Genomic DNA, 57671 nt, shown 5'->3' with positions numbered 1-57671 from the left:
GGTTCTATTAGAATTTAAAAAGTTTACAGTGAAAAAAGACGAAAATTTGTTTGAATTAGATGAATTCACTGGAATTATTGAAGCAATTCGAGACTCGTGGGGAAATGACCAGAAAACTTATAAACACTTCGATAAAATGTATAATACGATGAAAGATGAAGAGGAAATAGTTGTTTTAGCCGTTCGGGATTTTAATACAATTGGCTTAAGTGATGTTACTAGTGACGACGAAGGTAAATGGAATTCCTTAGTAAAAAGTAGCGGATATTCTGATAAAGTAGCCGGTTCTAATGGATCACGCGGGTTGGGCAAACACGCTCCCTTCTTAGCGTCTAAATATAGCATGGTTTTGTATGGAACACTTAACAAACAAGACGAAACGGGTTTTCAAGGAGTGGCAAAACTTGCCACTTATAAAAAGAATGGAATAAAATATCGCGAAAATATTTACTATGGGATAATAAATGGTTATAAACCAATTACTGATTTATCTTTTTTACCGGATGATTTTAAACGGGAAGAAGTCGGTACAGATAAGTTTATTTTTGGATTCAAATTTGATGCAAACTGGAAAGATCATTTTGTTAAAGTTATTGCTGAAAACTTTCTTTTAGCATTTTATGAAGAAAAACTAAAAGTCAATGTAGATGGCAAAGAGATTTCTAAAGATACTCTACCTGACATTATTGAAGAGATTTGTCAGGCTGAACCTTCTGGACACCATATTATTAAAGAGTTTTACACCGCATTAACTGAGGGACAGCCGTTTAGACTTGATATAAATATTAAAGATGTAGTTGAGCAACAGCCAGTGTTGCTTTATTTAGCTAAAGGCGACGAGTTTAGTAACACTATTTCAATGAATCGATCTTCGGGTATGAAGATTTTCAACAAAGATAACTTTAGAAAACCACCTGTGCGCTTTGCGGGTTTCTTAACTATCAAAGGGCCTGACTTAAATAAAATATTATCTGAGACTGAAACAGCTACACATAAAGGTTGGCATGTGAATGTAAATGAAAACTCAGAGGATGAAGAAGTAAAAAAAAATAAGGAAGTCAAAAGGATTATTGAAAAAATTCACAAATGGATTTCCGGAAATGTTCATGGACTAGCTCCTAAAATTAAAAAGGAGTCAATTGACTTAATAGGCTTAGAACAAATCTTACCTAAAAAAAGTGACAAATCAAAACCCTTAACTGAGATTAGCGAAGAAGCTTTAAAAGAGAAAATTAAGTCTATTAAAATCGTACCTCTTTCATTTTCTCAACGTGAACTAATAAAAACTAAGAAAAAGAAACGCAAGAATAACCCAAATCCAACCCCAAAACCACCAAACCCAAATCCAAAACCGCCTAGAGAGAAAAAAGGTGATGTTTCAAAGGTACGCTCAATTTATGATGAGATTAATGAATTTTATAAAGTAGTAATTACACCAAAAGTCTCTGGAAATGCAAAGTTACAAATTCAAGCAATGGGTGAAAATGGGAGATTTGTAGATATTTCATTAAAAGATGTAAAGCTGAAAAAAGGTAATCAACTAACGACAGTTTCATTGATAGATAATGTAATTGGTCCATTAGAGCTTGTAAAAGATGAACGTTGTGAATTACAAGTAACCTTGAATGAATTAACACCTTATTCCTTGGAGGTTCATACAGTATGAAAATAAAAAAGACAGCTTATCCTCATCCTGTATTAGCAGAATTTAATGACGATTATACAAACAGCTCTTTTAAAGCCACGCTTCTTGAAGTAACTCCACAAAATGAAGGAATTGTTGAGTTTAAAGTGAAATTTGAACTCAATAATACTCGCTTACAGGAGCTAATTAATAATCATGAAGCGATATTTGTTGCACATATAGAATGTGCAGCTAGTATGTATCGTGACGCATTCACAACCACAAATAGAGAAATAATTTTCTACATTCCTCAAAAGAAACTAACTAAACAAGTAGATGTTAGTTTTATGATAGTTGCTAATACAACTATCATCGATTATGAAAATGAGTTGTTACATGAAGATTATAACGGGGTAGCACTAACTTTCAAAAAAGGTACGTACTTGGCAGTAGATCCAGGTGTATCTTTACCAATTGAAAAAGATCCAATTGTACCTGCAAAATCAATTTTTAACTTACGTGCTTCAGAAGAAGAGAATCCAGAACCATATGAATTATCTTTTGGTAACGGAATCATTGATATCTATTTACCACCTAATGTGTATGACCAAATATCAGATATTCAGCGCTATGAGCAAGTTAATCCATTATTAATAACGATGTATTATTTACCGGCGTTAATAGATGCTTTAACTTATATATGCGAAGTTGAACAAGGGAATAGTGAAGATCCAGTGCAAGAAAGTGAATGGTATAACTCGATCTTATATCAACTAGATCAACTTCAAATTGACCCAAAAAAGATCAATGAAACTGGAGCAGCTGTAATTGCTCATAAAATTTTGAAAGATGTTGTAAATGAGGCTCTTAATTCGTTAAGTGATTTACTTGTTAGCGAATAAAATATCTTGAATCGAATGGATGATAGGAATGAAAAAATTATACTTAGAACATACCAAACTATTAGAGTTAAAAGGCAATATTCTAACAAATTTGGATCTGTATAAATCGGATGAATCTTGGTTAGGACAGGAATTAAGTGTCCCATTTTCTAATCCTGCTCAATTAAAAGTTACAGATTTAAAAAAACGTAGTGCGGATGACTTAGATAATGCTATTCGAATATACACATATTATAAAGATTTACCATATACTTTAGCTTCAGATCAAAACTATTGGACTTTGTTAACGCATACAGAATATTGGCAGTTTATGCGAGAACGTTGGCCTATTGAAGAAGCTCAAGGAGATCCAGTAGAATTCATAAAAACACGATATTTCTTTGGACAAAAAGGGATGTATCGTAATGGTTTATCACGACTGTGGTGGTATGTAGAGTTAACTTATGATGAGGCATTGGCTGACCCTTATAAATATACAAAACTATTGTTGGAAGATCAGGATTTAGCAGGACAAACAATAGAAAACAGGTATTTATCTCGTAACAAAGTGGCAATGAGAGCTCTATTTGAAATGCTAGATTACGTTGGTAAACAACAAGAAGCTGGGACAATTCAAATGTTAACTGGAAAACAGCGGCGTAATCTTGTTCGAGATACCGCTCAATACTTTAATTTATCAGGAGCTGTTGAAATTTGGGATATATTATCACCAAAAGAGGCAAAAGAGAAATTGACTTTGTGGGTAAATGCTTACCTTAAAGATATTGGTGTCTATATTCCGCATATAACTCAAAAAGCTTTTTATTAAAGAGCGTAAAAAATATACTCCTAAAAAATGTTAACTTATTCAATAAAGGTAACTAAAATAAAAGGCAAAATAAAATACACCATAGATGTGAAAATGGAGTAACAAACGGGTAACATAAGCTCGAAATAAGTAATAATTTAATGTTAAAGATGGTACAAAACGATTTATAAAAATCTTTGGTATAACGCGAGTTAATCAACATTTATTAGCTCGCGTTAAACATGTTACAATACAAAGGATTTATGGGCGGCATGGTGTAATAAAGGGATATCAACCTTTATATATGAACACCTTAACCGTATTAGAGGGATTATTGTTCTCGGCTTTGTCCTCGTTTCTTACAATTAGGCAAAGCATGACAACAAAAGAGCCAATTACAAGAGAAGGTCTTTCATCAGTTCACTGAACTGCTGGGAGGCCTTTTCTTCCTAATTGGCAGTCATATGAGCGTAAATATTCATTGTAGTATTTATATCTGAATGGCCTAACGCTGCTGGGTCTCTTTAATGCCAACTCCTGCTTCAATTAATAAAGAGGTATGGGAGTTTCTGAAAGAATGAGGAGTAATATTCTTCTCGATCCCGGCCTTTTGAGCAACCGTTTAAGCCTGGTTCAATAACTTTTCTAAATTACGTATGACCATCTTTCCGCGCAAAAATAAAACCTGAATCCTGATAAACCAACCTGTTCTCAACTTAGTTTCATTCTGATAAATTTTTTACTTTCTAAGAAGTCGACAAATATTTCATCAATTCGGATGGTACGGACAGGTCCTTTTGTTTTAGGTGTTAGCAGCTGGTTTTTCTCAATATGATTGTTTGTATTGTAAAGGGTCTTTGTGATACGGATCGAACCTAGTTCATCGTTGAAATCTGTCCACTTTAAAGCAAGGAGTTCACCAATTCTTAGGCCAGTATAAGCAAGTACTGTGAAGACCAGATTATCCATTTCTAACCCATTAGTTTGTGTGAGCTTTAGAAAGTGAGCTAGGTCCTTTAACAAATAAATAGGTCACTTGTTCCCTGGTAAGTGCCCTCCTGTAGTCCTTATTGATTCTTAAGGGCAACCTCAGTCGACCGGCAGTTGGAATTAACCACGTTTTATATTAAATTAACTCTATCTCAATTTCGGTTTGACTAATCCACGTAATTTTAACTTGGTCGCCTACTTGCGCATTTACATGGCGGAACCATTGTCCAATTAGCTGAAGATTTCCGTTTCCTTGAAATTGTTTAGCATAAATATCGCCTGCTGTGCTGCATCCAGAGGCTTTGAGAGATGCATTCTGCAGAAACCCATCCGCCGAATTGCATGTGTAAATAATATTGGCACCTGAACAATTGCTGTTATAGATGTCTAATGACATTGCTTCGTGTCTTGGAATATGTAAATAGCCTTCTCCATATACAGTCCCTCTTGTATTTGTATGCCTGTGAGAGCCCCATTCTAAATGAGCTCGCTTTAATGTTGTAGTGAAAGTATCTCCAGGTTTTGGCACGAAAAAACCTCCCTTTTTGATCATAAATTAAGTCTAATTTTTGTTTGTTAAAAATACTTGAAGGTCGCTGAATCCCTTATTTTTAATTCTAGCCAAAAACAGCTCTACTCGCTCTTTTTTTGATAGTTCATTCTCAATACAATAATCCAGAAAGCCGATTAAGACTTCGCGTGTCATCATAAAGCCCTCGATTTCTATTTCAACCAGCTTGCTGCTTAAAGTGGTGATCGATTTGAGTTTCTTTTGTCCAGAAAACTTGCTTGATGTAACGTATCCGTAAAAAAACAGTTGTCTATTTTCGAATTGAAGGTAATTTGGAATATACTCTGATGCCATATAGTTGGCTAGGTTTTGCGTTAGCACAAAGCCGCTTGGATAATGCTTTGTGTCAATAATGCCGCATTTGTCTTCGTGTATAAGTAGAATTTCAATTTCCGTTTTCTTTCCGTCAACTTTTGGCTGGTATACTGCTTCAAAGCCAATTGCCTCAAAAATTTTCAGCGTTTCCTTTTCAAACTCTGCTGGCGTCAGCTCACCCAAGTATTTTTCTACAAACGCTTCTGGTACGCTACCCATTTCGCGTACTTGATAACGAAGTACATCTACAACTTTCTGGGCATCACGCGGCCCAAATGATGGCAGAAAATAGGGAAGGAGCTCTTCTCTAGTCAACTCCGTTGAGTTGGGAATATCGTTTAAAATGGCCTCGATTTTCCCCTGAATCTTTCCCTGATTGCTAACAGGCTTTACTACGCCAAAATTACTCGCTTTGTAGCTGTCTACATCAAGACCGCTGTTCTGAGCCATACGTTCTACTGAAATTAGGTATCGTGCATTAAAAGGGTAACGGCTGTCGTAATAGCTAAGCACGTTCTGTGCTTCCCCCACTAAAGTGGGATCGGTCTTTAATACTGCCTCGCCGCGCTGATAATCAACAAGCGCTGTATATTCGCACAGAAGCATAAATGTATGCGCCACATCTGAATGAGCTTGATAATAATCCCGTGCTGCGTTGTCATTTCGGGCACGGTGGTCATATTCTACTGCAACCTCCTGTTTCATCAAACGCTGCTCATCCTGGCCAGCATTGCGGTACGCAATAATCCGTGCAGCCACCTCATCCAGCTGTTTGTCTTGCTTTGCAGTCAAAACAAAGTAGGTAATTTCCTCCTTTGTAAGATGATATTGTAAATCTGGGCGTTGTACCAGTTTAATTAAAAATCTGGCAGGACGGATACGGAATCCTGCTTCAAATTTCGGACGGAATCCTGGTTCCATGAAATAGGCATTGGGGATCTGGAGTGTCAAAATTTGTTTTTTCACATTTTCGTACTCTTTAGTGCCATTGATAAGTGCTTTTCCCGATTTTGTTGGTTTAACTAGACCTTCGCCGTCTATGTAGCAGTAGGCAAATGTTTTTAACATGGCGCACCAGGTACGACCTCCCGAGCCATCATTGCTTATATTATTTCGCTTTAACCCTCTTGAGGCTAGCACTTTTTCATAATGTTTATGTGCTTCCCTGTTTCCCAGCCATTTTATAGTAAAATTTTCTGTAGCTTCTGCCAGCGCTTTTACTGCATCTGCATGGAAATGTGGATCCCGTTCCGGCCTTGTAATAAACCATACTTTTCGTTCAGTCAACCTTCGTCATCCTCCTTGCTCTTTCTGTTCTCAGTGCATCCTGAATATCTTTTCTCTCTTTCAATGTTTCAAGAACCTCTCGCTTAGATAACTTCTCAGAGGAAAGCGGATGTTTTTCATAAAAGAGAACGATCTCCACAATAAGAGGGAAATAGGTATGAATCGCGCTTTCCAAATTTTCTGCATCTTCAACGAATGATATTGCATCAATGCTTTGTTTATATTTTGCAGTTAGATCTTCTAGATTGGGCAGGGTGTTCTTATCCAACCCTCTTTCTTGATGGATTTCTAGAAACGCCTTCCAATAGCGGAGAAACATTACTGCGCTAAAGACAACACCCGTATTCTTATCACGATATATAGAATTCAGTCCTTTTCCGGATTTTTCCGAGAGGAGGCTGTTTATTTCACTATCTTTCATAGTCTTCTTTAATGGAGTGAATATCTCTTGAAAAAGGAGTTGTGAACTTAAATACATTTCAATTAGACCTTTTAAACTGCTTAGAGAAGTATCTTTTGATTCCTTAGACACTAGTTATCACCTGCTTATTACTTAACTTATTTACTACTTTACAGAACAATCCAACGGCAAAATAATTCGTAACCGAATTATTTTGCCGCCAAATAAATTTATTGAATAATCCGTCACTTTTCGCCATCTGCCTCGAGGGATGTTGAATATTATAACAAATAAATCAATCGATGCCGGCAGTAATTTTTGTACAAAACATTAAAAACGAGGACAGTGTACACATTGGAAACATTATCAATAAAGATATATTTAAATTTCAGACAGCCTGAAATTAACTACTTCCTATTACAAATAAGGAATAACCACTTGTTTCAAATGATATTATTTAAAAATCAGCCATGGGGCTTCTTTTTTTTGAGGAAAACGTGTAAACTAATTAGCGTACAAGTATGCAAGAACATATTTTCGTATAAACGTTGAATATAGGTGAAATGAAGAGGGGTTTTAACATGATTTTTAAAAAAGGAGAACTGTTCAATGGTCCCGGTGGACTCAGTCTTGGTGCTAAATTGGCAGGTTTTGTGCATCCTGACACGGGTAAAGAATGGCGGATAGAGCATGTGTGGGCAAATGACTATGATCCTAATGCGTGTAGCACGTTCCGCTACAACATTTGTGGGAATATAGAAGATCAGTCTGTTCACTGTTGTCCGGTTGAACAGCTTCCGATCGGTGATAAAACAGTGCTTGAAGAAATCGACTGCTTTGCGTTCGGATTCCCGTGTAATGATTACAGCAATGTCGGTGAAAAGCAGGGATTGAACGGTACATACGGTCCTCTTTATTCGTATGGGGTCAAAGTGCTGGAAAAGTATCAGCCGAAATTTTTTGTGGCAGAGAATGTGGGGGGACTTCAAAGCGCCAATGAAGGAAAAGCCTTTATTAAGATACTAACAGAGCTTGAAGAGTGTGGATACAAGTTGACGCCTCATCTATATAAATTTGAAGAGTATGGTGTCCCACAGGCAAGACATCGCATTATTATTGTTGGCATCAGAAATGACTGGGCAGCAAAAGGTGTTAAATTTAGAGTGCCGGCACCGACTACACTGGCATCAACAGACTATGTGACGTCTAAACAGGCAATTACAGAGCCTCCGATCCCTAAAGATGCACCGAACCATGAAATGCCGAAGCATACAAAAAAAGTGCAGGAAATGCTGAGTTACATTCCGCCCGGTGAAAATGCGTGGTATGCAGGAATTCCCGAGGAGCTTCAGCTGAATGTAAAAGGAGCGCGTTTAAGCTCAATTTACAAACGGCTTGATCCTGAACGCCCAGCTTACACTGTAACTGGCAGTGGTGGTGGAGGGACTCATATGTATCACTGGGAGGAACTCCGCGCTCTGACAAATCGAGAACGCGCTCGTCTGCAGACATTTCCGGACGACTTTGTATTCCAAGGAAGCAAAGAAGCAGTCAGAAAGCAGATTGGCATGGCTGTTCCCGTTAAAGGTGCCCAGGTCGTATTTGAAGCTATCTTAAAGTCGTTCGCAGGGATTGAATATGAATGGGTAGAGCCGGCAAGAAAGCTTCAGCTTGAAAATCTCCGTGGCCAGAGAAAAGTAACAATCGATGAAGTCGAAAATGTGATAGAACAGCAACAAAAAGAAACAGAAACCCAAATAGTACTGAAGATATAAGTATATAAGGCGGCGCCCTATTAAGGTGCCGTCTTTTTCGCTTGTTTGATAAACCTTTCAATCTCATCAACTGCTTTATTGAAATCTGCCTTAAATTCATGTTCCCAGACCCGCTTAAAATTCCAGCCATGCTCTTCGTAATAACTCCTTACTTCTTCATCGCGGTTCCTGTTCCTTTCAAGCTTTTTGTCCCAATATTCCTGGTTACTTTTCGGCCGGTTGCCGTGCACTTCGCATCCGTGCCAGAAACACGAATCAATAAAGATAACTATTTTATACCTTTTTATAGAAATGTCCGGTTTTCCGAACAGGGAATTATCATTTTTGCGGAAGCGAAGGCCTCTATGCCATAGTTCTTTAGAAACTCTGTTTTCTAGTTTTGACTGTGACCGTATAGACTGCATATTTTTCCGGCGTTGCTCCGGTGTCATATTGTCAGCCATAGTACACACCTCCCTGTATGAATATATTCCTTAAAATTCAAGGAGTGTAGAGGTCTAAAGATTTTGCCTTACAAGCGACACTTTAACTATATGTAAAGCAGGACCTATGATAATTACTTTTCAAAGTGAAAATCGCAAAATAATCGATTTATATTGGTTTTTTTGTTTAAAAAGAAATTAGCGAGATCGTTCGTTGCAAGATAGACCTTACACCATGATAATTAAAATGTGTTTTCGTTATACCCTTCAATTACCATATCCAATCGTTCCACCTCACCCCGAATCCCAATCGCGGGCTCCCACGAATCAATCAAACGAATAGCCTTTTGATTAGATTCCATCGCTTGCGTTTTCTCTCCTATACGGTACAACAGCTGCGCCATCCCATAATCATAATAGATTAACTCAACCTGATTCGCGTTATGTTTATCATAAAGCATCTGCTCAAAGGCTTCTTCCGCTTTCCCAAACCGACCACACTTCACGTAAGAGACACCCAGATTGAAATAGGCTTCTATCGTTTTTTCGCCGCCGTACGTGGAGCTAATTTCATTTGCCGTTTCGTATAATTGAATGGCTTCTTCATCATGACCTCTCGCAAAGCTTAAGTCACCGCGAACCAGTAGAACCCTGTGTTGAATCGTAGGAGAAATCGGTTGATCTTCGATTTCGTTTAAAATTGCTTCTGCTTTTTCCTGTTGTCCGGCTTTTAAAAACAGCCTTGATTGCAGTGCGAGTCCCCAAACCTTTAGATCGTGAACGTCGTGCTCTGCCGCGTCTGATTGTTCTAGTATCTTTAGGCCGGCTTCAATTTGCTGAAGTGCTCCGTCTAAATCATTGACTTCCATCAGTGCCCAGCCTGCTGTGTCGATTCGGAAGTACGCTTCTCGTGTGTGTTTGCCTAATAGATGGGCGGCGTCGGCTGCTTTGCTTCCGTATTCGATTCGCAGGGGCAGGTTGATTCTGCTTAGAAAATGGCTGATGCGGGTGATGAGTTCGATTAGGATTTCTTTTTGTCCGGTTTCGCTCGACCATTTGATGACCTTTAAGATGTTTGGCCATTCTTGTTTCATTTGATCTAAATTTCGTCCCAACAAATAGCTCCAATAGATGGAGTTTGGCTGTTCCCGCTTTAAATGGGTTTCGGCATACTCAATATAATAGTGCGCCCAGCGGCTGCGGGCTTCTTTTTCATATTCGTGCTGTTCGGATAAGTGCTGTTCTCCGTAAGCGACAACGGTTTGATGCGCTAAGTACTGTGTTCTTCCTTCGCTTCGTTCCGGCTGAATCAGAGCAAAAGATCGCATTTGTTCAATTGCGTAATGAAAACGGCGAGCGTCTAATCCGGCCGCTGCCGCCAGACTTTTTTCATCAGGCGGCTTGCTGAAAAAGCAAAGCGTCTGCCATAGCTTTCGTGTATCTTCGTTGCATCTGTCCCATGTGCGGCCAAAGAGGAACTCAAACAATTCCAGCAGAGAGTAGCCCGCTTTTCCAAGTTCATGAATCAGCTGCTGAGCGGGTATGTCATCATCTGACATATAGGCGATGCTGAGTGCCATGGCTTTCGGGTTTCCGGCAGTCGCTGAAATGAATTCGTACTTCAGTTCAGACGATAGATGGAACAGCTGCTCCAGCTTTTCCCGCTTATATGGGAGGTTGCATGTTTGTAAGCAGCGGTGCACTTCTTGCTGAAAAAATTCAAGGGCATCTGTTTGGTCAAGGCCGCTCAGCTGAATGGCCGCCATTTCTCCAAAGCTTTCTCGATAGGTTTGCTTTACGTTTTCCCGTGCAGTGAGGAGAATTTTTACGCCTTGCGGAAGGCTGGTGATAAATTCGTGAATGTCACGTTCTGCGGTATCAATGCTGTCAACGATCAGCAGGACCGGTTTTTCTCTTGTGTAATTGGCTAACGCATTGCGGACGACGAACCGTTTTTCATTGATTGATTTATCGATTTGTTCAGCGCGTCCGAGCTGATAGGCGATCGTATTTAAAAAATCGCTAAAGCTCAATCCTTTCCAATCGGCGCTGACCCAGATAATGCTGTTGAATGCCGGCCAATCTGAAGTATCGTCGACACAGGAATAGGCAGCTTCAAGAGCGATTGTGGTTTTTCCCATGCCGGCCCAGCCGGTGATTAAACAGACTGGTGACGGAGAAAGCATCCATTGCCGTATCGCTTCCATATCAAAGCTGCGTCCGATAAAGCTCCCAGACCAGCGTGACGGTAGGTTATGCGTGATAGGCTGTTCTGTAAGCGTATTCGTTTCATGGCCGGGTCTGTCATGAAACAGCCGTTTTACTACATTTTCAATTTCATCTTCACTTGGAGCCCCGAATGATCCGTCTTTTCGCCGTGTTTTCGCTTTTTTTAAACAAGACGCTGCCCATACAGGCAACGGGGGTTTGATCACTGGAATGGTGGTGGTTTCCAGCAGATCGGTCAACCACTCGATATCCAAGTCGGTCTTTTCGAGAATGATCCAGATCATTCCGAACAGTTTTCCGTCGTCGATTCTCCCGGGAATATAGTTTGCCCCCATCTGTCCGATCCAGCTTTTGATCGTGTTAGAGGAAACCCCCAGCTGGAGTGCGATTTTATCTATATAAGACTGTCCTGTTTTTTCATTCTTTTTCCTTCTGACTTTATATTCAGGATGAAGTTTTAGCGTTTTGACGCCAGGTGCCAGCAGTTGTGCAAATTGTTTTCGGTTTTCAAGTTCAGCCATAAGCCTGCACCTCCTATTAGTACTATTTTATCAATCCAGCGTTTTTTGTATATGAGAAAATAGTTAAGTACAGTGCGGCTGTCCTTTTATACAGTAGGAAAGGCTGTTGAACGTGTTGCAAAGCAGATAAAATGGGGGCAGTAACAGAGAAAACAAAAATGTATGCACTTACATTTTATTTTCTAAAGAAAGGAATTTGCCAAATGACTCACACAGTACCTCAGAACATGAAAGCGGCTGTTATGCACAACACAAGAGAGATCAAAATTGAAACATTGCCTGTGCCTGACATCAATCATGATGAAGTGTTGATTAAGGTGATGGCTGTCGGAATTTGCGGATCGGATCTGCATTACTATACAAATGGCAGAATAGGCAACTATGTTGTGGAAAAACCATTTATCCTTGGCCATGAATGTGCGGGAGAAATTGCTGCTGTCGGATTAGCTGTCGATCAATTCAAGGTGGGAGACCGTGTTGCTGTAGAGCCGGGCGTCACGTGCGGACGCTGTGAGGCGTGCAAGGAAGGGCGCTATAATCTTTGTCCGGATGTGCAGTTTTTGGCTACACCGCCAGTAGATGGCGCGTTTGTCCAATATATCAAAATGCGACAGGACTTTGTTTTTTTGATCCCCGATTCACTTTCCTATGAAGATGCTGCTTTGATCGAGCCGTTTTCTGTCGGCATTCATGCAGCGGCGAGAACGAAGCTACAGCCCGGATCAACAATTGCGATTATGGGGATGGGCCCTGTTGGGTTAATGGCTGTTGCGGCAGCTAAAGCATTTGGGGCAGGCACAATTATCGTGACCGACTTAGAGCCGCTGCGGTTAGAAGCCGCGAAAAAAATGGGAGCGACTCATGTCATCAATATCCGTGAACAGGACGCGCTTGAAGAAATTAAAACGATCACGAATGATAGAGGCGTTGATGTTGCTTGGGAAACAGCGGGGAATCCAGCGGCATTGCAATCTGCACTTGCTTCTGTGCGCCGGGGCGGGAAACTGGCGATTGTCGGTTTGCCTTCACAGAACGAGATTCCGCTCAATGTGCCGTTTATTGCGGATAATGAGATTGATATCTACGGGATCTTCCGTTATGCCAATACGTACCCAAAGGGAATCGAATTTCTCGCTTCAGGCATTGTAGACACGAAGCATCTTGTAACGGACCAATATTCGCTGGAGCAGACGCAAGAGGCGATGGAGCGGGCGCTTCAATTTAAGAATGAATGTTTAAAAGTGATGGTGTATCCAAATCGCTGAGTGAACAGGGAGGATCTTTGTATTCTCCCTCTTGTTTACTGGAAATGAAAACGGATTCTTGGGGTGGGAAATAATGATTGAAACAGAAAAAGCAACGACATTGAAGGCGAAGCATCACGGTCTGTCCTGGTTTGAGCGAATCGGATATGGATTCGGCGATATGTCATATAATATTGTCTTTCAGTTTGTAAACGCATACCTATTATTCTATTATACAGACGTCGGCGGCATTCAGCCTGCGGTGATCGCAACGTTGTTTCTTGTTGTGCGGGTGCTGGATGCTATTTTTGACCCGATCATGGGATTGATTTTAGACAAAACGAACACAAGATGGGGAAAGGCAAGGCCATATCTGTTGTGGGTGGCATTTCCTTTTGCGCTTTTTACGGTTTTATGTTTCACGACGCCTCATTTCGGTGAGACGGGGAATATGGTATATGCGTATATCACCTATATTCTGCTGGGGATGTCCTTTAGCATGCAAACGATTCCGGTGAACAGCTTAACGGGGCGGATGACGAATTCTGTGGAAGAACGAACGGTTCTGACAACAACACGGATGATTTTGGTGTATATCGGCATCCTTTTATCTATTTCCTGTGCGACACCGCTTGCAACTGCTATCGGAGGAGAGGATCAGGCGTTTGGATTTCAGATGACAGCGCTCATCTATGCGGCGGTCAGCATCGTTTTGAATCTATTTAGTTTCTTTACTGTACGGGAGCGGATTCATCCTAAAAAGAGAAAAAAACAAGGGATCAAAAAGACGTTATCCGTTTTAATCCGAAACAAACCTTTGCTTATGTTAGTTTCATCATTTTTGGCTTTTGCGATCGGGTTTAATATTAAGCTCAGTACGATGGTGTACTATTTTACGTATAACGTAAATCATAAGGAATTTGTGTTTTTGGGAACTGTTTTATTTTTTGGAGCAGCACTGATCAGCAATTTGTTTATTCCTTACTTTTCTGAGAAGTGGGGCAGAAAACAAGTTATGATGATCACGGCAGCTCTATCGCTTATTTCTTATGCCGGCCTGCATTTTACGCCGTATTCTTCTATTACACTCATTTTCATTTGGCTTTTCGCTTCGGGATTTTTCACAACGCCTTTAAATACGCTTGCTTGGGGAATGGTTGCGGATTGTGTCGATTATGCGGAATGGAAAACCGGAGTTCGCGCGGATGGTGTGGTGATTTCCAGCATGAGCTTTATTAATAAGCTGGGTGTTGCGTTAGCCGGGTCATTTTCGGCCATTTATTTAGGAATCGCCGGATATGTGGCGAATGCAGATCAGACAGTTACGTCATTGAATGCGATTAAAAATATGAATGCTTTGATTCCGGGATTTTTCATTTTGCTATCTATTATTCTCATCGCCTTCTATCCTTTAACGGAAAAAAGATATAAGCACATCATTTCTGAGCTGGAGCAAAGGTCTGTAAGATAAATATATGTAAAATTTTTAATATTCAATGTAAATGGTTGTATTTATGGCAGAAAGTAATATACTGAGACTGTAATCTAGACTTTATAAATGAGTGTGATAATATGCGTAGTCATTCTGTAGTTTGTATTGGAGAATTGTTAATTGATTTCTTTTGTACTGATGTTGACGTTGATTTAATGGAAGGGCGCCATTTCTTAAAAAGTGCCGGCGGTGCACCGGCGAATGTGTCAGCAGCCATTGCCAAGCTGGGCGGACAAGCTGCTTTCAGCGGAAAAGTGGGCAAGGATCCGTTTGGGTATTTTCTAAAGCAAACATTGGACGCTGTACACGTCGATACCTCTATGCTGGTCATGGATGAGAAAGCGCCTACAACGCTTGCTTTTGTTTCATTAAAACAAAATGGAGAGCGTGACTTTGTTTTTAATAGAGGCGCGGACGCTTTGTTTACGCTGGAGGACATTGACCAGGAAAAACTAAACGAAGCGAAAATTCTTCATTTCGGCTCTGCAACGGCACTGTTATCAGATCCGTTTTGCTCAGCCTATTTACGGCTTATGTCGATTGCGAAAGACAATGGACAGTTTATTTCGTTCGACCCTAACTATCGTGAAGATTTATGGAAGGGAAGGGTTTCAGAGTTTGTTAGTATCGCAAAAAAAGCGATTGCTGTAAGCGATTTTGTGAAAGTCAGTGACGAGGAGCTTGAGATTATCAGCGGTGTGAGGGATCATGAAAAGGGCGTTGCGATCCTTCATGAGATCGGAGCGAAAATGGTTGCTGTGACACTTGGGAAAAGCGGAACTCTTCTTTCGAATGGAAAAGATCATGAAATCATTCCAAGCATTCCGGTTACATCAATTGACTCAACAGGGGCGGGAGATGCTTTTGTCGGTGCGGCTTTATATCAATTGGCAAGCTCGAATCACATTCAATCTGTAGATGCTGATTTTGCGAAGCTGCGTGAGATTGTGTCATTTGCCAATAAGGTGGGAGCCCTTGTGTGCACTAAAATTGGAGCGATTGATGCACTGCCCAGCATGGAAGAGATTGAAGTTTCTCTATAAAGATGAGGATGTTTCTTGAAAGTCTTTGGACTTTTGGGAGGTATCCTTTTTTATATTTATTTTTTTATTTTGCAGGTAAAAAGTTATGTATTTTTCTGTTTAAATGTCATTTTTTATTAAAAAAATGAAACTTTTAACGATAATAAATAGTATATGTAATAAAGGGTTTAACGAAATAGCTTCTAGGAGGAACGATATGATGAGTATAATTGGAAGATTCAAAGATATTATGTCCGCGAATATCAATGCCTTATTGGACAAGGCTGAAAATCCAGAGAAAATGGTAGATCAGTATTTAAGAAACATGAATAGCGATTTGGCTAAGGTAAAGGCAGAAACAGCAGCCGTTATGGCTGAGGAGCAGAGAGCAAAAAGAGAATGTCACGAGTGCCAGGCAGACATGGAAAAGATGGAAAGCTATGCAATGAAGGCACTGCAAGCGGGGAATGAGGGCGATGCGAGAAAATTCCTTGAAAGAAAAACATCTTTGGAATCAAAGCTTTCTGAGCTGCAGACGGCGAATCAAATTGCTGCAACCAATGCCGCACAGATGAGAAAAATGCATGACAAACTGGTTTCTGACATTGGAGAGCTGGAAGCACGCAAAAATATGATCAAGGCGAAGTGGGCAGTAGCGAAAACGCAAGATAGAATGAACAAGCTTGGCGCTTCTGTTTCGAGTACAAGCCAATCAATGTCTGCATTCGGCAGAATGGAGGACAAAGTAAATAAGGCGCTTGATCAGGCCAATGCAATGGCTGAACTGAACAGTGCTCCGCAGGATGATATTGCTGATCTGACTGCAAAATATGACACTGCCGGCTCAAGTCAGGTTGATGATGAACTTGCGGCGTTAAAAGCGAAAATGATGCTGGATAAATAATACATAGGAGGCTGCAGCTTTCGGCTGCGGCACCATTTATCATAAGATTTGAGAGGGAACGGTAATGATAATATCTTATAAGTGTCCGAACTGCGGCAGTGATATGGCATTTGACAGTGAATCCGGCTTATTATCCTGCGGCAGCTGCGGAAGACAGGACAATATTGAAAGCCTCCCGAAAGAAAACATTGCGGCGCGGTTTTCTGAAGATGAGGCAAAAGAATATCAATGTGAAAATTGCGGTGCCGTTTTGATCACGGAAGCTGAAACGACAGCGACGACTTGCAGCTTCTGCGGAGGTGCTGCAATACTTGCCGATCGTTTATCAGGACATTTGGCACCGGCTAAGGTCATTCCATTTACAATCAGTAAACAAGAAGCGGAGCAGGCATTTCGAAAGTGGTGCAAAAAAGGCCTTCTGACACCAAGAGGATTCATGTCGGCCGATCGTATTAAAAGCATCACCGGCATGTATATTCCGTTTTGGATGTTTGATTTAAATAGTGAAGTACAGGTAAGGGCGAACTGTACCAGAGTCCATCAGTATGAAGAAGGGGATTATATTTGCACAGAAACAGAACATTTTGAAGCGTTTCGTGATATCAATCTCGATTATTTGAAAATCCCTGTCGATGCCTCTGAAAAAATGAATGATGAATTAATGGACAAATTGGAACCTTATTCATACGATCAGCTGAAGGACTTTCAAACGGCATATTTGGCCGGTTATATTGCGGAAAAATACAATTATACCGATGAGGAGCTTTTTCCTAGGGCAAAAGAGAAAATCAGCAGTTATATAGATTCATACATACATTCTACTTTTTCCGGTTATACGTCGGTCAATGTGAGGGACAAACATATTCACACGAAAAATGTGAACAGCTTTTATGTTTTGCTTCCTGTTTGGATGGTCAGTTACGATTATGAAAGAGCAGAGCATATCTTTGCGATGAACGGCCAAACAGGAAAGGTTGTTGGAAAGCCGCCGATCAGTTCAGGAAAAGTGGCGGCATGGTTTAGCGGAATAGCAGGCGGGACATTTCTTGCATTGAAGCTCGTCTCATTGATGATGGGAGGCGGATTTTGATGCGCGTACTTTTAGGGAAAGCGATTCTTGTTGTGCTGGCTGTCTTCATGGTGATGCCGGTACTGGGGATCGAAGCGGCGAGAGCTTCTGAATCACAGCAGCATGTATATGATCAAGCCCATCTATTATCAAAAGCGGAAATCGGAAAACTTGAATCTCTCTCGGCAGAGCTGGGTGCAAAGAGGGACACTGACTTCATCATTATTACGACCAAAAGCACAAACGGTGAAGATATTGCCGATTATACCGGCGATTTTTATGATCGTTACGGGAAAGGCAGCACAGCCATTTTAACGATTGATATGGCAAACAAAGAAGTATTCATCGCGGGCTTCAAAAAAGCTGAACAGTATTTGGACAACAGCAGGCTAAACAGCATCAGAAATACGATTTCATCTGATTTATCAAATGAAGATTATTTCAAAGCTTTTAAGACCTATATTCAGCTTTCTTATAAAGATATGGGCATAAAACCGGGAGTCAATCCCGACAGCGTGTTCTTTACATGGTGGTTTCAGCTGGTAGCTGCCATCGCAGTCGGGGGAATCGCGGTTTCAATCATGCTTTATCATGCGGGCGGCAAAGTAACGGTTAATGGGAATACATATATGGATCATCGTACGTCTGATGTGATTGATCAATACGACACTTATATCAGAACGACTGTAACTAGAGAAAGAAAACCATCAAATGATAAAGACAGCGGCGGCGATGGCGGTGTTACGAAAGGCGGCACGTCATACAGCGGAAGCCGCGGCAGTTTCTAGTGGAAAAAAGTAGAGAAAGGAAGAGTTATGATGTCGTTTTTCAGAAACCAATTAGCAAATGTAGTAGAGTGGGAAGAATTTAGAGATGATATGATTTTTTATAAATGGAACAATCGTGAAATCAAAAAAGGAAGTCGTTTAATCATTCGTCCCGGACAGGATGCTGTCTTCTTGAACAATGGGCGAGTTGAAGGGATTTTTCAAGATGATGGCGATTATGATATTGAATCAGAAATTATTCCATTCCTTTCAACGTTGAAGGGCTTTAAGTTTGGGTTTAACAGCGGCATGCGCGCCGAGGTGCTGTTTGTCAATACGAAGGAATTTACCGTAAGATGGGGAACAAAGCAGGCGATCAATATTCCGGCAGCGGGAATGCCTGGCGGGATGCCAATTCGCGCAAACGGCACATTTCATTTCAAGGTGCAGGACTATATCAGCCTGATTGATAAAATCGCTGGCGTGAAGGATCAATACTTTGTAGAGGATATTAAAATCCGGATCACTTCTATTCTGGATCAGCTTCTTATGAAGTGGATCACAAGAGAAGGGAAAGATATGTTTAATCTCCAAGCCAACGCATTTGACATTGCGAAGGGGATTCAAGACGACTTAGATATGCAATTAATCAGCGACGGCATGACGATTACCGGTTTTCAAATCATGAGCTTTAACTACCCTCAAGAAGTTCAAGAGATGATTACGAAGAACGCTTCCTACGGTATGGTTGGGGATGTAAACAAATACCAGCAAATATCAATGACGGATGGAATGGCATCCGGAAAGATGAGCGGAGGCGGAGCGGCTTCTGATATGGCTGGAATGATGATGGGAATGAATATGGCCAATCAGATGATGAATCAAATGAATCAAAATCAGCAGGTACAGCCATCAGGTTCACAGTCATCTGGCAGCGGAAGCAAACCGAATTTCTGTCCGAACTGCGGAACAAAAACCGGTGAAGCCAATTTTTGCCCGAATTGCGGCCAGAAGCTTGTATAAACATCATGCAGTGAAAAGTCCGGAGTGATCAGACACTCGGGACTTTTTTACGCGTTGTCTATTGTCTGTTCCTGAACAGGCCATTTTCTGGCACCCGCTTGGACAATTCCCAGCAGCAATTGACGACGTTCCTTTAAAGAATTGACGGCAGTTTGAAATGTTTGCTTCGATAAAGCCGGTATGCCTGATTGTTGAAGTTTTGAGATGTCTGGTTCCGGCGGCGCTTGTTCAGCTGGATGGATATAGGCAGTATGAACGGTATCCAAGTAGTTTTTGATACTTGAGCGCGTTTCTTTGATGTGAAGCTGATTCGGCTGATATTGTTCAGGAATGCCGTATTTCAAAATGGTTAATGCCTCATCCAATACAGTGACAGCTATAATGGATGATTCTTGGCGCTGCGTGCTATGGTAAAAATGAAGGATAGGGAAGGCGTTATGCTGAGCGGTCAGCTTTCCCAGCTCTGATGAGATAGCGATAAGAAGAAAATCAATCTCGTGAAAATCTTTGCCGTTCCATGCATTCTGGACAATTTCTGTTCCATCACGCCCCAGACTCAATACACTTTGGGCAAATGAGCGCTTTTGATTAACAGCACTCAAGACGGAAATCAAATATGTGACAGAGAATGTGATGGTAAGCAGGCCTTGAGCCGTTTCAATAACCGTGACAAGCTTCCATAGGTCTCCGTTCGGTGCGAGGTCGCCATTTCCTAATGTAAACATGACATAACCGGAAAAATAAATTCGATCTGACCAGGATGCCGGTTCTTTCGATTGAGTTTCCACGAGTGAATGGGGGTCACTTGAGAAAATCAAAAACCACCCGCCCCAAAATAAAACGATCCATATTACTAACGTCAGGCATAACAGCAGAGGACCTGCCATGCTTAGAACCTTTGCATGGTCTCCGCTGATTTTACGGCAGCCTTTCCACAGCCATGCAGACAGACATCTTGTGATCGGGCCTGCACCGCTCTCTAACCATAATGTGGTCCATAAAAAATCAATCATCCCCGCTGTCAACAATAAAAGGCCTGCAATGATATAAACCTCATTCAATTTTGTTGCCTCCCCCTAGCCAGCCATCTTTTATTTTCTTTTCTATTTCCTTTTATCTTGAGCCTGAAACAATTGATCGAATGTTTGATAAGAGAGTCATTGCAGAGAAGATAAATAGGAGAAGTTACTCAACACTTAACCATTTTGTTTATAGTAGCAGATGAACAGAAACTCACAGAGATTTTGACTTGTTTTACACAATTTCATGAAGAAAAAAGTTCATTTTCCCCTTGAATTGGTGATTTTCCTTTTATTGAGTAAAAAATTTTCAGAAATTTATATTGACTGAAAGCGTTTTTATAATTATGATGATATCAGATGTAACAAAAATGTCACTATGATATTACTATAATAGAACTATCAAGTGACTATAAAGTAACAAATAGCAAAGTATATGTGCAAGAAGTACTCACTGTTCTTTTAGTGAAAAATGAAATCGCTTTCAAGGTAGCTGACATGCTAAGAGGAAGGGAAGGTTATGAGGCCATTGGAGAAAAACATGATGAACTTTTTTCTGAAGCCTGCTTACGAAATGTGAGGAAGGCAGAAGCCCTAGAATAAGTTTTTGAAATACGTATTGATCGAATTTGAAAAAGACTGGGGGAAACAGTATGAATAAACAAGGCAATCAAATGTCATTTTTACGTACAATTATTTTAGTCTCGACTTTCGGCGGGCTCTTATTCGGTTATGATACCGGAGTGCTCAATGGAGCTTTGCCGTATATGGGAGAGCCGGACCAGCTTAACCTCAATGCCCTCACAGAGGGGCTCGTCACCAGTTCACTCCTTTTTGGAGCTGCGCTCGGTGCTGTGTTTGGCGGAAGGATGTCTGATTTTAACGGACGCCGCAAAAATATTTTGTTTCTCGCTGTTATATTTTTTATTTCAACGATCGGATGTACGTTTGCTCCAAATGTAACGATCATGATTATCTCCCGTTTTGTGCTCGGCATTGCGGTCGGGGGTGCATCAGTTACGGTTCCTGCTTATTTAGCGGAGATGTCTCCTGTGGAAAGCAGGGGGCGGATGGTGACGCAGAATGAATTGATGATTGTATCAGGACAGCTTTTGGCCTTTGTTTTTAATGCAATCCTTGGAACAACAATGGGAGACAACTCCCATGTGTGGAGATATATGCTGGTCATTGCGTCACTTCCAGCCCTATTCCTGTTTTTCGGCATGATCAGAATGCCTGAGAGTCCTCGCTGGCTCGTTTCTAAAGGTAGAAAAGAAGATGCTTTGCGTGTATTGAAAAAAATCAGGGATGAAAAGCGGGCGGCATCTGAGCTGCAAGAAATTGAATTTGCTTTCAAAAAAGAAGATCAGCTTGAAAAAGCGACGTTTAAAGATCTTTCGGTCCCATGGGTGCGCCGCATTGTGTTCATTGGGTTAGGGATTGCGATTGTACAGCAAATTACAGGTGTAAACTCGATTATGTATTATGGAACTGAAATTTTAAGAGATTCTGGTTTTCAAACGGAAGCCGCTTTAATTGGAAATATCGCCAATGGCGTGATTTCGGTATTGGCAACGTTCGTTGGAATCTGGCTGCTTGGTAAAGTAGGCCGCCGTCCGATGCTGATGACAGGCTTGATCGGTACGACAACGGCATTATTGCTGATCGGGATATTTTCACTTGTACTTGAAGGATCACCGGCTCTTCCATATGTGGTTCTTTCACTAACTGTTACATTCCTTGCTTTTCAGCAGGGTGCAATTTCACCAGTGACGTGGCTGATGCTTTCTGAGATTTTCCCGCTTCGCCTTCGCGGTCTGGGAATGGGTGTCACGGTATTCTGTCTGTGGATGGTGAATTTTGCAGTCAGTTTCACTTTCCCGATATTGCTGGCCGCCATCGGGCTGTCCACAACGTTCTTTATCTTCGTTGTATTAGGAATTTGCTCTGTACTGTTTGTGAAGAAGTTTTTACCGGAAACGAAAGGACTTTCGCTTGAACAGCTGGAGGAAAACTTCCGCACTTATGATCGCGGCGAGGCGAAAAAAGATTCCAGCGCTGAAGTGATTGGATAAGATAAAAAAAGAATCCGCACACAGACGCGGATTCTTTTTGGTTTCAAATTAGTTAGGTCTGACAAGGATTTTGACTTGGTTTTTCTCTTTGATAAGAGCCCCGAAGCCTTCCTCAATCAAATCGTCTAATACGATTTTTTTCGTTACGAGTTTGTCCGCTGAGAAATAGCCTTCTTTCATTAATGACAATACAGCAGGGAATACGTCACGGTACCCGATGATTCCTTTCACTGTACGTTCTTTGATTACGATGTCGTTAGGGTGAATTTCAGCGCCTTTTTCCCAAATGCTGACGATGACTGTTTCACCGGCAATTGCAGTAGATTGGATCGCTTGCCGTAATACCACTGGAACGCCTGTGACTTCGAATGCTACGTCAACACCGCCTCCTGTACGTTCTGCAATCTCAGCGACTACATCGTCTGTTTTGGACGGATCAACGATGATCGCTCCAAGCTCCTCAGCTTTTTGCTGGCGTTCAGGTGAAAGCTCGACAGCATAAATATCAGTCGCACCGGCAGCTTTCAGCGCTTCAATCACCAGAAGTCCGATCGGGCCGCAGCCGAATACAGCCGCTTTGTCGCCGGCTTTGAGTTTGCTTGAGCGGACAGCATATAGAGCGACCGCAGAAGGTTCAACGAGCGCGCCTTGTTCATATGATAATTCATCAGGAAGTTTGAACAACAGTTCTTCATCTACAGAGACGTATTCAGAGAAACCGCCGCCTCCGCCGGCTAAGCCGAGGAATCCCATTTGTTCATCAAGGTTGTAGGCGCCCTGGTGGCCGTGTGTGGCAAAAATCGGTTCGACTACGACGCGGTCTCCAATTTTATAATTTTCAACGCCTTCTCCGACTTCAACAACTTCACCGGAGAATTCATGGCCCATTGTGACAGGTGCTGTTTCATTCGTTAATGGATGCGGTTTGTCAACCGGAATAAAGATCGGGCCGCCCAGATACTCGTGTAAATCACTGCCGCAGATGCCGCACCATTTGACTTTGATCTTTACTTTTCCCGGCTCCGTTTTTGGCTCTTCAATATTTTCAATACGGATATCCTTTTGGTTATGCCATCTTGCTGCCTTCATGGATTACCACTCCTATATCTTTTGATATGAGTAACATTCCGCACTGATCAATATGAACTGTTCACAAAATCGCCATTTTTAAAACCAAAAAAGAAAAGAAATTTTTATATAATATAATTTATGTTTTTTTGAAAAAAGAAACTTTGAAGAAAAAAGAGTCTCGCACACTCTTTTTTCTTTAATATGAGAGAGTATGAGTCGTATACATAACTATGAATTTGGTTTGAACAATACGGTAATGGTTCGTTCATATTGAATGCGTTAACTACTCTATCAACAATTATAACGCTAACACTGCAATTATAATAGGATAATCTTCCATGGTTTATTTTAGCAGAGAAAATTTTTCTGACTTTGTAACATTACTGTAAGGATATTGAAATAAAAAATCCCTGTTTCATCGTGTATAATTTTTCCTAGAAGTTAACAAACAGGGGGACGAAATGTTGAAGAAAGTCATTTTAGCCGCTTTTATCTTAGTAGGAAGTACTTTGGGAGCTTTCAGTTTTTCATCAGATGCCAGTGCGAAACATGTGAACGGAAATATTACTTGGTATAATGGAGTCGGGAAAAAAGGCTCTTCAGGTAAAAAACTTGGACATTGGGATTGTGCGACCAAGATCGGATTTGATGTTCCTAAAAACGGGACAAAAATCAGAGCTTATGCAAAAGCGAAGCCTAAAAAGGTAATTACGGTTTACAAAAATGATGTTGGCAGAATGCCTAATGCAGTACTGGATGTAAGCCCTAAAGCGTTTAAAGCGCTTGGATACCCATTAAGCAAAGGAAAAGTAGCGGGACATTACAGCTATTAATCTACATATATAATCTGTAAAGCAAGAAGTCACATTCTTGCTTTTTCTATTGGTGGAGATAAAAGATGAAAAAAAGAATCATATTATTGTTAACTGTCGTGATAGCAGCCGCTGTAGTGGGTTTTGCGTTTTATGCTGCAAAGGATAAAGGCCATGAGAGCACTGCTGGTGTTTCAGTACATGCGGAAAGCGGTGATAAACTGCTTGTTTCGATTACGAATACCGATCTGCAGACGAAGTATTATGAAAATGATAAGGTGATCCATGAGGAGAAGCTGACCAGCTATCCGGCATTTGCTTTGGATCAAAAGCAGCAAGTGCTCTATTATACGGGCAATAATGACCAAAATGAAATGAGGCTTTTTAAGCTGGATCTAAAGTCTAATAAAAAGACGATGCTTTATAAAGGCGCTGAGAGTGCGGACAGTTTGTTTTTGTCAAAAGACGGTTCAACCATCTATTTCCGCTTAGGAAAAGCGGACGAAAGCAATTTCCGAATTGCAGCTTTTGATCTGAAAACGAAGAAGTACAAAAACCTTTATCCTGCCGCTAATGATCAAGATGACACCGTCAGCAGCTTCTTTTATAACCAAAAAACAGATTCATTTGCATTGCTGCATTATTCTGTAGAAGAAGATTACAAGAAAACAGATGAAGCGAACGAAAAGGGAATCGATCCTGAACCGACAACGATTCATTTTGCGGCAGGCCATCAAAACAAATTTGATGAGCTGAAGAGCCTTGACCAGTTTATCAGCGATATTGCTGTTTCTGATGATGATAAACGGATTTTGTTTACATCATATACGCAGAAAGGCACGGAGCAAACCGCATCTATTAAGTTACTGAATGCGGATACGAAAAAATATGAAACCATCATTTCAAATCAAAAATCATTCAAGCTGTTAATTGACGCACAGCCGCAGTTCTCTAAGGATGGTAAGAACATTTATTTTCTTGCCGAAGCCGAGGGGGCTAAAAAACTGAAGGATGAAACAGGGCGTGAAGCCAAGGTGCGGACGATTTATTCCTATAACTTTGAAAATAAGACGTTCAAAAAAGTATGGGAAAATCCAAACGGCATCATCAACAGCTTTTCTGTCATCAACTAATAAAAACCACTCGGCATGGGCTGAGTGGTTTTTTAATGGACGAGGTGCAGGGCTAATGATCCGAGCCATGTAAAGAGATGGATCAGAGGTATCGACAAAAACAGAAGTTCAACATAAGCGTTGATTGCAAGGTTCAGCTTTTTGAACCTAGCTCTTTTTTTCAAGTCTTTTTGCTGCTGGTTTGCGATCACGTTATCACTCCTTAAATATCCATATAATACCATTAAAATAGGCAAAAAGCCCTAAACATTTACAGTTTGGGCTTCTTTCAAATTTACGGACTCTTGCAATGAGAGGCTTTTATTCTGGATATAGAATTTGCGTCTCCGTTCGAGGATTGTTTGCTTGCAGGAGACTGCATTTGTTATAGGGAAGAGCTAGCTTGTTTTCGTTTGGCTGTTGTTTTGGAGATTTACTAATGAACGGATGCCGTCGATCATTTTGCTTCCGCACAAAGGGCATGATGGCGAGTCACTGCTGGCAAAGTTTTTTCTGGTCCAGCCGTTGCAGTCTTCTTTTGTGCATTCCCATGTACTCACATCTTCTTTAGGCAGCGGTTCTTGATTACGTTTGTTATAGTAAGACATAAAGTCACTTCTTCCCTCATGTATTTTACTGCACATTTCTTATTGTCTCATACTTTTCCTCAATCTCCTAATTCCTTTTTCTTTATGGTTTTCCAATCAGACCATCTAAAAAGGAGAGGAGTGTACTGTTAAAAGCGTCGGACTCTTCTAAAAACGGGCAATGGCTGCTTTTAGAAAAGGTGACGAGCGTCGAGTTTGGAATATTGCTGCGCAAGTGTTCCCCAGCTGCTGTCGAGAAAAATTTCCGGTCTTCTCCGAAGCACAGCAATGTCGGCACATTGATGTTTTGAAGGGTGCCGCGGTAATCAGCAGCCGTTTGGTTAAATAAAATCGTGCTTGAAATGGCAGCCGGCTGTTTGAGGATTTCTGCCAGCATCCATTCTGTTTCTGTCTCGGCAGGCGGTTCTGCGAACATATTATGGATAAAACTCTCGTAGAATGGCAGCGGGTCAGTCTGAATGGCGTGCATCGCCGTTTTTAAGCCGTCAAAATCAAACGGGCCGTGTTCCCAGCCCTTCCACTGATAGTCGGAAGCGGATTGATCGATGATTACAGCTGCTTGTATGTTATCATTCCCAAATTGATTGAGATAATCCCATACGACGAAAGCGCCCATTGACCAGCCGGCAAGAACGGCATGATCGAGCTCCATTACTTTTAGAAATTCCCTTACGTCACGGGCATATTGAGAAATGGTGTGTCCGTGAAGCACTTTGTCAGATTCGCCGTGTCCTCTAAGGTCGAGACGAATACACTGATAATTGGCAGAAAGTGCTGAAAATTGTTTGTGGAAAAATTGTCCGCTCATCAGCACGCCGTGTATAAACAGGATCGGTGTACCACTCCCGTGCGTTTCATAATATAAGCGTGTCTGATCTTCTAATGTGATGTATGGCATGTTTTCCCTCCTTCTCTAGTTTCCGTCATGAGAATGACTGGCTGCTGTTGAGCTGATGATAGCAGCTGTCGCGGCTGCCTGCTGGGCTTGAATGACCGTTTCGATTGCGGTGTATAGTCCTGATTCCATCAGCAGATTTTTCTCCATATGCTCACTGAGATATAGGCTGACAGCAATTTTGAAATTCATTTCCTTTTGCCATTTAAATGCTTTTTCTTGGTTTAATTCGTGAGTGATGCCCAAAACGGCTTTGAGATTTGGCTCTTCCAGAAATGTGAGAAGGGCAAGATCTGGATAATGGTAATCCTTTAACTTTTTGAAAGAATCAGTGATGGATTGATATATATATTTGCATTGGGAAACAAGCGTTTCAGGGTCTTTTTCACTTTGCAAGGCCAGAATATGGCTGACCTGGTGTAAGTACTGTCCTTTTTTAAACCCGTTGGCCGCCAGCAGCTGATAGCATGTTTCCGCCTTGTTTAGCGCCTGCAAACCTTTTCCGTTTTCGCCAAGCAGTACGGCAAGCGGAATATTCTGAGTTGAAGTGAGGAAATAATGATTTTTCTTCATCTGCTGATAAACAGATAGCCCCATGTTCATCTGTTCTCTTTTGTTTGTCGTTTCAGATTTGCCGGTGAGCAAGATCAGAGCGGAAAGGTACGTGAACATATCCCGCTTATATCCAAGCTTCACCATTTCATTGTATACATCGATGAAAGTATGAAACGTTTGTTTTGCCTCATGCTGAAAATGAATGTCCAGCATAGAAGCTACAGTAAAGCGGTGGTGCGAATTGAGTGTTGAGAAGCTGCTGATGTTTGATTTGATATAGCTGCTCAAATCATAAAAGCGCTGAAAGTCAAACTCTCTTTTATTCACAATATATGCAGAAGAAATGAGCATTAATATCTGATCGTGTGCGACTTTCCATTTTAATTTTGATTTTAATTCGGCATAAATGGAAATGTATTGTTTTGTTTTTTCATTTAGGTCGTTTGTCAGCATAAAAAGCAGCTCCTTTTTGCTGTTTTTATGTTATACGAAAAATGGGGCTATAAGTTTCATATAGAAAAAACTTGCCTGCGAGAGGCAAGTTTGTCGGGTTATTTACGGGGATCTGTTATATCCATCGGTCTCATCATGTCATAGTCTTCATGCTCAAGAATATGGCAGTGCCATACGTATCGTCCGCTGTATGGCCCGAATGTCGCCGCGATTCTCAGGACTTCACCTGCATGTGCTTGAATGGTGTCTTTCCAGCCCTTTTCACTTGGCGGCGGCGGGACAGCCGGGCCGGTGTAGGACAATTCCCCTCTTTCTTGATAACGCGCGATATCAAACGGACGCCGGTCTAACACACGGAAGGAGACCAAATGCAGGTGGATCGGATGTGTTCCGCGTGTCGGATTGACGATGGACCATATTTCAGTTGTGCCGGCTTTTGGTGCTTCTGTGACAGGATCGTGCCAGCGTTTGTTATTGAGAAGAAGGACGGGTCTGCCGTATTCGTCTTGGGTGCCTGCCAGTTTCAGTGTTCTGATGTTGTGTATTCTTTCATTCTGCACGGAAGGGTATGAGGCGAGGTACTTTGGCTTTCTGCTTTCGTCTTTTTGTGCCAACGGTTTTGTGACTCTGAATTGCATGATATTCGCATCTGTTTCTGGATTAACGTCACCTCCGCAGCCCTCGCTGTTTGCCAAAATGATTGATTGTCCTTCATAGGCTGTGAAGTCAATGATGATATCGTAACGTTCAGCGGGCGCAAGACTGAAAGAGTTCAGTTTTACAGAGCGCGGCAGGAGCCCTCCGTCTGAACCAATCTGAATAAACTCCCCGCCATTATCGAGTGACAGGTTATAGGTTCTCGTATTGGAGGCGTTGATGACGCGAAAGCGGTATTTCCTAGGTTCGACCTCCAGGTATGGCCATACCTTCCCGTTGACGAGTATGGTTTCTCCGCAAAAAGCCGGAACGATTGAAGGGTTAGGCAGTGACGGGGAAGGGTTTTCCGGCCCGCTTGGATAAAACAAAGAACCGTCCTCGTTGATCGTGCGGTCTGTGATCAGAAGCGGCACGTCGTATTCACCGGAAGGCAGCTTTAAGCGTTTTTCCTTTGGATCGTGAATAATATAAGCGCCAACAAGTCCGGCATAGACATTCAGCCTGGTGAGCGCCATGGCGTGATCGTGATACCACAAAATAGCACCGCGCTGCTGATTCGGATAATGATAAACCTCTCGTTTAAAGTAAGGGCCTGTTTGTTCAAAGTCTTTGGAAAACCAGGCCTCTGGATACCCGTCACTATCATCTGGCGTGACGCCTCCGTGTAAATGAACAACAGTCTTTACTTCTGGCTCTTCATGCTGGCTGTCACTGTGATGAATCGTGTGATCGATCGGAAGGAAATGCTCTGACGGAAGGTTGTTCATCCATTTCACATACACGTTTTCGTTTCTTTTGGCCTCAATGGTAGGCCCGGGAAATAGGCCGTTGTAGCCCCACAGGTGGGTCGGGGGGAGATCGCGGTGAAGCTGATGGGCGCATTCCTCCATGGTGACTTCATAGTATGTTTTTTCTTTTGATTGCTGCACTGGCTTTAGTGTATCTGGGATTGGGAGAGCATCCACAAATTTTTCAAGTGTCATTTTCATCTGTCCTTATTTAAATTTTCCAAATTGGTATTATAGTTAATGATCATAAGGACGTGATGGTTACAAAAAAATCTGCGTGCCGCTGCCTTCCCTAAGAAGAAATAACAAAATCCTAAACGGCAGGTCGTTTAGGATTTGATCAGCATTTAAGGCAGGATGTCGGGCTGCTGTGTGACTGGCTTGGCTGCCGCTTTCTCGCTCACCTTCCGTTTTCTGAGCACCAGATAAGAAATCAGAACGATTCCCGTGATAACGCCTGTCAGCAGCAGCTCGTCTCTCATGGAATGAATAAACGCCATAGATACTAAAATTCCGCAGATGGCTATGATGGTTAAGTAGGTTAGGAAAGGGAAGAGCCACATTTTGATTTTCAATGCTTCAGGATTTGTTTTTTCGAGTTTTTTTCGCATTCTTAGCTGGGAAACAGCGATGACAAGATAGACGAGTAAAGCAATTGCGCCTGATGAGTTGACTAAGAATAAAAAGACGGTGTCCGGTGAAAAGTAGTTCATTACAACAGCGATATATGAGAAAAATGTTCCGGCGACAATGGCTTGTACAGGAACGCCTTTTTTGCTCAATTTCATAAAACGGCGCGGCGCTTCGTTTCTTTCTGCAAGCGAATACAGCATTCTGGATGTGGTGTACAAACCCGAATTCAGGCAAGAGAGTACGGCTGTGAGGACGATAAAGTTCATAATCTGTGCGGCTGCCGGCACTCCAATATGCTCAAGTACAGCGACGAAAGGGCTTTCTAAAATATTTGCTGAATTCCAAGGCAAAAGCGCCACAACAACGGCGATAGAGCCAACGTAAAAGACGATGATGCGCCATACAACGGATCGGGTCGCTTTTGTGACGGATTCGATCGGGTTGGATGTTTCTCCCGCTGCAATGGCAACAATTTCTGTTCCCATAAAAGAGAAGATGACAACGACAATGCCGAGCAATACGGAGCTGATGCCTTCCGGGAAAAATCCGCCTTTGCCTGTAATATTGGATAAACCCACTGGTTCACTGCCAGGCGCAAAGCCAAAAATAAAGGCAAAACCAACGATTAGAAACGCGATGATGGTAACAACTTTAATGAGGGAGAACCAATATTCGAACTCACCGAAAGACTTAACGGAGTAGACGTTTGTCAGGGTGAGCACGATCGTCAAGATCAAACTTGTCAGCCATAGCGGAATATCATGGAACCAGTATTGAATAATGCCAGCACCAGCAATGGCTTCGATTGCGATGACAATCACCCAGAAAAACCAATACAGCCAGCCGATTGTAAATCCTGCCCACGGCCTGATGGCATCATGAGCGTATTGAGAAAACGATCCGCTCGTCGGGTTTACGGCAGACATCTCACCGAGCATTCTCATGATAAAAATGACCAATAAACCGGCTAACGCGTAAGAAATAATGGCACCGGGTCCGGTCGAGTGAATCACTGAACCGCTGCCTACAAATAGGCCGGCTCCAATCACGCCGGCGATCGAAATCATTGTCATATGGCGGGTCTTTAATTCTTTTTTTAATCCTGATTGAGACTGGTTCATAAGTTGCCTCCTTTAAGAATGAAGTCATTACTGAATATTATGATAATTGAAACTCTATCATAAATATACAGTTTGTCGAAAATTCGTGTAAGAAAATATAACAGTTTATTTAAAATTTGTAGGGTTTTACTTACAAGTGTTTTCAGCAGATATGCTTGGAATAAAAGAAAAAATGTTTCTGTCATGATTCATTTTGTAGGCTGTTATAATTTCCTAATATACAGCAGATCACGAGATGTTTTGGTGTCATTGAATTTGAAGGTCTTTTTAGAGGAGAAAATAAATTGGTTTAGAGAAAAAATGTTCTATCGTCACTATTTTCCTGTGGCGAGTGAATCATGTTTCTGTAGACCCACTGCGGTTCAGCTTTGTATCATAATAATAGGAAAACGCGAGCGGAGAGGAGGTTTTGTATGGAGAGATATAACGAACTGAAAAAAGGAGAAACCGGGGCGCTGGTCAGTATTGCCGCGTACCTTGTTCTGTCCGCGATTAAGCTGATCATCGGTTATCTCTTTCATTCGGAAGCACTTACGGCAGACGGATTAAATAACACAACTGACATTATTGCTTCTGTTGCTGTGCTGATCGGCCTGCGTATCTCTCAAAAACCTCCTGACGAAGATCATCCATACGGCCACTTTCGGGCGGAAACGATTGCATCACTTATCGCATCTTTTATTATGATGGTTGTCGGACTGCAGGTGCTGTTCAGCGCCGGGGAATCTATTTTTTCTGCTAAACAAGAGACGCCGGATATGATTGCGGCTTGGACGGCAGCGGGCGGGGCAGCCCTGATGCTTGCAGTCTACCAGTACAATAGAAGGCTGGCCAAAAAGGTGAAGAGCCAGGCGCTCCTTGCCGCGGCTGCTGATAATAAATCAGATGCGTTTGTCAGTATCGGTACGTTTATCGGAATTGTGGCTGCGCAATTTCACCTTGCTTGGATCGATACGGTCACGGCGTTTGTGATCGGTCTTCTCATTTGCAAAACGGCATGGGATATTTTTAAAGAATCATCTCACTCTTTGACAGATGGCTTCGACGTAAAGGACATTTCAGCTTATAAACAGACGATCGAAAAGATCTCGGGTGTAAGTCGTTTAAAAGACATTAAAGCGAGATACTTGGGCAGTACAGTCTACGTTGATGTGGTGATTGAGGTATCAGCAGATTTAAATATTACGGAAAGCCACGATATTGCCAATGAAATTGAGCGGAGAATGAAGGAGGAGCATGCGATTGATTATTCGCATGTTCATATGGAGCCTTTAGAACACAAGTAATTGAGCTTCCTGTCACAGGAAGCTTTTTTGTGTGATTTGTCCTGCTTTATTGGAAACAATTTGCTAGAATCGTTTTTTTATACAGATCGCTTTTTGTGGTAAAGTTAGGTTACAATATGAAGAATTTTGTAGATGACTAGGAGGAAAAGAATGGCATACCAAGAAGACCTGCATCCTTTGCTGGGGAAAGCAGTTGAACATATTAATAGAGTAATGGTTGGAAAACGAGACATAGCCATACTCAGCTTAGCAGCCATTCTTGCCAAAGGGCATGTGCTGCTTGAGGATGTACCCGGAGTCGGAAAAACGATGATGGTCCGCGCGCTGGCAAAGTCAATCGGCGCCGATTTCAAAAGAATCCAATTCACTCCGGATTTGCTGCCATCTGATGTAACAGGCGTATCCATCTATAATGCAAAAACGATGGAATTTGAATACCGTCCCGGCCCGATTATGGGAAATATCGTGCTGGCCGATGAAATCAACCGCACCTCTCCGAAGACACAGTCTGCTTTGCTTGAAGCGATGGAAGAGGGAAGCGTAACGGTAGATGGCCATACGATGCCGCTTGCCGCTCCGTTTTTTGTAATGGCAACGCAAAACCCGGTCGAATATGAAGGGACCTATCCTTTGCCGGAAGCCCAGCTTGACCGTTTTTTATTCAAACTTCGCATGGGTTATCCGTCCTTTAAGGAAGAGTTGGACGTGTTATCTCTTCAGGAAAACAGCCATCCGATTGAGACGCTCGAGCCGGTTATAACAAAAGAAGACTTCATCCGTTTGCAGCGGGAAGTGCAAAATGTCCGCGCCGATGACAGCATAAAAGAATATATTGTTGAAATCGTGCAGAAAACGAGACAGCATGCTTCTGTTCAATTAGGCGTCAGTCCGCGCGGATCAATTGCTCTCATGAAAGCGGCCCAAGCATACGCGCTGCTGCATCATCGCGACTATGTCATTCCGGATGATATTCAATATTTGGCTCCTTTTACGCTTCCACACCGGATGCTGCTGCAGCCTGAGGCGAAGTTTGAAGGGATCGAGGCAGAAACGATCGTACGGGAGATCATGTCAGCTGTGAAGGTACCGGTTCAAAGGTCGTCGATCCACTGATGAAGAAGAAATTGCAATGGTTCGTATATGGGTGGAAGCTGATTGTATTAACGTTATTGACGGCTGCTGTTTTTTCTTACGCGATGTTTCAAGGCGGCTTTGTCAGCTGGTTTTTGTTTTACGCGTTTCTCCCTTTTGTCGTGTATGCCGGGCTGCTGGCGTTGTATCCGCTCCGCTCTTTTCAGGCTTCACGGCAAATGGCCAAAACACAATTACATGCGGGGGACAGGCTGGGCGTGTCGGTTACGCTGAGAAGGAAGCTGCCGTTTCCCATGATGTATATGGTGATTGAAGATTGCCTGCCAGAAGGAATCGAGTCATTGAACCGAGACGAAGCCGTGGCCAAACGGCTCGTTTTTCCTTGGTTTAAACGGAGTATGACGATGTCGTATGAATTAGCTCGGGTACCGCGCGGAGAGCATCATTTTCATGCTGTCAGAGTGCGAACTGGGGATGTCCTCGGCTTGATTGAAAAAACAGCTTTTTATGAGCTGGAAGACACCCTATTTGTTTATCCATCCTTTCAGCGTCTTTCTTATCAGGTGAATGAGAGGCATCAGGAAGACGGTGTAAGCGGTTCTTCCCCTGTTCATCAGCACCATTCCGCAGTCGCAGCAAGTGTACGGAATTATCAGCCGGGAGACCGGTTTGCTGCATTAGACTGGAAAACTTCTGCACGGCGGAGCCAGCTGATGACGAAGGAATTTGAACCGTCTCGAAGCAAAAACCTATTTCTTCTGATGGACCGTTCTTCCTCTGAAGCATTCGAAGAGGTCGTTTCTGTGACAGCTTCAATTCTTCATTCTGTCTTAAAAAACGGCGTGGGGGCAGGCTTGGCCTCGGTCGGAAAGGAAAAAACGATTTTTCCAATTCAGGAGGGGGAGCATCATTTTAACCACATGCTTCGGCATTTAGCCGTCGCTCATTGTGATGCGGATGATCCGGTAAGTCGATATGTACGGGAGGAGCTGGGGAAGCCATCTGTTCGCCAGGCTGACAAAGTGATCGTCACGGGGCAGTTCACGGAAGATTTGCTGAACATCGCAGAAACCAGGGGAGGCCGGGTTACAGTGATACTGGCAAAAGAGAAAGATGCTGAACTTTCCCAAGCTGAAAATGTCATGATCGAACGGATGATGAAACGTCAAATCAGAGTTCAGGTCATGAGAGGCGGACGAGTTTCGCGTGTTGTTTAGAAAGAGAGGTGACGGGTGCACATGCCGCACGATGATCAGAAGGGAAGCCGTTTGAGCTTGCTGTTATTTTATTTTCTGGCGTTTTTATTGCTGTGGGAGTGGCTCAGGCCGCTTGACAGTTTTACAGATACGAAACATACGGGCTTTTTTAGTGTCTTTATCGGTTTGACGTTTCTGCTGACTTTTTTCAGGATGAGGTGGTTTGTCACCGTTCCTTTTTGTGTCATATTTACGCTGATCTCGATACACATCCTGTTTTATCAAGGTTCTATATTTGACTTGAGCTGGGTCAGCTCTTTTTTACAGGATATCTATTTGAATATTACGTTGATTCAATCAGGGCAATGGAATGACATGATTCCTTCGTTTCGGACCCTGCTGTTTTTTGTGCTGCTGTGGCTGTTGGTCTATCTCCTTCATTATTGGGTGATTTACCAGAGAAGAATTTTGTTTTTCTTTATCATGACAGTAGCGTATATTACGATTCTTGATACCTTTACGCCATATGATGCCACTTTTGCCGTCATCCGTATCGTGCTGATCGGCTTCTTTATGCTGGGCCTTTTATACTTAGACCGCATCAAGCTGATGGAAAGAATTACACTGCCAAAAACATCTGTCCTGAAATGGTTTCTTCCTTTATCTGTATTGGTTTTTGCTGCGGTGGGATTCGGACTTGCGGCTCCGAAATCAGAACCGGCTTGGCCCGATCCGGTACCTTTTCTCAAAAAAATCACGAATCAAGATCATGTGCCGGCTGGAGAAAGCAAAATCGGCTACGGGAACCATGATGAATCACTCGGCGGCCCGTTTCAGCAGGATGATACACCTGTTTTTACATGGCAGGGAAAAGAGCGTACGTATTTCCGTGTGGAAACGAAGGATACGTATACAGGAAAAGGCTGGATTGAAACAGACACAGGCATGTCCTATCAGCTTAGCGGAGGAAAAGTAGAAAATCTATGGTTTGACCATAAGGTTGCGACAGAGCGCAACACCGTCCGTGTAAAAGTCGATGAGCACTACGGGTATAACCATGTGATGTACCCGATCGGTGCAAAAACCATTCAGCCAAAGCGGGCTGTCTCACTTGAAATGAACGGGAACACGGAACAAATTTCTCCGATTAGTGAACAAGCCGGCGAGATCAGAAATATGGGGAGCTATAAAGTTACGTACAATTCCCCGGTCTACAAGCTGGATGAGCTGAGAAAGGTAAAAGTGAGAAACAACAGTGAGGAATACAGATTCAGCGACCGCTATATGCAGCTACCGGATTCACTGCCTGAGCGGGTAAGAACCCTTGCGATCAAGCTGACTCAGGATCAAGATAATATGTTTGATAAAGTGAAAGCGGTCGAGGACTACTTAGGATCAAATGAGTTCACATATGAAACCGAAAACGTGTCCATCCCTAAGAATGATGAGGATTATGTCGATCAATTTCTGTTTGAATCAAAGATGGGCTACTGTGATAACTTTTCTTCCGCTATGGTAGTGCTACTGCGTTCGGCCGGCATTCCGGCCCGCTGGATAAAGGGTTATACGTCGGGTGAATATAAAGAAGCAGGAAACAAAATCGGCAGCATTTACGAAGTGACCAATAACAATGCCCATTCCTGGGTAGAGGTGTATTTCCCGGAACAGGGCTGGGTCACATTTGAGCCGACTAAAGGATTTACAAATCCGGCTGAGTTTACTTCCTCTGACACAAAGGATTCTGGCAGCGAGAACAGCAGCTCGCCGGAGAAAACAAAAGAGGAGCAGAAAGAAGAGAAAAAACAGCCGGAAAAAGAGGAAAAACAAAAGGAAAAACGGGAGCCAGCTGGTTCTAAAAAGCCGTCCGCTTCACATACAAATGCCGGTGCGGGCTGGTATTTAGGACTTGCAGTTCTCGCAGTTCTCCTGGTGACAGCGGTATTGCTGTATGTTTTCCGTTCGTTATGGATTCCTGTTTTCATTGTGAGAAAATTGAAGCGGCGCAGCGATCAGTACGTGTTTTTTGAGGCGTATGGCGCGCTGCTGAAACAGCTGAAGAGAAGAGGACTGCCGAAACGAGACAGTGAAACGCTGCGTGATTATGCAAAACGAATCGATGGAAAATATGACTCGGAAGACATGTCAAAGCTGACATTACGCTATGAACGGGCGCTTTACAGAAATGAAGATTCGGCAGCGCTTTGGAATGAATCCAGAGAGTTATGGGAAAATTTAATTAAAAGAAGATGGTCTTGACCGCTTATCAACGTGTTGTTAGAATTAGTGAATATTATCGGAGTCTGGAAGCGAGTTGCCTGACTCCGACAAAACGGCCTTGCCAAAGAGGGCGGAGCGAGCTTCATATCTGTCCTCGTTTTTTTCTGTGTCAAAAAACTTAGAGGAGATTAGGTGACAACCATGACAAAGTTAGTGAATGAAATGATTCTTGTCCTTGATTTCGGCAGTCAGTATAACCAGCTGATTACACGCCGTATCCGTGAATTCGGTGTATACAGCGAGCTGCATCCCCATACATTGACGGCTGAAGAAATTAAAGAAATGAATCCAAAAGGAATTATTTTATCCGGCGGTCCAAACAGTGTGTATGATGAAAACTCTTTCCGCTGTGACGAGAAAATCTTCGAGCTTGATATTCCTGTTTTGGGAATTTGCTACGGCATGCAGCTGATGACTCATTACCTTGGCGGTAAAGTTGAAGCGGCAAGCCAGCGTGAATACGGAAAAGCAAACATCCACATCGAAGGCACACCTGATTTGTTCAAAGATCTTCCGAACGAACAAGTGGTTTGGATGAGCCATGGCGATTTGGTTGTAGAAGTTCCTGAAGGCTTCACTGTTGACGCGACAAGCCATCACTGCCCGAATTCAGCGATGAGCAAAGCCGACAAAAAATGGTACGGCGTTCAGTTCCACCCGGAAGTGCGTCACTCTGAATACGGCAATGACCTTCTGAAAAACTTTGTATTCGGCGTTTGCGATTGTGAAGGCAAATGGTCAATGGAGAACTTTATCGAAATCGAAATGCAAAAAATCCGTGAAACGGTCGGGGACAAACAGGTTCTTTGCGCGCTGAGCGGCGGCGTTGATTCCTCTGTTGTTGCTGTTTTGATTCATAAAGCGATCGGCGACCAGCTGACTTGTATCTTTGTAGACCATGGTCTTCTCCGTAAAGGCGAGGCTGAAGGTGTTATGAAAACATTCAGCGAAGGCTTTAACATGAACGTGATTAAAGTAGACGCAAAAGACAGATTCTTAAATAAACTAAAAGGCGTTTCTGACCCTGAGCAAAAACGCAAAATCATCGGTAATGAATTCATTTACGTGTTCGATGATGAAGCGGACAAGCTCAAAGGCATCGACTACCTTGCACAAGGAACGCTTTACACAGATATCATCGAGAGCGGTACTGCAACGGCGCAAACGATCAAATCTCACCACAATGTCGGCGGGCTTCCTGAAGACATGCAGTTTGAACTGATCGAGCCGTTAAACACGCTCTTCAAAGACGAAGTGCGCGCGCTTGGCACAGAGCTCGGCATTCCGGATGAAATCGTATGGCGCCAGCCTTTCCCAGGACCGGGCCTCGGAATCCGCGTTCTTGGTGAAGTAACAGAAGAAAAACTGGAAATCGTTCGCGAATCAGATGCGATTTTGCGTGAAGAAGTAGCAAATCACGGGTTAGAGCGTGATATCTGGCAATACTTCACTGTTCTTCCTGACATCCGCAGCGTTGGTGTTATGGGTGATGCAAGAACATATGATTACACAATCGGAATTCGCGCCGTTACATCAATCGACGGCATGACATCTGACTGGGCGCGTATCCCGTGGGATGTGCTAGAAGTCATTTCTACACGTATCGTAAACGAAGTGAAGCACATTAACCGCGTGGTGTACGATATTACAAGTAAGCCGCCTGCGACGATTGAGTGGGAATAATAATCAATTAACGGAAACCATCTTTTTGGCGATTTTGCCAAGAAGATGGTTTTTTCTGTTTATTACGAACAAAATCGAATTTCATCCGACTATTGTTCGTTTATTTATATTGTCATTTCAAATTGAAGTTGGTACAATAGACACAGAAATCAAATAAGATGAATTCGTATAATCGCGGGGATATGGCTCGCAAGTCTCTACCAAGCTACCGTAAATGGCTTGACTACGTAAACATTTCTTTCGTTTGATATAAATAAAACACGTTTATTTATTCAAACTGAAATCCGTCTGTAGTCAAGCGTCCCAAAATGTATTGGGGCGTTTTTTATTTGGCGTTTTCAGGACAGAATAAATAGCAAAGAGTGAAGGGAGTCAAATAGCTTGAAAACGTTTTTTCAGTTTGATGAGCTGGGCACCAGCTATCGCAATGAAATCATTGGCGGATTAACGACTTTTTTATCTATGGCATATATTCTGTTCGTCAATCCGATTACACTTGCTTTGGAGAGCGTGAAAGATTTTCCGGAGGCGCTGAGAATTGACCAAGGTGCGGTCTTTACAGCAACAGCGCTGGCGTCTGCAGCAGGCTGTATTTTAATGGGATTGATAGCGAGATATCCGATCGCCATTGCGCCTGGTATGGGGCTCAACGCGTTTTTTGCGTTTTCTGTCGTCCTTGGCATGGGCATTTCCTGGCAGGCAGCTTTGTCTGGTGTTTTTATTTCAGGTCTTATTTTTGTTGCTCTTTCTTTAACAGGTTTTCGTGAGAAGATCATCAACGCCATCCCGCCTGAGCTGAAATTGGCAGTCGGCGCGGGTATCGGCCTGTTTATTACATTTGTTGGATTACAAGGTTCAGGAATCATTACTGCAAACCCTTCTACACTCGTCACCATCGGAAACATTCACAGCGGTCCTGTGCTGTTAACGATTTTCGGTGTGATTGTAACGGTTATTTTAATGGTGCTTCGCGTTAACGCGGGCGTGTTTATCGGGATGCTGTTAACAGCAGTTGCCGGCATGATTTTCGGATTGGTTCCGGTTCCGTCTCAAATTATCGGCAGTGTGCCGAGCCTTGCGCCGACTTTCGGACAAGCGTGGATACACCTGCCGGATATTTTCTCCGTCCAAATGCTGATCGTCATTTTAACGTTCTTGTTTGTCGGATTTTTTGATACAGCGGGTACACTCGTTGCTGTGGCGACTCAAGCTGGTTTAATGAAGGAAAACAAATTGCCGCGTGCGGGCCGTGCGCTTTTAGCTGATTCATCTTCCATTGTAATCGGTGCCGTGCTTGGTACGTCTACCACAACTTCTTACGTTGAATCAAGCTCAGGTGTCGCTGCGGGCGCCCGTTCAGGATTTGCGGCAATTGTAACAGGTATTCTCTTTTTACTGGCTACGTTTTTCTCGCCGCTTTTATCAGTCGTTACATCAAATGTAACAGCGCCGGCGCTTATTATTGTTGGTGCATTGATGGTGGCGCCGCTTGGCAAAATCGCTTGGGATAAGTTCGAGGTGGCCGTTCCCGCTTTCCTTACCATGATCATGATGCCGTTAACGTACAGCATTGCGACCGGGATTGCCATCGGATTTATTTTCTATCCGATTACAATGGTGTGCAAAGGAAAAGCCAAAGAGGTTCATCCGATCATGTACGGACTGTTTGCCGTATTTATCCTGTACTTTATCTTCTTAAAATAAGGAATGAAAACCAGCTGCCAAGGCGGCTGGTTTTTTTGTTGCAAAAGGTAAAACCATTTCATACGATATACCGTCATGTAGATGTGCCGCCATGCTTTACTTAAATGGAAATGACTTGACTGTTCAGGAAGGCTTCGGTACCTTATATAAGTGTTTTATTTTCTTGCTGAATGGTATTCCGCCGTATTTTTTTGATAGGAGTTGCTGACATGACGGAAGAAAGAAAAGAAACGTTTGAAGAAGAAGTTAACCAGAGTGAAAGAATAGATGCAGATGAAGAACCGCTATCGAGAATGTCCAGAAATGCCAGCAGGCAAAGCAAGCAGAAGCAAAAACAAAAGCAGAAACCGCACCAGGAACGCGGTGTATCAACTGCTAAAGACAAGCTTGCGTCTGTATGGGCAGCCATCAACAGATATTGCGGTTTTGCGTTCTCGATTTTGAAATCACCGGCGAAAACCGTCGTAGCGGATGGTTTTTCTCATTATAAGTATGGTCTGATTTCAATGCTTATATTCAGTATGATCTTTTCAATCGGGAACTGGTTTCAGTTAAAGGCGAGCTGGAATCGGCCGCTCGGTTTCGGAGAACGCCATCACGCTTTTTATGACGGATTTTTAGTCGTTCTTGTGTATTTGCTTCTCTTTTTCGCGGTAATGGTCTTAGCCGTATGGGCCGTCTCCCGCTATATGATGAAGCAGAAGGTGACGTTCAGGGAAGCGGCTGCCGGTTTGGGTTCATTGCTTGTACCAGTGATTGCTGTTTCAATCCTTTGGCTGATCTTTGCGATCGTGAATATCCCGATGCTGACAGTTCTGTTTACAGTGCTGATCTTGTTTTCGATCTTTTTTATGATGGCGCTGTATGTGCAGCGTCTGTATCAGGCGGCACAGGATGCACCGATTGACTATATCTATTGTGTATTTGCTGTGGTTGCGATAGCGCTGCTGTTTGCAGCAGTGACTTGGCCGTTGATTTCTGAATATTTTACGGCGTCGCTGATTCCGCTTTAATGAAAAAACCGGCTAATCCAAGCCGGTTTTTTTATGTCACACTTTTTACAAATATATCTAAAAAACATAGTTGATTTGTAGGATTAATCCATGTATGATAGGGAAAATGCTGTAAACGTCCAGCGCACAAACCTTTATGTTTAAGGAGGATGATGGACATGGCTGATTTACTTCGCCGAGCGATTAATCAAAAGAAACAATTTTTAAAAACCAAATTACTGCTCTCGGAATTTTATCAAGGAAGAGGGGAACAGCTGGCTCATTATACGCTGAGTGAGCTTGAGAAAGAATACAAGTCCCTTCTGAAAATGAAAAAAGAGATCTGACAATATATGAGAAGAGGTGAGTCTGCTGAAAAGCGGGCTTTTTTATTTTGATTTTGAAAAGGTGAGAAAGAGGGTAAACTACTACTGTTCAATCTCATAAAGCGTGTCGAAATATTTTCCTTAGGCTCATGGCCTCAGCTCATTGTAAACGACTCATTTCTCTAGTAGAATATGAATGCTTTATGCAAGATGAAGAGTAGGGGGATGAAATAAAATGATGCAAACCATCTTATCAAATGGGTTAGCCATGGTTCTCATAATTCTCATTATTAATATTGTCTATGTGTCATTTTTTACGATAAGAATGATTTTAACGCTGAAAGGCCAGCGTTATTTAGCGGCCGGCATCAGTACGATTGAAATACTGGTTTATGTGACAGGGCTGAGTCTGGTGCTCGATAACTTAGACCAGATTCAAAATGTGATCGCGTACGCGCTCGGTTACGGTCTTGGCGTGATTGTCGGCATGAAAATAGAAGAAAAATTGGCGCTTGGCTATATTATGGTCAATGTGATTACGAAGGAGCTCGATCTTGATCTTCCGAGGCAGCTCCGTGAAAAAGGCTACGGCGTGACAAACTGGGTGGCCGGCGGGCTTGAAGGTGACCGCACCGCCCTTCAGATTCTGACGCCGAGAAGATATGAACTTCAGCTATATGATACGATTAAAACGCTTGATTCAAAAGCTTTTATTATTGCATATGAACCAAAAACAATCCATGGCGGCTTCTGGGTCAAAGCGGTGAAGAAGAGGAGAATTAAAGAATAATGGCAAAGCCGAAGAAGAAAAAGTTTGAAGTAACAGAGCAGCAAACGATTGATGCGGTGCTTCAGCAAATGAAAGAAGAAGGATATCTGCCTGTAAGGCGAATGGAAGAGCCTATTTTTATGGAGAAAAAGGAAAATGGGTCAATTCAGATCGTTCCGTGTGGGAAAAAAATCGTATTTGAAGGGAAATTGATCTAAAACACGAACATTAGTTGAATGAATTTTTGTATCGTTCGATAATATCGTTGACATTATCCATGTCCGTTGTTAAGATAAACATGAAATCAAAACACGACCTCATATAATCTTGGGAATATGGCCCATAAGTTTCTACCCGGCGACCGTAAATTGCCGGACTATGCAGGAAAGTGATCGATAAAACTGACATGGATATATCGCAGAAGCGAACGACTGACGATACATGTACCATGCCCGGTTTGTATTGCTTCCTCATAAGTGCAATGCAGAGCGGGTATTTTTTATTTTCTGAAAACAAAAGCATTAGAAGGTGGGAACAGAATGCAGCCGCTAGTAGGAATCATCATGGGAAGCACTTCCGATTGGGAGACAATGAAAAACGCATGCGACATACTTGACGAACTCAATGTTCCGTACGAAAAAAAGGTCGTTTCCGCTCACCGGACGCCTGATTTCATGTTTGAATACGCTGAAACTGCCAGAGAAAGAGGCATCAAGGTGATTATCGCCGGTGCCGGAGGAGCGGCCCATCTTCCAGGGATGACGGCGGCGAAAACAACTCTGCCGGTCATTGGAGTACCGGTTCAGTCCAAGGCGCTGAACGGGCTGGATTCACTTCTTTCTATCGTGCAAATGCCTGGAGGTGTGCCTGTTGCGACAACAGCCATCGGCAAAGCAGGCGCTGTGAACGCAGGCCTGTTAGCGGCGCAAATTTTGTCAGCTTTTGACGAAGACCTTGCCCGTAAGCTGGACGAGAGAAGAGAAAATACAAAACAGACGGTGTTAGAAAGCAGTGATCAGCTTGTCTAAACAAATCATCTATCCGGGAGCTGTAATCGGCATTATCGGCGGCGGCCAGCTTGGGAAAATGATGGCTGTGTCCGCCAAACAAATGGGATATAAAGTCGCGGTCATTGATCCAGTGAAAGATTCGCCGTGCGGGCAGGTTGCGGATATCGAAATTACCGCTCATTACAATGACCGTGAAGCGATTCGAAAATTGGCTGAAATCAGCGACATCATCACGTATGAGTTTGAAAACATCGACTATGATGCGCTGCATTGGCTAACAGGTCATGCGTATCTCCCGCAAGGAAGTGAGCTGCTGCTCATTACCCAAAACCGTGAAACGGAGAAAAAAGCAATTCAAGCGGCGGGCTGTGAAGTCGCGCCGTACAGCATCGTCAAAACAAAGGATGAACTGAAACAGGCGGTACAGGAGCTTGGGCTTCCAGCAGTCCTGAAAACATGTCGCGGCGGATACGACGGCAAAGGCCAAGTTGTGATCAAGGAAGAGGCGCAAATTGAGCAGGCTGCAGCTCTTTTAGAACACGGAACCTGCATTCTCGAAAGCTGGGTTTCTTTTAAAATGGAACTGTCGGTAATCGTCGTCAGATCGGTAAACGGCGAAATTGCAACATTTCCGGCAGCTGAAAACATTCACCATAACAATATTCTTTCCCAAAGCATCGTGCCTGCACGGGTGGAGGAAGGGATTCAGAAGAAGGCTGCTGATTTAGCCGTTAAGCTTGCAGACGAGCTTAACCTTGTCGGACCGCTTGCTGTTGAGATGTTCCTGACAGAAGACGGAGAGCTTTTGGTCAATGAACTGGCGCCAAGACCGCACAATTCAGGGCATTATACACTGGACCTTTGCGAAACGAGCCAGTTTGAACAGCATATCAGAGCGGTATGCGGCCTTCCGCTCGGGAAAACAGATTTGCTGAAGCCGGGCATGATGGTGAATCTTCTCGGCGATGAAGTGAAGCTTGTGGAGGAAGAGCCGGAGCTTTTAAAAGAAGCAAAGCTATATATATACGGAAAACATGAAATCAAAAAAGGCCGCAAAATGGGGCATATTACATTTATGAAGCAGCCTGAAGACCATTGGATTCAGGAGATCACAAATAAATGGATGAATAGAGACGGAGGACAAGCAGAATGATCGAACGTTATTCAAGACCTGAAATGTCCGCGATTTGGACGGATGAAAACAGATTTCAAGCATGGCTGGAGGTAGAGATTCTTGCCTGTGAAGCGTGGGCGGAGCTGGGCGTCATTCCGAAAGAAGATGTAAAGGTCATGCGCGAGAACGCGTCATTTGACATCAACCGCATTTTAGAAATCGAACAGGACACGCGCCATGACGTTGTCGCTTTTACACGCGCCGTTTCCGAATCACTGGGTGAAGAAAGAAAATGGGTTCACTACGGCTTAACGTCAACTGACGTTGTTGATACTGCTCTTTCTTACTTATTAAAACAGGCAAACGATATTCTGCTCAAGGACCTTGAGAGATTTGTTGACATTATAAAAGAAAAAGCGAAAGAACATAAATACACAGTCATGATGGGGCGCACACACGGCGTACACGCTGAGCCTACAACATTCGGCTTAAAACTTGCGCTTTGGCATGAGGAAATGAAACGGAATCTTGAGCGTTTCAAACAAGCGAAAGAAGGCATCGAGGTTGGGAAGATTTCCGGCGCTGTCGGCACATATGCGAACATTGACCCGTTTGTTGAGCAATATGTATGTGAGAAGCTCGGATTGAAAGCAGCACCGATTTCAACTCAAACCCTTCAGCGTGACCGCCATGCTGACTATATGGCGACACTTGCTTTGATCGCGACAAGCATCGAGAAATTCGCAGTGGAGATCCGCGGACTGCAAAAGAGTGAAACACGCGAAGTTGAGGAATTTTTCGCGAAAGGGCAAAAGGGTTCATCTGCGATGCCGCACAAACGCAATCCGATCGGCTCTGAAAACATGACAGGAATAGCACGCGTGATCCGCGGCTACATGATGACGGCTTACGAAAATGTTCCATTATGGCATGAGCGCGATATTTCTCATTCTTCAGCAGAACGGATTATTCTTCCGGATGCGACAATCGCTCTGAACTACATGCTGAACCGCTTCTCTAACATCGTGAAGAACTTAACGGTCTTCCCGGAAAACATGAAGCGCAACATGGACCGCACACTCGGCCTTATCTACTCTCAGCGAGTGCTGCTTGCCTTGATTGACACAGGCCTGACTCGTGAAGAAGCCTATGATACAGTACAGCCAAAAGCAATGGAAGCGTGGGAAAAACAAGTGCCGTTCCGTGAGCTTGTGGAAGCGGAAGAGAAAATCACGTCCCGTCTTTCTCCAGAAAAAATTGCTGACTGCTTTGATTACAACTACCATCTGAAAAATGTTGATCTGATCTTTGAACGTTTAGGTTTAGCATAGAAGAAGCTTTTAGGCGGCTTCTTCTATGCCGCCTTAGTTTGAAAATTCCCAACATTCGGGTTAGGAGGCCTTCCGTGAATATTGTGAAGAATGAACTTTTATACGAAGGAAAAGCAAAAAAGATCTACAAAACCGATGACGAAAACACGCTGTACGTCGTGTATAAAGACTCCGCCACTGCTTTTAACGGCGAGAAAAAAGCAGAAATCAGCGGAAAAGGGCGCTTAAATAACGAGATTTCAAGCTTAATTTTCAAACACCTTCATGCTAAAGGCATTAACAACCACTTTATCGAGCGTATTTCGGAAACTGAGCAGCTCATTAAAAAGGTAACGATTGTGCCGCTTGAAGTCGTAGTCAGAAATGTGGTAGCAGGAAGCATGTCCAAACGTCTCGGCATTCCAGAAGGCACAGAGCTTGAGCAGCCAATTATCGAGTTTTACTACAAGGATGACGCGCTGGGTGATCCGCTTATCACAGAAGATCATATTTGGCTCTTAAAAGCGGCAACTCCTGAGCAGGTAGAAACCATTAAGTCCATTACAAAAACAGTAAATGAAGAGCTTCAAGCCATTTTTGATGATTGTCATGTCAGATTAATAGATTTCAAGCTTGAATTCGGTTTAGATGCAGACGGGCAAGTGCTTTTGGCGGATGAAATTTCACCTGACACATGCCGCTTGTGGGACAAAGACACGAACGAAAAGCTGGACAAAGATTTATTCAGACGCAATCTGGGAAGCTTAACCGACGCATACGAAGAGATTTTCAAAAGACTGGGAGGCATTCATCATGTATAAAGTAAAAGTTTATGTCAGCTTAAAAGAAAGTGTACTAGATCCACAAGGGAGCGCTGTCCAGCATGCCTTGCACAGTATGACTTATAACGAAGTTCAAGATGTGCGCATCGGAAAATACATGGAGCTTACCATTGAAAAATCTGACCGTGATCTTGACGTCCTGGTAAGAGAAATGTGCGAAAAACTTCTTGCGAATACAGTGATTGAAGATTACAGATACGAGGTTGAGGAGGTAGTCGCACAGTGAAATTTGCGGTGATTGTGTTACCCGGCTCCAACTGTGATATCGATATGTATCATGCTGTAAAGGATGAGCTCGGCCATGAAGTGGAATACGTCTGGCATGAGGAAACAAGCCTTGACGGCTTCGACGGCGTGTTAATTCCGGGAGGATTTTCTTACGGCGATTACTTGAGATGCGGCGCTATCGCCCGATTTGCGAATATTATGCCAGCTGTCAAACAGGCGGCCGCTGAAGGAAAACCTGTTCTTGGCGTCTGCAACGGATTCCAGATTTTACAGGAGCTTGGCCTTCTGCCAGGCGCAATGAGACGCAACAAAAATTTGAAGTTCATTTGCCGTCCGGTTGAATTAATTGTACAAAACGATGAAACATTATTCACATCTTCCTACGAAAAGGGCCAATCGATTACAATCCCGGTTGCCCACGGTGAAGGAAATTTCTACTGTGATGACGAAACGCTTGCTTCATTGAAAGAAAACAATCAAATTGCTTTCACATACGGCTCCAATATTAACGGAAGTGTCAGCGACATTGCCGGTGTCGTGAATGAGAAAGGCAACGTATTAGGCATGATGCCTCACCCTGAGCGCGCGGTCGATGAACTGCTTGGAAGCGCCGACGGTCTTAAATTGTTTCAGTCTATCGTGAAAAATTGGAGGGAAACTCATGTCACTACTGCTTGAACCAAGTAAAGAACAAATAAAAGAAGAGAAAATGTATCAGCAAATGGGTGTCAGTGATGATGAGTTTGCATTGATTGAATCCATTCTTGGCAGATTGCCGAACTACACAGAAATCGGAATTTTTTCTGTCATGTGGTCAGAGCATTGCAGCTACAAAAACTCAAAGCCGATTCTGCGTAAATTCCCGACAAGCGGAGAGCGTGTGCTGCAAGGTCCGGGGGAAGGCGCCGGAATCGTTGATATCGGTGACAACCAAGCGGTTGTGTTCAAAATTGAATCACATAACCACCCATCAGCTCTCGAACCTTACCAAGGCGCTGCGACTGGCGTAGGCGGCATTATCCGTGACGTTTTCTCAATGGGTGCCCGTCCAATCGCTGTATTGAACTCTCTTCGATTTGGTGAACTGACTTCACCGCGCGTGAAGTACTTGTTTGAAGAAGTAGTAGCGGGTATCGCCGGATACGGCAACTGTATCGGCATCCCGACAGTCGGCGGAGAAGTGCAGTTTGACAGCAGCTATGAAGGAAATCCGCTCGTCAACGCAATGTGCGTCGGTTTAATCAACCATGAAGACATCAAAAAAGGCCAGGCGAAGGGTGTCGGCAACACAGTAATGTACGTAGGAGCGAAAACGGGGCGTGACGGAATCCACGGCGCTACGTTTGCATCTGAAGAAATGTCTGATTCGTCTGAAGAAAAGCGCTCTGCTGTTCAAGTCGGCGATCCGTTTATGGAGAAGCTTTTGCTTGAAGCATGTCTGGAAGTCATCCAATGTGATGCGTTAGTCGGCATTCAGGATATGGGAGCTGCCGGTTTAACAAGCTCAAGTGCGGAAATGGCAAGTAAAGCCGGTTCTGGTATTGAGATGAATCTTGACCTGATCCCTCAGCGTGAAACAGGCATGACTGCGTATGAAATGATGCTTTCTGAATCACAGGAACGGATGCTTTTGGTCATCGAGCGCGGACGTGAGCAGGAAATTATCGATATTTTTGACAAGTTCGAACTTGAAGCGGTTTCTGTCGGACGTGTAACAGATGATAAAATGCTTCGCCTCACACACAAAGGTAAGGTTGTATGTGAGCTGCCTGTTGATGCCTTGGCAGAAGAAGCTCCGGTTTACCACAAGCCATCTCAAGAACCAGCATACTACCGTGAGTTTTTAGAGACGGATGTTCCGGCTCCCCAAATTGGTGATGCGAATGAAACGCTGAAGGCCCTCCTCCAGCAGCCGACGATTGCAAGCAAAGAGTGGGTTTACGATCAGTATGACTACATGGTGCGGACGAATACCGTTGTCGCTCCTGGGTCTGATGCGGGTGTTCTCAGAATCCGCGGAACGAAAAAGGCGCTGGCGATGACGACAGACTGTAACGCGCGTTATCTCTATCTCGATCCTGAAGTCGGCGGGAAAATTGCTGTCGCTGAAGCGGCGCGCAACATCATTTGCTCAGGCGCAGAACCGCTTGCAGTCACAGATAACCTTAACTTTGGAAACCCGGAGAAACCGGAAATCTTCTGGCAGATCGAAAAAGCGGCTGACGGCATCAGCGAGGCGTGCCGTGTTCTCAGCACACCGGTTATCGGCGGAAACGTATCGCTTTATAACGAATCAAACGGCACGGCGATCTACCCGACACCTGTTATCGGCATGGTCGGCTTAATTGAAGATACAAAACACATTACAACACAGCATTTCAAACAAGCGGGAGATCTCGTATACGTGATTGGCGAAACAAAACCTGAGTTTGCCGGAAGCGAGCTGCAAAAAATGACAGAAGGCAGTATTTACGGAAAAGCACCGCAAATCGATCTTGATGTAGAACTGTCACGCCAAAGAGCATTGCTTGATGCGATTAAAAAAGGCTTTGTTCAATCTGCGCATGATGTGTCTGAAGGCGGCTTAGGCGTAGCGATTGCAGAAAGTGTCATGACGACGGAAAATCTTGGCGCGAACGTGACTGTTGAAGGGGAAGCAGCATTATTATTCTCTGAATCTCAATCCCGCTTCGTCGTTTCAGTGAAAAAAGAACATCAAGCAGCATTTGAAGCAGCTGTGAAAGATGCAGTTCATATCGGTGAGGTAACAGCTGATGGTCTTCTGGCGATTCAAAACCAAGACGGACAACAATTGATTCATGCGCAAACGAAAGAGCTTGAGCGCGCATGGAAAGGAGCTATCCCATGCTTGCTGAAATCAAAGGCTTAAATGAAGAGTGCGGCGTATTTGGAATTTGGGGACATGAAGAAGCCCCGCAAATCACGTATTACGGACTCCACAGCCTCCAGCACCGAGGACAGGAGGGTGCGGGCATTGTAGCAACTGACGGTGAAAAACTGACGGCGCACAAAGGCCAAGGGCTGATCACTGAAGTGTTTCAAAATGGTGAGCTTAGCAAAGTAAAGGGAAAAGGCGCAATCGGGCACGTTCGGTATGCGACGGCTGGAGGCGGCGGATACGAAAATGTACAGCCGCTCCTCTTCCGTTCCCAAAACAACGGCAGCTTGGCGCTTGCTCATAACGGAAACCTTGTCAACGCCACTCAGCTGAAGCAGCAGCTCGAAAATCAAGGGAGCATTTTTCAAACCTCTTCGGACACAGAGGTTTTGGCTCACCTGATCAAAAGAAGCGGCCACTTCACGCTGAAGGATCAAATTAAAAACTCGCTTTCCATGCTGAAAGGTGCATACGCATTCCTGATCATGACCGAAACAGAAATGATCGTCGCGCTTGACCCAAACGGGCTTAGACCGTTATCCATCGGCATGCTGGGCGACGCTTATGTGGTCGCATCAGAAACATGCGCATTTGATGTCGTCGGCGCAACGTATCTTCGTGAGGTAGAACCGGGCGAAATGCTTATCATCAATGATGAAGGCATGAAATCAGAGCGATTCTCTATGAATATCAACCGGTCCATTTGCAGCATGGAGTACATTTATTTCTCAAGACCTGACAGTAACATTGACGGCATTAACGTGCACAGTGCGCGTAAAAACCTTGGGAAAATGCTGGCTCAGGAATCCGCAGTTGAAGCTGATGTCGTAACAGGGGTTCCCGATTCCAGTATTTCTGCGGCGATCGGGTATGCAGAAGCAACAGGCATCCCGTACGAGCTGGGCTTAATCAAAAACCGCTATGTCGGCAGAACTTTTATTCAGCCGTCCCAGGCTCTGCGCGAGCAAGGCGTCAGAATGAAGCTATCAGCGGTGCGCGGGGTTGTGGAAGGCAAACGCGTCGTTATGGTAGATGACTCTATCGTGCGCGGAACAACAAGCCGCCGGATTGTCACGATGCTCAGAGAAGCGGGTGCAACAGAGGTGCATGTGAAAATCAGTTCACCGCCGATCGCTCATCCGTGCTTTTACGGCATTGATACTTCCACCCATGAAGAACTGATCGCATCTTCCCATTCTGTTGAAGAAATCCGTCAGGAAATCGGGGCGGACACCCTCTCATTTTTGAGTGTGGAAGGGCTGCTGAAAGGCATCGGCAGAAAATACGATGACTCTAATTGCGGACAGTGTCTCGCTTGCTTTACAGGAAAATATCCGACTGAAATTTACCAGGATACAGTGCTTCCTCATGTAAAAGAAGCAGTATTAACCAAATAAAACTTGAAAATGACATAAAGGCAGCGCAGTTCGGCTGCCTTTCTCTTTCTGCCCTCGTTCGGGGAGATATTTTGAAAAGCGCCTTAAAGGAGTGAATAGGATGTCTGAAGCATACAAAAACGCAGGAGTTGACATCGAAGCCGGATATGAAGCTGTAAAACGAATGAAAAAACATGTGGAGCGCACAAAACGGCTTGGCGTTATGGGCAGCCTCGGTGGTTTTGGCGGCATGTTTGACCTGTCTGAGCTTTCTTATCAAAAACCTGTTTTAATTTCGGGAACGGACGGTGTCGGCACCAAATTAAAGCTCGCTTTTTCCATGGATAAGCATGACACGATTGGGGTTGACGCTGTTGCGATGTGTGTCAATGATGTGCTGGCACAAGGCGCAGAGCCGTTGTTTTTCCTCGATTATTTAGCGGTCGGCAAAGCGGACCCTATGAAAATTGAGCAGATCGTACAAGGTGTAGCGAACGGCTGTGAGCAATCAGGTTCAGCCTTAGTCGGCGGCGAAACAGCTGAAATGCCGGGACTCTATACAGCCGATGAATACGATATTGCCGGTTTCTCAGTCGGAGTGGCAGAAAAGGACGAAATCGTGACTGGAGAAAACATCAAAGAGGGCCATCTTTTGATCGGCCTTAGCTCCAGCGGCCTTCACAGCAACGGATTTTCCCTTGTGAGAAAAGTGCTTCTGGATGATGCGGAGCTGGATCTTGATACAACATACGAACCGTTTGACCGCCCGCTTGGCGAGGAACTGCTTGAACCGACAAGAATTTATGTGAAGCCTGTGCTTGCCGCGGTGAAAAGCGGAAAAGTCGACGGCATGGCACATGTGACAGGCGGAGGATTCATCGAAAATATCCCTCGTATGCTTCCGGAAGGCTTAAGTGCGGAAATCGATCACGGCTCATGGCCGATTCCGCCGATTTTCTCTTTCCTGCAAGAGTACGGCAAGCTGAAGGAAGAAGACATGTTCAACGTCTTTAATATGGGCATCGGCTTTGTTTTGGCAGTCAAAGAAGAGCATCTGACAGATGTGATCGGAACGCTTGAAAGCCAAGGCGAAAAAGCCTATTTGATCGGGCGTGTGAAACAAGGCGAAGGCGTCACATTCGGCGGTGCGGCACTTTCATGAAAAAGTTTGCGGTATTTGCATCAGGAAACGGTTCAAACTTCGAAGCCATCGTCACGCGTTTGAAAGAGGAGAACTGGGATGCGTCCGTATCGCTCCTCGTTTGCGACAAACCGCAGGCGAAAGTCATCGAACGGGCGGAAACATTTCAAATTCCATCCTTTGCATTTGAGCCGAAGTCTTATGAAAACAAGGCCGCATTTGAACGGGCCATTATCGAACAGCTTCATCTTCACAATGTTGAATTGATTGTTCTTGCCGGTTATATGAGGCTGATAGGTGATACGCTGCTTCAGGCATACGGAGGAAAAATAATTAACATTCACCCGTCACTTCTTCCGGCGTTCCCTGGGATCGACGCAGTCGGACAGGCGTACCGCGCGGGTGTGAAGGTGGCCGGAATCACCGTGCATTATGTCGATGAAGGAATGGATACAGGCCCGATCATCGCTCAAAAGGCAATCGAAATTGACGAACATGAGACATTGGAAACAATTGAACAGCGGATTCACAAGCTTGAGCATAAATGGTATCCGAGTGTAATTAAACAGCTATTAGGATTAAATAACAGAGGTGAAAAGGCATGACCATTAAACGTGCATTAATCAGTGTTTCAGATAAAACAAATCTCGTTCCTTTCGTAAAAGAATTAACAGAGCTTGGCGTTGAAGTGATTTCAACAGGCGGAACGAAAAAGCTTCTTCAAGAAAACGGTGTGAATGTCATCGGAATTTCTGAAGTGACAGGCTTTCCTGAAATTATGGACGGACGGCTCAAAACACTTCATCCGAATATTCACGGCGGTCTTCTAGCAGTTCGCGGCAATGAAGAGCATATGGCGCAGATCAATGAACACGGGATTCAGCCGATTGACCTCGTTGTCGTCAACCTCTATCCATTTAAAGAAACGATTTCTAAAGAAGATGTCACATATGAAGAAGCGATCGAAAATATCGACATCGGCGGACCGGGCATGCTGCGTGCGGCATCAAAAAACCATCAGGACGTGACGGTTATCGTTGATCCAGCGGATTACAACCCAGTGCTGAATCAAATCAAAGAAGAAGGCGGCGTATCCCTTCAGAAAAAACGCGAGCTGGCGGCAAAAGTATTCCGTCATACTGCGGCATATGATGCACTGATCGCTGACTATCTGACAAACGTTGTCGGTGAAAAAGAACCAGAACAATTCACTGTAACATTTGAGAAAAAACAATCGCTTCGCTACGGAGAAAACCCGCATCAGGAAGCAACATTCTATCAAACAGCACTTCCTGTTAAAGGCTCCATTGCGCAAGCGGAACAGCTCCACGGCAAAGAGCTTTCTTACAACAACATTAAAGACGCGGATGCGGCAGTTCAAATCGTCCGTGAATTCACTGAGCCTGCTGCGGTTGCCGTGAAGCATATGAATCCGTGCGGCGTTGGAACAGGGGAAACAATCTCAGAAGCGTTTGACAGAGCGTTTGAAGCGGATAAAACATCTATCTTCGGCGGCATTATCGCGCTGAACCGTGAAGTGGACAAGGCAACTGCCGAAGCGCTCCACAACATTTTCTTAGAAATCATCATTGCGCCTTCATTCAGCCAAGAAGCGCTTGATATCCTGACTGCGAAGAAAAATCTTCGTCTGCTGACACTTGATGTGACAGCTGCCGTTCAAAAAGAAAAACAGTTGACATCCGTTCAAGGCGGCCTGCTGATTCAAGATTTAGATATGCATGGCTTCGATGATGCTGAGATCAGCATTCCGACAAAAAGAGAACCGAACGAGCAAGAGTGGGAAGACTTGAAGCTTGCTTGGAAAGTCGTAAAGCATGTGAAATCAAATGCGATCGTTCTTGCGAAAGACAACATGACAGTCGGCGTAGGAGCAGGCCAAATGAACCGCGTCGGATCAGCGAAAATCGCCATTGAGCAAGCAGGTGAAAAAGCGAAAGGCAGCGCACTTGGATCTGATGCATTTTTCCCAATGCCGGATACTGTTGAAGAAGCGGCAAAAGCAGGCGTTACGGCTATCATTCAGCCGGGGGGATCTGTACGTGATGAGGATTCCATCAAAAAAGCGGATGAGTACGGCATTGCCATGGTATTCACCGGCATCAGACACTTCAAACATTAAGGGGATGAAAACGACGTGAATGTATTAATTATCGGTAAAGGCGGAAGAGAGCATACGCTGGCATGGAAGGTGGCGCAAAGCAGCCTCGTCGAGAACGTATTTGCCGCTCCTGGAAATGACGGCATGGCAGCTTCCGCACAGCTTGTAAACATTGAGGAAAGCGACCACGCCGGGCTTGTCTTGTTTGCAAAAGAAAATCAGGTCGGCCTGACCATTGTCGGCCCTGAGGTTCCTTTAATTGAAGGTCTGGTGGATGAATTCGAAAAAGCGGGTCTGCGCGTGTTCGGCCCGTCAAAAGCCGCGGCGATCATCGAAGGAAGCAAACAGTTCGCTAAGGATTTAATGAAGAAATACGACATACCGACCGCAGAATACGACACGTTTACATCCTTTGAAGAGGCGAAGGCATATGTGCAGGAAAAAGGCGCTCCGATTGTCATAAAAGCAGATGGACTTGCGGCTGGAAAAGGCGTTACAGTTGCTATGACAGAGAAAGAAGCGATTGCATGTCTGCATGATTTTCTTGAGGATGAGAAGTTCGGTGATGCGAGCGCGTCCGTTGTTATTGAAGAATTTCTGTCCGGTGAAGAGTTTTCTCTAATGGCATTCGTCAAAGGAGAAAAGGTGTATCCAATGGTGATTGCCCAGGATCACAAGCGGGCGTTTGACGGAGACAAAGGCCCGAATACGGGCGGAATGGGCGCTTACTCTCCAGTTCCGCAAATTTCGGAAGAAACGATCCGCCATGCTGTAGAAACCATCGTCAATCCCGCTGCAAAAGCAATGGTGCAAGAAGGCCGTTCCTTCACTGGCGTTTTGTACGCGGGATTAATGCTCACTAAAAATGGCTCGAAGGTCATCGAATTTAATGCCCGTTTCGGCGATCCGGAAACACAGGTCGTGCTTCCGCGCATGGAATCTGATCTGGTACAGGTGCTTCTTGATCTTTTGGATGATAAGGAAGTTGACTTAAGATGGAAGGATACCGCGGCTGTAAGTGTTGTGCTTGCTTCAGAAGGGTACCCGGAAAGCTATGCAAAAGGCACGCCGATCGGCAGCCTTGCAGCGGGAACTGAGCAGGTTGTGGTCTTCCATGCCGGAACGAAAGCAGAAGGCGGAGAGTTCGTCACAAACGGTGGACGCGTCGCCAATGTGACGGCTTTTGATGAAACGTTTGAAGCGGCGAGAGACCGAGTGTATAAAGCCGTTGATGAGATCATCAAGCCCGGACTCTTTTTCAGAAAAGACATTGGGGCACGCGCTTTAAAGGCTGCTCAAAAATAAAGTGATGAAAACCCGCAGATTGAGCTGCGGGTTTTTTATTATACAAAAGCGGGGTGGTGAGCGGAAGAAGAAAGTACAACCAGCGTGGTCGGTTTTCCGTGCGCCATCGAGGCATCAATAAAATCTTCAAGCGTATGTACCGATTCTGTCACCACTTTTGTTACATAGCTGTACATCCCTGTAATGCGGTGATTTTCTGCCACATCAGGATGCGCTTTTGCAAAGGCGGCGTAGTGCTTGCAGCTTTTCGGCTCCATTAGGATAAAAGCCGTAACATGCTTGTTTAGTTTTTCGTAACAGATATTCGCGCTATAGCCGGTAATCACTCCTTTGTCTTCCAGCTTCCTGACACGTTCCGCCGCGCTTGGCGAGCTGAGGCCGACGAGCTTTCCCAGCTCAACCATCGTTAATCTGCCATTTCGCTGCAAATGCGAGAGAATGTGAAGATCTGTATCGTCCATTTGTCTGGCTCCTTTACATGTTTAAGCGAATTCGTGAAAATTCCTTTTATCATAAGGTAATGCTGTTGATTTAACTTAATTGTAGCATATGGATGCCGTCGTATTTTTCTTATAATAAAGCCATCAACGGGAGAGGAGGCATCATGTTGCCAGAATTGCAGCGTTCGATCACTTGGATACAAGGGACGGCATTAACGATTGGGGCCGTTTTAGGCTGCGGGATATTAATCCTGCCGTCTGTCACTGCTGACGCAGCCGGTCCGGCTTCTTTATTTGTTTGGGTGTTCATGTCTTTCTTATCTTTTCTTCTTGTCGGCACACTGGCCCGGCTTGTGAAAATAGCACCCAGCGCGGGAGGAATCACGGCTTACGTGCAGCTGGCTTTTCAGAAAAAAGCCGGAGCGGTTTTGGGCTGGATCATGTTAGGGTCCGTTCCAATCGGCGTTCCCGTCATCGCTTTGACTGGCGCGCATTACGTCAGTTACGTTACAGAGGCTTCGGATTGGCAGATTACTTTGATTGCATGCTGTATGCTGGCTGTCTCTATTTTGCTTCATATGAGAGGCATTCAACTATCTGCGAACATCAGTACACTCGTCATTTGTGTCATCGTGTTTCTGCTTGTCACTTCTGTTGCCGTGTCACTGCCTCACGTTAAAGCAGCAGAATTCGAACCGTTTCTTCCACATGGCTGGTCTGCCGCGGGATCTGTTTCAGTTATGATTTTTTTCTCTTTTGTAGGCTGGGAAATGATTACCCCATTGGCTGAGGAATTTCATCATCCTGAAAAAGATGTTCCAATCAGCTTGTTCTTGGGAGCGGCTTGTGTGGCAGGGCTGTATATCATGCTGTCATTTGTGACGGTGGGGACTCATTCATATGGAGAGAATGGAGAAATCGCATCGCTGGCCATGCTCATCTCAAAAGGAGCCGGGGAAAGCGGAGTATATGTAACGGTATGCTTAGCACTGTTTATCACATTCTCCACCAGTCATGCCAATATTGCGGGTTTTTCCAGAATGGTGTACGCCTTGGCGAGAGAGGGGCACATTCCTGTATATTTCGGGAAACTCAGTGAGGCAAAACATACGCCTATCCGTGTATTAACAGCGCTTGCCGCAGTGTTTGGCTTAGTGCTTGGGGCATATGGCTTGTTTCAAATCGATTTGACAACTCTGTTAAAAGGGCCGAGTGCGGCATTCATCGCATCTTACATATGTACAATGGCGGCAGCCATGAAGCTGCTGAGCTGGCGAGATTCAGGCTGGTGGATGGCATTCGGGGCGTTTGCGGCGTGCGCAGTGATTTACTCTTTCAGCGGCTGGGCACTCCTTTATCCGGCAGCACTGGCAGCTGCAGGCTACCTCTATATAAAGACAAAGGAATGCCGTGAGAAAA

At 43.8% G+C, this 57671-nt stretch carries 52 protein-coding genes and 2 riboswitches (2 of these 54 running past the window's edge); of the genes, 37 read left to right on the top strand and 15 right to left on the bottom strand.

Annotation, left to right across the window (positions count from 1 at the left end; all coding sequences use genetic code 11):
- The 3 genes in view from AC0C66_RS20520 to AC0C66_RS20510 are tightly spaced (at most 28 nt apart) and all read left to right on the top strand, a layout consistent with a single transcriptional unit that may run on beyond the window.
- Nucleotides 1–1666: the 3' portion of a hypothetical protein gene (locus tag AC0C66_RS20520; RefSeq protein WP_461845918.1), read on the top strand. 167 nt of this gene lie to the left of the window's left edge; the window shows 1666 of its 1833 coding nt (coding positions 168–1833); the start codon falls outside the window, past its left edge; its stop codon occupies nt 1664–1666.
- Entirely contained in the window at nt 1663–2526 is an 864-nt protein-coding gene (locus AC0C66_RS20515) for a hypothetical protein (RefSeq protein ID WP_461845917.1), read from the top strand. Before AC0C66_RS20520 ends, AC0C66_RS20515 begins: the two co-directional genes overlap by 4 nt.
- A gap of 28 nt (nt 2527–2554) precedes the next feature.
- Complete coding sequence (locus AC0C66_RS20510; RefSeq protein WP_268470835.1) at nt 2555–3334, top strand: DUF6339 family protein; 780 nt, start codon at nt 2555–2557, stop codon at nt 3332–3334.
- A 690-nt stretch (nt 3335–4024) separates the two neighbouring features.
- On the opposite strand, the gene AC0C66_RS20505 is transcribed toward AC0C66_RS20510, so the two are convergent.
- The 4 genes from AC0C66_RS20505 to AC0C66_RS20490 all read right to left on the bottom strand — a co-directional run bounded on the left by AC0C66_RS20505 (nt 4025) and on the right by AC0C66_RS20490 (nt 7008).
- The gene (locus AC0C66_RS20505; protein WP_461845916.1) at nt 4025–4282 is read right to left on the bottom strand and encodes a site-specific integrase; all 258 of its coding nucleotides are present in this window, start codon (nt 4280–4282) and stop codon (nt 4025–4027) included.
- 157 nt (nt 4283–4439) lie between these two features.
- Entirely contained in the window at nt 4440–4832 is a 393-nt protein-coding gene (locus AC0C66_RS20500; RefSeq protein ID WP_268470841.1) for a hypothetical protein, read from the bottom strand.
- A 33-nt stretch (nt 4833–4865) separates the two neighbouring features.
- Nucleotides 4866–6476, bottom strand: a complete 1611-nt coding sequence (locus AC0C66_RS20495; protein ID WP_472973697.1) for an AlwI family type II restriction endonuclease — start codon at nt 6474–6476, stop codon at nt 4866–4868.
- A complete protein-coding gene (locus AC0C66_RS20490) occupies nt 6469–7008 on the bottom strand; it encodes a hypothetical protein (protein ID WP_064671839.1) in 540 nt (179 codons plus the stop codon). The genes AC0C66_RS20495 and AC0C66_RS20490 overlap by 8 nt, the downstream gene beginning before the upstream one ends.
- Nucleotides 7009–7457: 449 nt before the next feature.
- On the opposite strand from AC0C66_RS20490, the gene AC0C66_RS20485 reads away from it, so the two are divergent.
- Nucleotides 7458–8651 carry a DNA cytosine methyltransferase gene (locus AC0C66_RS20485; protein WP_268470851.1) on the top strand — a complete coding sequence of 398 codons (1194 nt, stop codon included), beginning with the start codon at nt 7458–7460 and terminating at the stop codon, nt 8649–8651.
- A gap of 20 nt (nt 8652–8671) precedes the next feature.
- Here AC0C66_RS20485 and AC0C66_RS20480 read toward each other — a convergent pair whose 3' ends face one another.
- Together AC0C66_RS20480 and AC0C66_RS20475 are read right to left on the bottom strand one after the other, a co-directional pair.
- Nucleotides 8672–9094, bottom strand: coding sequence for a very short patch repair endonuclease (locus AC0C66_RS20480; RefSeq protein WP_326227800.1), 423 nt, complete (start codon nt 9092–9094; stop codon nt 8672–8674).
- A 221-nt stretch (nt 9095–9315) separates the two neighbouring features.
- The gene (locus AC0C66_RS20475; RefSeq protein ID WP_461845914.1) at nt 9316–11823 is read right to left on the bottom strand and encodes an NB-ARC domain-containing protein; all 2508 of its coding nucleotides are present in this window, start codon (nt 11821–11823) and stop codon (nt 9316–9318) included.
- A gap of 203 nt (nt 11824–12026) precedes the next feature.
- Here AC0C66_RS20475 and gutB point away from each other — a divergent pair, with 203 nt between their 5' ends.
- From gutB to AC0C66_RS20440, 7 genes are all read left to right on the top strand, one after another.
- Complete coding sequence (gene gutB, locus AC0C66_RS20470) at nt 12027–13088, top strand: sorbitol dehydrogenase (protein ID WP_461845913.1); 1062 nt, start codon at nt 12027–12029, stop codon at nt 13086–13088.
- Between the two features lie 73 nt (nt 13089–13161).
- On the top strand, nt 13162–14538 hold the full coding sequence (locus AC0C66_RS20465) for an MFS transporter (RefSeq protein WP_014112887.1): 1377 nt from the start codon (nt 13162–13164) through the stop codon (nt 14536–14538).
- Between the two features lie 101 nt (nt 14539–14639).
- The gene (locus tag AC0C66_RS20460; RefSeq protein WP_090558414.1) at nt 14640–15602 is read left to right on the top strand and encodes a carbohydrate kinase family protein; all 963 of its coding nucleotides are present in this window, start codon (nt 14640–14642) and stop codon (nt 15600–15602) included.
- A 199-nt stretch (nt 15603–15801) separates the two neighbouring features.
- Nucleotides 15802–16485, top strand: coding sequence for a PspA/IM30 family protein (locus AC0C66_RS20455; RefSeq protein ID WP_061186171.1), 684 nt, complete (start codon nt 15802–15804; stop codon nt 16483–16485).
- A gap of 64 nt (nt 16486–16549) precedes the next feature.
- Nucleotides 16550–17575, top strand: coding sequence for a TFIIB-type zinc ribbon-containing protein (locus AC0C66_RS20450; RefSeq protein WP_088679877.1), 1026 nt, complete (start codon nt 16550–16552; stop codon nt 17573–17575).
- On the top strand, nt 17575–18342 hold the full coding sequence (locus AC0C66_RS20445; protein WP_472973696.1) for a TPM domain-containing protein: 768 nt from the start codon (nt 17575–17577) through the stop codon (nt 18340–18342). The genes AC0C66_RS20450 and AC0C66_RS20445 overlap by 1 nt, the downstream gene beginning before the upstream one ends.
- Nucleotides 18343–18372: 30 nt before the next feature.
- Entirely contained in the window at nt 18373–19344 is a 972-nt protein-coding gene (locus tag AC0C66_RS20440) for an SPFH domain-containing protein (RefSeq protein WP_472973695.1), read from the top strand.
- Between the two features lie 47 nt (nt 19345–19391).
- Here AC0C66_RS20440 and AC0C66_RS20435 read toward each other — a convergent pair whose 3' ends face one another.
- Nucleotides 19392–20405 (bottom strand): potassium channel family protein, encoded by a 1014-nt coding sequence (locus AC0C66_RS20435; protein ID WP_072565860.1) that lies wholly within the window; start codon nt 20403–20405, stop codon nt 19392–19394.
- A 611-nt stretch (nt 20406–21016) separates the two neighbouring features.
- On the opposite strand from AC0C66_RS20435, the gene iolT reads away from it, so the two are divergent.
- Nucleotides 21017–22438 (top strand): myo-inositol transporter IolT, encoded by a 1422-nt coding sequence (gene iolT, locus AC0C66_RS20430; RefSeq protein WP_061186120.1) that lies wholly within the window; start codon nt 21017–21019, stop codon nt 22436–22438.
- A gap of 48 nt (nt 22439–22486) precedes the next feature.
- Here iolT and bdhA read toward each other — a convergent pair whose 3' ends face one another.
- Entirely contained in the window at nt 22487–23527 is a 1041-nt protein-coding gene (gene bdhA / locus AC0C66_RS20425) for a (R,R)-butanediol dehydrogenase (protein WP_072565861.1), read from the bottom strand.
- Nucleotides 23528–23970: 443 nt separating this feature from the next.
- Here bdhA and walM point away from each other — a divergent pair, with 443 nt between their 5' ends.
- Together walM and AC0C66_RS20415 are read left to right on the top strand one after the other, a co-directional pair.
- The gene (gene walM / locus AC0C66_RS20420) at nt 23971–24342 is read left to right on the top strand and encodes a cell wall metabolism protein WalM (protein WP_014112896.1); all 372 of its coding nucleotides are present in this window, start codon (nt 23971–23973) and stop codon (nt 24340–24342) included.
- A gap of 65 nt (nt 24343–24407) precedes the next feature.
- On the top strand, nt 24408–25454 hold the full coding sequence (locus tag AC0C66_RS20415; RefSeq protein WP_461845908.1) for a hypothetical protein: 1047 nt from the start codon (nt 24408–24410) through the stop codon (nt 25452–25454).
- Nucleotides 25455–25486: 32 nt separating this feature from the next.
- On the opposite strand, the gene AC0C66_RS20410 is transcribed toward AC0C66_RS20415, so the two are convergent.
- The 6 genes from AC0C66_RS20410 to gabP form a co-directional block, all read right to left on the bottom strand.
- Nucleotides 25487–25645 carry a hypothetical protein gene (locus AC0C66_RS20410; RefSeq protein WP_014112898.1) on the bottom strand — a complete coding sequence of 53 codons (159 nt, stop codon included), beginning with the start codon at nt 25643–25645 and terminating at the stop codon, nt 25487–25489.
- Between the two features lie 186 nt (nt 25646–25831).
- Nucleotides 25832–26041: a cold-shock protein gene (locus AC0C66_RS20405; protein ID WP_003219370.1), complete on the bottom strand. Its 210-nt coding sequence runs from the start codon at nt 26039–26041 to the stop codon at nt 25832–25834.
- An 82-nt stretch (nt 26042–26123) separates the two neighbouring features.
- Nucleotides 26124–26939, bottom strand: coding sequence for an alpha/beta fold hydrolase (locus AC0C66_RS20400; protein WP_014112899.1), 816 nt, complete (start codon nt 26937–26939; stop codon nt 26124–26126).
- Nucleotides 26940–26954: 15 nt separating this feature from the next.
- Nucleotides 26955–27944 carry a DUF4003 family protein gene (locus AC0C66_RS20395; RefSeq protein ID WP_461845907.1) on the bottom strand — a complete coding sequence of 330 codons (990 nt, stop codon included), beginning with the start codon at nt 27942–27944 and terminating at the stop codon, nt 26955–26957.
- 98 nt (nt 27945–28042) lie between these two features.
- Nucleotides 28043–29584 carry an outer spore coat copper-dependent laccase CotA gene (cotA, locus tag AC0C66_RS20390; protein ID WP_041521139.1) on the bottom strand — a complete coding sequence of 514 codons (1542 nt, stop codon included), beginning with the start codon at nt 29582–29584 and terminating at the stop codon, nt 28043–28045.
- Between the two features lie 152 nt (nt 29585–29736).
- Nucleotides 29737–31143, bottom strand: a complete 1407-nt coding sequence (gene gabP / locus AC0C66_RS20385) for a GABA permease (protein WP_472973694.1) — start codon at nt 31141–31143, stop codon at nt 29737–29739.
- Between the two features lie 413 nt (nt 31144–31556).
- Here gabP and mneS point away from each other — a divergent pair, with 413 nt between their 5' ends.
- The 22 genes from mneS to purD all read left to right on the top strand — a co-directional run bounded on the left by mneS (nt 31557) and on the right by purD (nt 55812).
- Entirely contained in the window at nt 31557–32429 is an 873-nt protein-coding gene (gene mneS / locus AC0C66_RS20380) for a manganese transporter MneS (protein ID WP_472973693.1), read from the top strand.
- Between the two features lie 150 nt (nt 32430–32579).
- A complete protein-coding gene (locus AC0C66_RS20375) occupies nt 32580–33542 on the top strand; it encodes an AAA family ATPase (protein ID WP_072565865.1) in 963 nt (320 codons plus the stop codon).
- Nucleotides 33542–34738: a DUF58 domain-containing protein gene (locus AC0C66_RS20370; protein ID WP_087987794.1), complete on the top strand. Its 1197-nt coding sequence runs from the start codon at nt 33542–33544 to the stop codon at nt 34736–34738. Before AC0C66_RS20375 ends, AC0C66_RS20370 begins: the two co-directional genes overlap by 1 nt.
- Before the next feature lie 21 nt (nt 34739–34759).
- The gene (locus AC0C66_RS20365) at nt 34760–36973 is read left to right on the top strand and encodes a DUF4129 domain-containing transglutaminase family protein (protein WP_461845906.1); all 2214 of its coding nucleotides are present in this window, start codon (nt 34760–34762) and stop codon (nt 36971–36973) included.
- Between the two features lie 162 nt (nt 36974–37135).
- On the top strand, nt 37136–38677 hold the full coding sequence (gene guaA, locus AC0C66_RS20360; RefSeq protein ID WP_003219388.1) for a glutamine-hydrolyzing GMP synthase: 1542 nt from the start codon (nt 37136–37138) through the stop codon (nt 38675–38677).
- A 144-nt stretch (nt 38678–38821) separates the two neighbouring features.
- Nucleotides 38822–38923, top strand: a riboswitch (purine riboswitch).
- 135 nt (nt 38924–39058) lie between these two features.
- Nucleotides 39059–40381: a hypoxanthine/guanine permease PbuG gene (gene pbuG / locus AC0C66_RS20355; RefSeq protein ID WP_461845905.1), complete on the top strand. Its 1323-nt coding sequence runs from the start codon at nt 39059–39061 to the stop codon at nt 40379–40381.
- A 209-nt stretch (nt 40382–40590) separates the two neighbouring features.
- Complete coding sequence (locus AC0C66_RS20350) at nt 40591–41394, top strand: hypothetical protein (protein WP_014112909.1); 804 nt, start codon at nt 40591–40593, stop codon at nt 41392–41394.
- A 158-nt stretch (nt 41395–41552) separates the two neighbouring features.
- Complete coding sequence (locus AC0C66_RS20345) at nt 41553–41720, top strand: Fur-regulated basic protein FbpA (protein ID WP_014112910.1); 168 nt, start codon at nt 41553–41555, stop codon at nt 41718–41720.
- Nucleotides 41721–41934: 214 nt separating this feature from the next.
- Nucleotides 41935–42489, top strand: coding sequence for a DUF2179 domain-containing protein (locus tag AC0C66_RS20340; RefSeq protein ID WP_041520875.1), 555 nt, complete (start codon nt 41935–41937; stop codon nt 42487–42489).
- Nucleotides 42489–42686, top strand: coding sequence for an NETI motif-containing protein (locus AC0C66_RS20335; protein ID WP_003219403.1), 198 nt, complete (start codon nt 42489–42491; stop codon nt 42684–42686). The genes AC0C66_RS20340 and AC0C66_RS20335 overlap by 1 nt, the downstream gene beginning before the upstream one ends.
- A 79-nt stretch (nt 42687–42765) precedes the next feature.
- Nucleotides 42766–42867: riboswitch (purine riboswitch) on the top strand.
- Between the two features lie 140 nt (nt 42868–43007).
- Complete coding sequence (gene purE / locus AC0C66_RS20330; protein ID WP_003219405.1) at nt 43008–43496, top strand: 5-(carboxyamino)imidazole ribonucleotide mutase; 489 nt, start codon at nt 43008–43010, stop codon at nt 43494–43496.
- Complete coding sequence (gene purK / locus AC0C66_RS20325) at nt 43489–44631, top strand: 5-(carboxyamino)imidazole ribonucleotide synthase (protein ID WP_072181557.1); 1143 nt, start codon at nt 43489–43491, stop codon at nt 44629–44631. The genes purE and purK overlap by 8 nt, the downstream gene beginning before the upstream one ends.
- On the top strand, nt 44628–45923 hold the full coding sequence (purB, locus tag AC0C66_RS20320) for an adenylosuccinate lyase (RefSeq protein WP_024715850.1): 1296 nt from the start codon (nt 44628–44630) through the stop codon (nt 45921–45923). The genes purK and purB overlap by 4 nt, the downstream gene beginning before the upstream one ends.
- Before the next feature lie 74 nt (nt 45924–45997).
- Nucleotides 45998–46723: a phosphoribosylaminoimidazolesuccinocarboxamide synthase gene (gene purC, locus AC0C66_RS20315; protein WP_014112915.1), complete on the top strand. Its 726-nt coding sequence runs from the start codon at nt 45998–46000 to the stop codon at nt 46721–46723.
- Nucleotides 46716–46970, top strand: coding sequence for a phosphoribosylformylglycinamidine synthase subunit PurS (purS, locus tag AC0C66_RS20310; RefSeq protein ID WP_014112916.1), 255 nt, complete (start codon nt 46716–46718; stop codon nt 46968–46970). Before purC ends, purS begins: the two co-directional genes overlap by 8 nt.
- Nucleotides 46967–47650, top strand: a complete 684-nt coding sequence (gene purQ, locus AC0C66_RS20305; protein ID WP_472973692.1) for a phosphoribosylformylglycinamidine synthase subunit PurQ — start codon at nt 46967–46969, stop codon at nt 47648–47650. Before purS ends, purQ begins: the two co-directional genes overlap by 4 nt.
- Entirely contained in the window at nt 47634–49862 is a 2229-nt protein-coding gene (gene purL / locus AC0C66_RS20300; RefSeq protein WP_472973691.1) for a phosphoribosylformylglycinamidine synthase subunit PurL, read from the top strand. Before purQ ends, purL begins: the two co-directional genes overlap by 17 nt.
- Nucleotides 49838–51268, top strand: a complete 1431-nt coding sequence (gene purF / locus AC0C66_RS20295; RefSeq protein ID WP_014112919.1) for an amidophosphoribosyltransferase — start codon at nt 49838–49840, stop codon at nt 51266–51268. Before purL ends, purF begins: the two co-directional genes overlap by 25 nt.
- A gap of 100 nt (nt 51269–51368) precedes the next feature.
- On the top strand, nt 51369–52409 hold the full coding sequence (gene purM, locus AC0C66_RS20290) for a phosphoribosylformylglycinamidine cyclo-ligase (RefSeq protein ID WP_072181553.1): 1041 nt from the start codon (nt 51369–51371) through the stop codon (nt 52407–52409).
- A complete protein-coding gene (gene purN, locus AC0C66_RS20285) occupies nt 52406–52993 on the top strand; it encodes a phosphoribosylglycinamide formyltransferase (RefSeq protein ID WP_087987790.1) in 588 nt (195 codons plus the stop codon). Before purM ends, purN begins: the two co-directional genes overlap by 4 nt.
- Nucleotides 52990–54528 carry a bifunctional phosphoribosylaminoimidazolecarboxamide formyltransferase/IMP cyclohydrolase gene (purH, locus tag AC0C66_RS20280; RefSeq protein WP_072181550.1) on the top strand — a complete coding sequence of 513 codons (1539 nt, stop codon included), beginning with the start codon at nt 52990–52992 and terminating at the stop codon, nt 54526–54528. Before purN ends, purH begins: the two co-directional genes overlap by 4 nt.
- Nucleotides 54529–54543: 15 nt before the next feature.
- The gene (gene purD, locus AC0C66_RS20275) at nt 54544–55812 is read left to right on the top strand and encodes a phosphoribosylamine--glycine ligase (protein ID WP_090558438.1); all 1269 of its coding nucleotides are present in this window, start codon (nt 54544–54546) and stop codon (nt 55810–55812) included.
- A gap of 38 nt (nt 55813–55850) precedes the next feature.
- Here the strand turns inward: purD and AC0C66_RS20270 are convergent, their stop codons facing one another.
- Nucleotides 55851–56273 (bottom strand): Lrp/AsnC family transcriptional regulator, encoded by a 423-nt coding sequence (locus AC0C66_RS20270; RefSeq protein WP_014112924.1) that lies wholly within the window; start codon nt 56271–56273, stop codon nt 55851–55853.
- A gap of 143 nt (nt 56274–56416) precedes the next feature.
- On the opposite strand from AC0C66_RS20270, the gene AC0C66_RS20265 reads away from it, so the two are divergent.
- Nucleotides 56417–57671, top strand: partial view of an APC family permease gene (locus AC0C66_RS20265; protein WP_090558440.1) — the 5' portion only. Its footprint extends 20 nt past the window's final position; the window shows 1255 of its 1275 coding nt (coding positions 1–1255); the start codon lies at nt 56417–56419; its stop codon lies off the right edge, out of view.

This window comes from Bacillus sp. VA13, assembly GCF_055710085.1.
This window is presented reverse-complemented; position numbering and strand designations above follow the sequence as displayed.

Bases quoted from the DNA above. Each gene is read 5' to 3' on its own strand.
- AC0C66_RS20515 (WP_461845917.1), top strand. From the start codon at position 1,663: ATGAAAATAAAAAAGACAGCTTATCCTCATCCTGTATTAGCAGAATTT.
- AC0C66_RS20510 (WP_268470835.1), top strand. From the start codon at position 2,555: ATGAAAAAATTATACTTAGAACATACCAAACTATTAGAGTTAAAAGGC.
- AC0C66_RS20505 (WP_461845916.1), bottom strand. From the start codon at position 4,282: ATGGATAATCTGGTCTTCACAGTACTTGCTTATACTGGCCTAAGAATT.
- AC0C66_RS20485 (WP_268470851.1), top strand. From the start codon at position 7,458: ATGATTTTTAAAAAAGGAGAACTGTTCAATGGTCCCGGTGGACTCAGT.
- AC0C66_RS20480 (WP_326227800.1), bottom strand. From the start codon at position 9,094: ATGGCTGACAATATGACACCGGAGCAACGCCGGAAAAATATGCAGTCT.
- AC0C66_RS20475 (WP_461845914.1), bottom strand. From the start codon at position 11,823: ATGGCTGAACTTGAAAACCGAAAACAATTTGCACAACTGCTGGCACCT.
- gutB (WP_461845913.1), top strand. From the start codon at position 12,027: ATGACTCACACAGTACCTCAGAACATGAAAGCGGCTGTTATGCACAAC.
- AC0C66_RS20465 (WP_014112887.1), top strand. From the start codon at position 13,162: ATGATTGAAACAGAAAAAGCAACGACATTGAAGGCGAAGCATCACGGT.
- AC0C66_RS20460 (WP_090558414.1), top strand. From the start codon at position 14,640: ATGCGTAGTCATTCTGTAGTTTGTATTGGAGAATTGTTAATTGATTTC.
- AC0C66_RS20455 (WP_061186171.1), top strand. From the start codon at position 15,802: ATGAGTATAATTGGAAGATTCAAAGATATTATGTCCGCGAATATCAAT.
- AC0C66_RS20450 (WP_088679877.1), top strand. From the start codon at position 16,550: ATGATAATATCTTATAAGTGTCCGAACTGCGGCAGTGATATGGCATTT.
- AC0C66_RS20445 (WP_472973696.1), top strand. From the start codon at position 17,575: ATGCGCGTACTTTTAGGGAAAGCGATTCTTGTTGTGCTGGCTGTCTTC.
- AC0C66_RS20440 (WP_472973695.1), top strand. From the start codon at position 18,373: ATGTCGTTTTTCAGAAACCAATTAGCAAATGTAGTAGAGTGGGAAGAA.
- iolT (WP_061186120.1), top strand. From the start codon at position 21,017: ATGAATAAACAAGGCAATCAAATGTCATTTTTACGTACAATTATTTTA.
- bdhA (WP_072565861.1), bottom strand. From the start codon at position 23,527: ATGAAGGCAGCAAGATGGCATAACCAAAAGGATATCCGTATTGAAAAT.
- walM (WP_014112896.1), top strand. From the start codon at position 23,971: ATGTTGAAGAAAGTCATTTTAGCCGCTTTTATCTTAGTAGGAAGTACT.
- AC0C66_RS20415 (WP_461845908.1), top strand. From the start codon at position 24,408: ATGAAAAAAAGAATCATATTATTGTTAACTGTCGTGATAGCAGCCGCT.
- AC0C66_RS20405 (WP_003219370.1), bottom strand. From the start codon at position 26,041: ATGTCTTACTATAACAAACGTAATCAAGAACCGCTGCCTAAAGAAGAT.
- AC0C66_RS20400 (WP_014112899.1), bottom strand. From the start codon at position 26,939: ATGCCATACATCACATTAGAAGATCAGACACGCTTATATTATGAAACG.
- AC0C66_RS20395 (WP_461845907.1), bottom strand. From the start codon at position 27,944: ATGCTGACAAACGACCTAAATGAAAAAACAAAACAATACATTTCCATT.
- cotA (WP_041521139.1), bottom strand. From the start codon at position 29,584: ATGACACTTGAAAAATTTGTGGATGCTCTCCCAATCCCAGATACACTA.
- gabP (WP_472973694.1), bottom strand. From the start codon at position 31,143: ATGAACCAGTCTCAATCAGGATTAAAAAAAGAATTAAAGACCCGCCAT.
- mneS (WP_472973693.1), top strand. From the start codon at position 31,557: ATGGAGAGATATAACGAACTGAAAAAAGGAGAAACCGGGGCGCTGGTC.
- AC0C66_RS20375 (WP_072565865.1), top strand. From the start codon at position 32,580: ATGGCATACCAAGAAGACCTGCATCCTTTGCTGGGGAAAGCAGTTGAA.
- AC0C66_RS20370 (WP_087987794.1), top strand. From the start codon at position 33,542: ATGAAGAAGAAATTGCAATGGTTCGTATATGGGTGGAAGCTGATTGTA.
- AC0C66_RS20365 (WP_461845906.1), top strand. From the start codon at position 34,760: ATGCCGCACGATGATCAGAAGGGAAGCCGTTTGAGCTTGCTGTTATTT.
- guaA (WP_003219388.1), top strand. From the start codon at position 37,136: ATGACAAAGTTAGTGAATGAAATGATTCTTGTCCTTGATTTCGGCAGT.
- AC0C66_RS20350 (WP_014112909.1), top strand. From the start codon at position 40,591: ATGACGGAAGAAAGAAAAGAAACGTTTGAAGAAGAAGTTAACCAGAGT.
- AC0C66_RS20345 (WP_014112910.1), top strand. From the start codon at position 41,553: ATGGCTGATTTACTTCGCCGAGCGATTAATCAAAAGAAACAATTTTTA.
- AC0C66_RS20340 (WP_041520875.1), top strand. From the start codon at position 41,935: ATGATGCAAACCATCTTATCAAATGGGTTAGCCATGGTTCTCATAATT.
- AC0C66_RS20335 (WP_003219403.1), top strand. From the start codon at position 42,489: ATGGCAAAGCCGAAGAAGAAAAAGTTTGAAGTAACAGAGCAGCAAACG.
- purE (WP_003219405.1), top strand. From the start codon at position 43,008: ATGCAGCCGCTAGTAGGAATCATCATGGGAAGCACTTCCGATTGGGAG.
- purB (WP_024715850.1), top strand. From the start codon at position 44,628: ATGATCGAACGTTATTCAAGACCTGAAATGTCCGCGATTTGGACGGAT.
- purS (WP_014112916.1), top strand. From the start codon at position 46,716: ATGTATAAAGTAAAAGTTTATGTCAGCTTAAAAGAAAGTGTACTAGAT.
- purL (WP_472973691.1), top strand. From the start codon at position 47,634: ATGTCACTACTGCTTGAACCAAGTAAAGAACAAATAAAAGAAGAGAAA.
- purF (WP_014112919.1), top strand. From the start codon at position 49,838: ATGCTTGCTGAAATCAAAGGCTTAAATGAAGAGTGCGGCGTATTTGGA.
- purM (WP_072181553.1), top strand. From the start codon at position 51,369: ATGTCTGAAGCATACAAAAACGCAGGAGTTGACATCGAAGCCGGATAT.
- purN (WP_087987790.1), top strand. From the start codon at position 52,406: ATGAAAAAGTTTGCGGTATTTGCATCAGGAAACGGTTCAAACTTCGAA.
- purH (WP_072181550.1), top strand. From the start codon at position 52,990: ATGACCATTAAACGTGCATTAATCAGTGTTTCAGATAAAACAAATCTC.
- AC0C66_RS20270 (WP_014112924.1), bottom strand. From the start codon at position 56,273: ATGGACGATACAGATCTTCACATTCTCTCGCATTTGCAGCGAAATGGC.